Source organism: Gluconacetobacter liquefaciens (assembly GCF_003350405.1).
In the GTDB taxonomy this organism is placed as follows: domain Bacteria; phylum Pseudomonadota; class Alphaproteobacteria; order Acetobacterales; family Acetobacteraceae; genus Gluconacetobacter; species Gluconacetobacter liquefaciens.
Genome location: NZ_QQAW01000001.1, coordinates 688168 through 731161, shown reverse-complemented (window position 1 = coordinate 731161; position 42994 = coordinate 688168). Strand labels below are relative to the sequence as shown.

Genomic DNA, 42994 nt, shown 5'->3' with positions numbered 1-42994 from the left:
AAGATACATTTGGTTACATGAAAAAATCTGACCAAATGGCCTTGGTATAACTCATGATTTCAAGCTAATTTCTGACTTTCCAAACAGTCACTAAGGGTCAGTTTCGGAATCCCGGAATCTGTTCCCGCGTAGTTGGTATAGATGCCAAGCCAGCTCTGATGGGCGGCAAAATAGGCGTTGGTAGCAGAGGTGTTGAGCGCCTGGAAGATCTGATACTGCCCGCGCTCGTATCCCAGGTTCTGGCGGATGAAGAGATGCTTCAGGGGATGCAACTCTGCATTGAACTCGACGCCCCAAATATAAGATTTCGGAATATTGACATACATTCCGACAGGCCCGTAGTCCGGCACAAGATAGTTACTGATGGCCTGCTGCCCGTGATAGTCGTAGTAAAACGCGGCACCGTTCAGGCGCAGGACGTCCCTGATCGGATCCGATTTGAAGCCAACTTCGTAAGACAGCACGGACTCCGGCTTGAACGGCTGAAGCTGTTGCTGAAGGATCGTGTTGTTCGCGGAAAAGCCACCAGGCTTAAAGCCCTTGCTCATCTTGTAATAGAGCTGCAACTGATCCAGCGCCTGCCACTGAATGCCCAGCGTCCCGCTGAACTGGTTCGCCGCCGCACCGCTATTGGCAAAGCCAAGATCGTTCACACCGAAATGCACGGTGCGCATACCAAGAAGCTGACGATCGTCCGCTTCGTGGCTGATCCCGCCAAAGATCGTGACGCGATGCGCCAGGCGATAGGACAGGTGGGCATACTGGTTGAACGCCTGCTGGTTCTGACGAAAGGACGTCTCGGAATAATATCCACGCAGCGGCACGTAATCCGTAAAGTCGTTGAAAAACTGCTGCGACATCCTGGAGCGCGTATACGTCATCCCGACCTGCCATTGCAGGCGATTCTGCTCATGGGAAGAAAGACGCAGTTCCTGCGAGAATGCGTTCGCGACTACGTTGCGATACTGGTCGCCGGTGGCGCTTACCGTTCCGTCCTGGTCGGTATATTCACCCTCGCGCTCCGTCTCGAAGGCACTGATGCTGCGCAGAACCGCAAAATCCAGATCGCGCGACGCGTTGATCTCCGCACCCCAAAATGTATTGTGCTCTGATGGCTTCATGTCGGCCGAACGACCCACCAGATGCGCGAAACCCGGGCGCAGGTCCCAATTCGCTTCCTGATAACCAAGGGACGGAAGGCTCTGGGACGCAAGGAAATTCAGGATCGGCCGACCAGTGACGACCTGAGAATCGTCCTGCACCCAATGTCCCGAAAGCATGATCTCGGTCTTCTCGTCCGGACGCCAGCGAAGCTTGGCCCGCAGCGCAGTCTCGTTCGCATCGCCCAGATGCGTATGGTTGGCGGGGCTCCATTGATAACCGCCACCTTCGAGATTCTGCACCGCGATACGGAAAGCAAGCTTATCGGTAATCGGACCGGAGACGTAGCCCTGCACGCGATTGCGCGCATAACTCGCGATATCCTCCGAAACGCCCGCGTGCCATACGTCGGTCGGATTGGCCGTGCGGATATTCACTTCACCACCCGTGTCGTTCAGGCCATGGCTCGTCCCGGTAGGACCTGGATCGATCTCGACATCCTGAAGGTCAAACAGCATCCCGTTGGACATCGTACTGTACGGAAAGGCGACATCGTCGACATAAGTCAGCACCGACGACGTGTTGTTCTGGGTGTAGTCGTTGAAGCCGATGCCACGGATCCAGAAATTGGTGCTGGCAGTCCCCATCATGCTTTGGATAGTCACGTTCGGCGCGAGGGTCTGCAGTTGTCTGATGGAAACTATACCTTTTCGCAAAATATCCTGTGCACTCAAACGTGTTGCAGAATCGGGTTGATGCTGTGCCTTTGCGAATTTGAAGATACGGCGACTCGCGCTTATCACCAGATTTTCCTGCGCGGCCGCATCCACGCCGTGCCCAGCGCTCGCTTTATACACGGCTCCCTTCGACTGGCTCGCGCCGTTATCCTGCGCAACGGCATCCCGATAGGGAAAGGTCGAGGCAGCGCCCATCAGGAGACCGAGAAGGGATGCGCGCAGAGCGCGACGCTTCCTGTTTGCGGGCGCGAGGCACACTGCGATGGTTTGTCCAGTCATTACACTATTCCCATGAGATCGCGTGGCATTTCCGCATTCACCCGCCAGCGCGAGACGCTCGAATGTCACGAGGGCGCTTCCACCCCGACCGAGCCTTCGAGGCCCCACAACAAGTGTAATTTACATATGTTTTGTAAACGATACAAACATATTATTCTGGACCCGCATCTTTTTCTGAACTGGCTACGCCACACACCTGCATGATCGCGATCATGTAGATACGAATCATGTCGATATAATCTCTCAATTCGACCCGTTCGTCCGGCATCGTATTAAAGCGACCTCCCGGACCGCACACTACGCCCTGCATCCCGCCATGGTATTGAAGATGCCCTGCGTCAGTCCCATAGAAGCGCGCAGGGTGGGTCTGACCATTTCCCGGTACCCCACCTCGCACATAGGTATACGCACGCGCGACCGCCTCGACGACGGGCACCGTCTCGCTCTCGGCAAATGGGGGCATAACCGGATGCCCGTCGCTACCCTGTATATGCAATGTGATCCTTGCTTTCGGATGACGCTTGCGATGGACATCGAGCAGACGCTCCATATCCTGCCGCGCGCCCTCTTCGTCCTGCCCGACGGCATAGCGGCCGGACCCCCGGAGTTCCGCGACATCTGCAACCTGAGCGGGCCGCCAATCCTGGAATGTCGATCCCAGACCGGCTTTCATCGTGCCGACATGCACGCGATTGACTGATCCGTGACGCTCCGACCGCTGCCCCGAAAAGGTCATGTCGTTAAGGTCAGGAATTATTGCGGCCGCTATCGACAGCGCATCGACGCCCTCTTCGCGCTTGGAGAGATGTCGCGTATCGCCCTGTACCCTAATTTCAAAGACAAACGCGGCGGCATGCAGCGTCAGGATCTCCAGATCCGTCGGTTCACTGTTGATGAAATAATCTGCACGCACACCGTGGTCGACAAGAGCCTTTGTTCCCACCCCCCCCTGAAGCTCTCCGACGACATAAGACAGCAGAACGTCCCCGTTCAGACGGATACCCGCAGCCATCAGCGTCTCGACCGCGCAGAAATAGGCAGCATCTCCCGCCTTCATGTTGGACACACCGATCCCATAAATGAACGTGTCGTCCACCAAACCGCTCCAAGGATCGACGGTCCATCCCTCCGTGACAGGATTTGTATCCACGTGCCCGTTGAAGAGCAGACTGCAACCACCCCCCGCTCCCGACAGACGACCAACGGCATTGACCCGTCCGCCAGGCACAGGAATCAATGAGGTTTCCAGACCGAGACCGGACATGTCGTCAGCAAGAAGATGAACGAGAGCACGCTCCCCGTCCGTGGCACTGTAACTCTTGCAGCGCACCAGTTTCTGGAGGAACGTCACGCTTCGGTCCGGATCAAGCGCAGCCAACGCCTTCTGCCAGACTTCCTGCGAAACATTCTCAGTCATTATCGTTCTCCCTTGTCGGCGACGAAGGACGCCTCGTCACATTCCTCGGAAAGGAAGGACAGAATGGTGATGGAAAGAGACACAAGGTCGGGAACCGTCGTGAACTCTCCAGGTGAGTGGACTCGGCTCTCCGGCCTTATCAGGCCGCCAAGAAGGACTTCGGAACGTTGCGTCGCCTTCTGCACCCAACCAAAGTCCGAGCAACTGCTCGATCCCCATCGGCGGAACGTGTCTGGCGCATGGCCGAAGCCGCGTGCAACGGCCGCCTGCCAGCGCGGCCAATGCGGCCCATATGGATCGGACGTGGGGCAAAGATGGCCGGTCATGTCGATTTGACACAACAGGCCCGCCGGTACGCTTTCTCGCACCGCTATCTCGATCTCGGCGAAAATATCGTCAAACCGCTCCTCGGGCGCATAACGGCGGGAGACGGCGATATCCATGATCGAGGGAATCTGGCCGCCACTGCCCGTGCCACCACTCACCGCCATGATCGACAGGCTGGGACGCAGCGGCTCACCCTTCGCGTAAGGCGGAGCCGGCATGGCTGACTTTCGCGCCCGCACATTTGCCGCCAACTCGAGCAAAGCGGCTTGCACACGCACGCCACCTTCAACCGCATTGCGCGCAGCCCCGGCCGCCCCGGCATGCGTCGTGTGCCCAAAGAGGCGAATCCTGAGATTGAAGAGACCAAAACAGCCTGCCCAGATACGGGCTTCCGGCGTGCCATTGAAATTTATCGTTAGCGGTGGCACCTGCCCCTGTTCGGCAAGATAGCGAACACCTGGATAGAGCCCCCCCTCCTCGTCGGTACAGAACAGGAGGACCGGATTATAGCGCATGCGCAATCCGCACACGCGGGCCGCTTCCAGCGCCAGAAGCGCGGCAGCCATCGGTCCCTTCGTATCCGCAGCACCAAGACCGACAAGCCTATCGTCATGCTGTTCGAGCACAAATGGGTCGGATTGCCAGCCCTCAGCTGGAGGCACTGTGTCGACATGAAAATAAAGGCCGAGATCCTCCTGGGCCGAACACCCGGTTGCAACGACATTCACCCGCTCGCTAGCAACCCGCACATCCCTGGACCGCCAGAGTGCCTCAGGCACGAGATGTCGCCTCGTTTTCAGACCGAGTTCATGAAGGACTGGCTCTACAGCGTCTGCGAAAGCTGCGTAGTCAGGCTGACCTGGAAACGATGTGTCGATCTCGACGAACCGACGCAGATTTTCGACAGCCCGACCGGCATTCTGTCGGACATAGGCTTCGGCAGGCTCGAAAGTGCTCATTAATATGTCCGAATCGGATATAATCTGATTACGAAATAGACGCATAGATTTTGATCGTCAAGCATCCTGTCGATCGAGCAGGTAAAGGCGCGCGAAGCCTATGGCTCCTTCGATGATGCCGAAGACCGATTTGGCCTGCTGCCAGTTTCGGGAACACGAAGATAAGGATCGTGACGAAGGAACTGGAGAGTGGATATGACGAGGCGGAGAGCGTGTTGCGCCGCTGGATACGGGAACTGACCGCTACCCCAACTGTGGCGTTTCCGGGGAATGGGCAGATACAGACCGATCTGGCCGGTCAGTTGGCTTTGCGCGGCACTGGACATTCAAAAAAAAGACCGCACATGCATTGGATCAGGAACGCGAAGATATCCTGAAACGTCGGCAGGACTGGTTCGACGACCAGCCCGATCTCGATCCGCACCGCCTGGTCTTTATCGACGAAACCAGCCTCTCCACGAAGATGGGCCGCCTGCAGGGCCGCGCTGTACGCTCAGAACGCTGTCGGGCTGGAGTTCCTCATGGCCATTGGAAAACCACGACTTTCACCGCGGGCTTGCGCCTCACGGGCATGACCGCACCCTTCGTACATGAGGGCGCCATGAACGTCGAGATTTTTCAGGCCTATGTCGAGCACGCTCTCGTGCCAACGCTGAGCCCGGGCGATATCGTCGTGCTGGACAATCTGCCCGCACATAAGCGTCCGGGGACGCGACAAGCCATCGAACGAGCGGGGGCACAGATGATGTTCCTGCCTCTCTATAGTCCCGATTTCAATCCGATCGAAATGGCATTCGCCAAGTTCAAGGCCCTCCTGCGAACCAAGGCCACAAGAACCGTCACAGCCTGTGGGACGCCGTCGGATCAGTCCTGGATGCTTTCACCCCTGACGAATGTGCCAACTTCTTCACTGCCGCAGGGTATGAACCGGAATCAAGGTGGACGTGCTCTAGCTTAACCTGCAGGCCACGAAACCGACAGCAAACCGCTTCGCATGCTTCATGCCCAGAAACGCTGCTATACTCGCTCAAGGTGCATAACACCCTCTAAATCCGAACCATCCATCATCCTGAAAATGGAATGATTTCCGCACCAAAAGTAAGCCAAACGAAGAGGCTTGTCCGCTGCCGACCTGCTAGAAATTCTCGATCAGCCAGAGGCATAGGAAGAACGCAATCATGGGATGCTGGCCAGAATTCTCCAGATCCGCGAAACTGAACGGCATCGGTATTTCAGAAATCATCCGCATCGGCACGGAAGCACGAAAACTGGCCACCTCTCATGACGACGTCATCTCCCTCAGCGCGGGCGAGCCCGATTTTTCCACCCCCGACAATGTCAAGCTGGCTGGCATCAATGCCATCTTGACAAACCAGACACGTTACACGGCCCTCGACGGCACGGCCGCACTCAAGGCAGCGATCCGCCGTAAGTTCCAGCGCGAAAACGGCCTGGACTATGCCGAGAACGAAATCAGCGTCGGCGCGGGTGCAAAGCAGGTACTCTTCAATATCCTGATGGCGACTCTGGACCCGGGCGACGAGGTCATCGTCCCCACGCCATGCTGGACAACCTATCTCGACATGATCCGCCTCGCCGGCGGCACGGCAACCGTGGTCCCGTGTTCCGAAGAGACCGGCTTCCGCCTGTCACCGGAACAGCTCGCAGCCACCCTGACGCCCCGGACGCGCTGGCTGCTGCTCAACTCCCCCTCCAACCCCACGGGCGCCGTCTACAGGGCGTCGCATCTCGCGGCTTTGGGCGAAGTGCTGCGCGCGGTCCCGCGCGTCGGCATCATCTCCGACGACATCTACGAGCATGTCCTCTACGATCCGGCTCCATTCGCGACGATGGCCGCGACATGCCCGGACCTCAAACCCCGCGTGGTCACCGTCAACGGCGTGTCGAAGGCTTATTCGATGACCGGCTGGCGCGTGGGGTACGCCGCCGCCGCGCCGGAAGTCATCACCGCCATGGCCATCGTACAGAGCCAGAGTTCGTCCAATCCCTGCTCGATCAGCCAGGCGGCCGCGATCGAGGCATTGGATGGTCCGCAGGATGCCATAACCAGCCGACGCAACGCCTTTCGCAGCCGTCGGGACAGGATCGTCACCGGCCTTAACACGCTTCCCCATGTCCACTGCACCATGCCCGACGGGGCATTCTATGCGTTCGCAGACATGCGCGCGCTTCTTGCCAGACCGGAATTAAAACGCAAGGGTATCATCGACGATGCCGCGCTGTGCCGGTATTTCCTGCACGAATGCCATGTTGCGATCGTTCCCGGCTTCTGTTTCGGCGGGCCGGGATATCTGCGACTGTCCTACGCGGCATCCGACAAAATGATCGACGACGCGCTCGAGCGCATGAAAACGGGCGTCAATCGGTTACTGGCAGTATAGGAGACGGCTGACGATGGCGGACATGATCGCACGTGGCGGACGGGCCATATACGGCGTATCACTTGGCATCCTGATGCTGGAAGCCCGTTTCCCGCGCATTCCGGGCGACATGGGCAACGCCGAAACCTGGCCGTTTCCGGTCCAGCTCTGTGTCGTGGAAGGCGCCACACCCGAACGCATCGTCCTGGGCGACCCCCGTGATCAACTGGATCGCTTCGTCAAGGCCGGTCGGCGGCTGATCGAACTCGGCGTTTCGGCCATCACCACCAATTGCGGCTTTCTCGCCCTGCTCCAGCCGCAACTGGCCAACGCCCTCGCCGTTCCGGTCGCGACTTCCTCCCTCATGCAGGTTCCCTGGGTCAACGCGACCTTGCCCCCCGGCCGACGCGCGGGCATCGTCACGGTCTGCGCGGCGGCACTGACCCCCGCCCATCTTGCGGCCGTCGGAGCCCCAGCCGACACACCGGTCGCCGGCACCGAAAACGGCGCCGAATTCTTCCGTGTCCTCATCAAGGCTGACAGCGACGTGATGGATATCGGTTTGGCGGAACATGACGTCGTGGAGGCAGCGCGGACATTGGTGCGCCAGAATCCCGATATCGGCGCGATCGTTCTGGAGTGCACCAACATGCCCCCCTACGCGGCAGCCGTCGCCGCCGCAACTGGACTGCCGGTGTACGATATCTATTCGATGGTGACATGGTTCGTAGCCGGCATCCGGCCGCGCATCTTCTCCCGCGATTATTCAAGGCTTTAATGTTTTCGGGAGAGGCAGGACATGGATCTGGGACTTGAAGGCCGACAGGCGATCGTATGCGGCGCGAGCCGAGGCATGGGCCGGGCGATAGCCCTGACACTGGCGACTGAAGGCGCCTCCGTCACGCTTGTGGCACGTGACCCGAAGACGCTGGAAGAAACCGCATCGCTGGTACGCGCGCAAACCGGGCGGGAAGCCACGCCCGTCGCGGCCGACCTGACGCGCGACGACGACCGCCGGCGGGTGTTCGATTCCTGCCCCGCACCCGACATCCTGGTCAATAACGGCGGCGGCATGCCACCGGGTGATTTCCGCGACTGGGACCGTGCCCACTGGATCGCAGGCGTCGACATGATGATGCTGGCCCCGATCGAGATGATCCGCCTGACAGTCGACGGCATGAGCGAACGTGGCTTCGGTCGCATCGTCAACATCGTATCCCGCAGTGTGAAGAATCCCCAGGCGGAAATGGCACTTTCCAACGCTGCGCGATCCGGACTGGTCGCCTTCTCGTCGGGCCTGGCCCGGCAGGTGATCGCGCGAAACGTCACGATCAACAACGTGCTGCCGGGCATTATAGATTCGGCCGCGCAACATGCCCATGTCCGCGACCTGTCGCACCTGACCGGGCGCAGCTACGATAGCATCTGGGCAGAACGTGCCGCCGGAAACCCCGCGAAAAGGTTCGGCGACGTCGACGAAATCGCGGCGACCGTCGCATTCTTCTGCTCGCACAAGGCCGGCTTCATCACGGCCCAGAGCCTGCTGGTCGATGGCGGGGACTATCGCGGCCTATTCTAGGCAAGCCCAGATCATTCCAAAATGGAATATATGCCAGAGGTGTTTTTCCTTCTCATTCCGATAAAGTAATAATATATTTCATCCTAGGAAAAAGACGATGGTTGGGGGGCGGTTTTTTCCCCTCTTTTTCTCCTGTAACGGATGGAAATGAAGCATGACAAAACCATGGACCGGCGCACAACCCAACGTCTGTGTCGCACACGCGCATTACGACCTGAAGGGGGAGATGGAACGCCGCCCCGATCCGCCGCCCTGCACCCAGGTGACCAACCTCAAGGATCTTGAGGCGGTGATCGGCGATGCCGAGGTTCTGGTCGTGTCCATGCTCTGGAAAAACCACATTCTCGACTGGGCTCCCAAACTCAAGCTGGTGCAGTCGGTCAGCGCCGGCGTCGATCATTACGATCATGCCCTGTTCCGCGAGCGCGGCGTCCATCTGTGCAGCGCCCAGGGCGTGAACGCGAACGCCGTTTCGGACCACGCGCTCGGCCTGCTGCTCGCCCTGTCACGCCGCCTCTACGAAGCCCGCGACGACCAGAAGAACGCATACTGGCGCCCCACCAGCAGCAATCCGAAGGACCGTCTGCAGGAACTCGACAGCAAGACCGTGCTGATCGTCGGCTTCGGCGGAATAGGCGCCCGCGTCGCCCGGCTTTGCTCGGCATTCGGCATGAACGTCATCGCGATGCGCCGCTCGGTTCCCGAAACGCAGCCCGAAGGCGTGAGAGTCATCTCGCAGCGCGATTTCCTGGCCACCCTGCCGCAGGCCGACGTGGTGATCCTGACCTGCCCACTGACGCCCGAGACCTTCGGCCTCATGGGCGCGGAAGCCTTCGCCGCCATGCGCCCGGACGCGATGCTGATCAATGTCGCGCGCGGCAAGGTCGTCGATGAGGTCGCCATGGTCGCGGCCCTGCAATCCGGGCAGATCGCCGGCGCGGCACTCGACACGTTCGTCGAGGAACCCCTCCCCGCCACCTCTCCCCTGTGGTCGATGGACAATGTGTTCGTCACGCCGCATGCGGCCGGCGAGACGCAATTCTACGAGCGCAACGTCGTCGACATCCTGATGACGAACATCGCGGCGCTGGAAGCCGGAACGCCCCTGAAGAACCAGATCGTCTGACGACAGGCAGGGGGTGACAGGCGTAGCCGGGCCGATTTCGGCTTTACGGTGTCGTCCACCCCCCTAAAGTCGATCTCTATTGTTAACGGTTCGCCTGATGGCGGGGAGATCCAGAAGTGACAACACGTCGAGCCTTTACATCGGTTCTGGCCCTGGGTGGCTTCGCCGTCGCCACGTCCTTTCCGGATCTGCGTCCGGCACGCGCCCAGGAGGCGGGGGGAGCGATCGAGCGCATCAAGGCCTCGGGCAAGCTCCGCACAGCGGCCATTCCGGGGGCCGAACCCTTTTTCCACAAGGACCTGCTGGGCGGCGGCTGGGCCGGCGCCTGCATCGACATGGTCAAGGATATGGCCTCGGCCCTAGGCGCCACACCGGAGATCGTCGAGGCCGAGTGGGGTACGTCGGTCATGGATCTCCAGACCGGCAAGATCGACGTCATGTTCGCCCTCAGCCCCACGCCGGCGCGAGCGCTCCAGATCCAGTTCAGCGACATCGCCATCAACAACGCCTTCACGGTGATCGCAAAGAAGGGTCTTCCCGTCGGAAAATGGGAAGATCTCGACAAACCCGAGATCCGCGTCGCCTTCGATACCGGCTCGTCGCACGACATCTTCGTCCGACGCGCCCTGCCCCACTGCACCCCCGTCGCGGTCCAGTCCCCGACCGACGCTATCATGGCACTCCAGGCCGGCCGCGCGGACTGCGTCGTGCAGGTGGTCGTGATCGCCGCGGTGATGCACGCACGCAATCCGGGCGTGGGCGACCTGATCCTGCCGCAACCGGTGGTGCATCAGCCGACCTGTATCGGAGTACCCGTTTCGTCCGACCCGCGTTTCCTGACTTTCGTCAATAACTGGCTACTCTACAACCGCTCGGAAGGCATCGTGCAGGAATGGATGTTCAAGGCGCTGCGTGCCAGCAATGTCGATCCGGCATCGCTCCCCCCCGGTCTGGAATTCTGATCCGATGCGGAAGGCCACATGACCTATAAATGGGATTTCGGCCCGATCCTCCAATACTGGTCACTATTCCGGATCGGCCTTGAATATACGCTGGGCTTTACCGTCGCGAGCGCGATTGTCGGCATGGTCGCGGGCCTGCTGCTGACTCTGGCGCGGCGCAGCGGCTGGAAAATCCTCTCCATCCCCGCCGGCGCGGTGGTCGAAATCTTCCGCTGCACGCCGGCACTCGTGCAACTGGTGTGGTGCTACTACGCACTTCCAATCGTACTGGGGATCAGCCTGGCACCCGCTACGGCGGCGCTGCTGGCCCTGTCGCTCTACGGCGCGGCATTCTACAGCGAAATTTTCCGCGCGGGGCTGGATTCGATCGACCGCGGCCAGTGGGACGCCGCAGCGGCGTTGGGCATGCCCCCCTTCACGATGATGCGCCGGGTCATCGTTCCGCAGGCCCTGCGGCGCATGACCGCCCCGCTGGTTAGCCAGGTGGTGCTGCAATTGAAGAACACGTCGCTGATCTCGGTCGTGACCGTTCCCGACCTGGTCTATCAGGGGCAGATGGTTGCCTCCGCCACCTACAAGCCGCTGGAGGTCTACACCACGATCGCCGTCATCTATTTCCTGATCCTGTTTCCGCTGACACAGGGCGCGCGCCTGCTGGAGCGCCGCCGTCATGGCTAGGGAACCTCTGATGATCGACATCGTGAACGTCTCCAAGCGTTTCGGCCGGCGCGACGTCCTCAGAGACATCTCGCTGGGCGTGCCCAAAGGGAAGGTCCTCGCCCTGATCGGCCCCAGCGGATCGGGAAAATCCACCCTGCTCCGCTGTGTCAATCTTCTGGAAACTCCCGATTCCGGCTCGATCACGATCGACGGCAGCACGATGCGCTTTGGCGCCACCGCCTCCCGCCACCGCGCGAAAGCCATGGCTGCCTTCCGTGCCGAAGCCGGAATGGTCTTCCAGTCCTTCAACCTGTTTCCGCACATGACAGTTCTGGAAAACGTGATGTCCGGTCCCCGATTCGTTCGTGGCCAATCGCGCGACGAAGCCGAACGGATCGCCCGCCCCCTGCTGGAACGCATGGGGATGGACAGCTTCTCCGACGCGATGCCCGAGCGCCTGTCCGGTGGCCAGAAGCAGCGGGTGGCCATCGCCCGCTCGCTGGCAATGGAACCAAAGGTCATGCTGTTCGACGAAGCGACCTCCGCGCTCGACCCGCAACGCGTGGCGGAAATCCTGAGCGTGATGCGCGACCTCGCCCAGGCCGGCATGACCCAGATCGTGGTCACGCACGAAATGTCCTACGCGCGCGACGTGGCCGACACCGTCGTCTTCATGGCCGATGGCTCTATCGTGGAATCAGGTCCTGCGCGGCAAGTCATCGAAGACCCGCGTGAGGAACGAACACGGGAATTTCTCAAACATTTCCATATGGGAAAAGCGTGATGCCAGACACGTCCACCTCCGTCGCGCACGGCTCGCGGCAGGTCGTCATCGGAGCAGGCGCAGTGGGCGTGACGACGGCACTGCACCTGCGCCGCCAGGGCCATGACGTCACCCTCCTGTCCACCGACGCGCCGGGGTCGGAAAACGCCACCAGCTACGGCAATGCCGGATGGTTGAGCCCGGGTTCCGTGGTGCCGATCTCCATGCCCGGCATGTGGAAGAAGGTCCCGGGCTACCTGCTGGATGCCCGGGGCCCGTTGCGCCTGCGCCCCTCATCCCTGCCGCATATTTGGCTATGGCTGCTGCGCTTCGTCGCCTGCGGCGCCACGCCCGCCCGTGCCCGCGCCATCGCCTCCGCCCTGCGGCCGTTCCTGGCGGACGCGCCGGACCGCCACGCCACGCTGGCGGCGGAAGCCGGCGTGCCCGATCTGATCCAGCGCAAGGGCCTAGTGATCGTCTACCCCGATGAGGCGGCGTACGAAGCCGATGCCTTCGGCTGGCAGCTCCGGCGCGAGAACGGCGTGCGCTGGCAGACACTCGACCGTGCAGCGCTCGAGGCCGCCTGTCCCGGCCTCGGCCCGCAATACGCCTTCGGCGCCCTGCTGCCCGACGGCGCCCATTGCGCCGATCCGGGCGGCTATGTCGCGGCCCTGGCCACCCTGGCACGTGAACAGGGCGTCCGCTTCGCCACTGGTCATGTCGACGGCTTCGTGGTCGAGACCGGGCAGGTACGCGCCATCCGGACGCCCGGCGACATCGTGGATTGCGACGGTGTCGTCGTCGCCGCCGGCATGGGCTCCCGGTCGCTGGGCGCGATGCTCGGCGATACCATCCCGCTGGTCAGCGAGCGCGGCTATCACGTCCAGCTTCCAGACGTGGCCGACGAACCCGCCATTCCAGTCATGATGTCCGACCTCAAATTCGGCATTACGCCTATGAAGGGCGGCCTGCGCGCCGCCGGACAGGTCGAATTCGCTCCCGACGGAGCCCCGCCTGACTGGCGCCGGGCCCGCATTCTTCTCGACTGCCTGCGCGAGGGCATGCCGCTCATGAAGATCGGGGGCTTCCGCACCGTCAGGCACTGGATGGGCAACCGCCCCTCCACGCCGGACTGCCTGCCCGTGATCGGACCGTCCCCCAGGGTACGCGGCGTGTTCTATGCCACTGGCCACGGCCACCTGGGGCTGGTCAGCGCCCCCTGGACCGCAGAATTGATCGGGCGGATGGTCACCGGCGTCCCCGTCCCCGAAGCTGCCTGCTATGACCCCGCCCGGTTTCTCCGTTTTCGTCTTTGACCGACCCATGCACGTGATCGCGACGGCAGCCCCGGACCATGACAGCCCCCTCGCCATAGATCGGGGGGCGCTTCTGGCGATCCTGCTGGCGATCCTGCTGGCCGTGCTCGATTACGCGGTTGCCAATATCGCCCTCCCGACCATCGGGGCCGACCTGCACGCCTCCGCGTCGGTCTCCATCTGGGTCGTCAACGCCTACCAACTCGTCAATTGCATGCTGCTGCTGCCGCTCGCGGCAGTCGCGGAGCGGATCGGCGCCAAAAAAGTCTGCCTGGGCGGGCTGACGGTGCTGATGGGAGGCTCCCTGCTATGCGCCCTGTCGCACCACATCGTCACCCTCGCCTTCGCTCGCGGCGTACAGGGCGCGGGGGGCGCCGCGATCATGGCGGTCAATACCGCGCTGATCCGGATGGTCTGCCCCCCAGCCCGCCTCGGCCACTGCCTCGCGCTCAATTCACTCACAACGGCGCTCAGCGTCGCACTCGGCCCTTCCGTCGCAGCGGCAATCCTCTACTGCACCGGATCGTGGCGCTGGCTGTTCCTGTTCAATCTGCCGGCCGGTGCGCTCGTGTTCGCCCTGTGCAAGGCCCGCCTTCCCGCCACTCCGCCGGTCCAGCGGCTGATCGACCCACTGTCGATCCTCCTGAACATGGCGGCGTTCTGCCTCATTCTCACCGGTAGCGACTTTCTCGCCCGCAACGAATGGGCATCGGGCGGTGCCCTGCTCGTCCTGCTGGGAGCAACGGCAGGAGGGTTGCTGCTGGCCCGCCAGAAAGACCACGCCACCCCGCTGATGCCGGTGGACCTGCTGGCCCGCCCCGCCTTTTCCATCGGGGCCGCGACCTGCTTCCTGGGCTATACGGCGGCGAACTTCTTCATGATCTCGATCCCGTTTTCCCTGACCGGCCTGTTCGGTCGCTCACCGGTCACGACCGGACTGCTGATCACCGCATGGCCCGCCTCCATGGTCGCAATGGGTCCGCTCGTCGGCTGGCTCTCCGACCGGGTCCCGGCAGGAACGCTGTCGTCGATCGGGCTGGCCATCAACGGTTTCGGTTTTCTAATGGTCCGGATGACGCCCCTGGATGCCGGCGATTTCGACATCATGTGGCGTTTCGCCCTGGCGGGAGTGGGCTTCGCCATGTTCGTGTCGCCGAACAACCGCGCGATCGTCCTCGCCGCCCCCCACGACCGCAGCGCCAGCGCCAGTGGTATGATCGCACTTTCACGGATCATGGGCCAGACCTGCGGCGCTACCCTGGTCGCCATGATCATGGCGCGGGTGGCGGACAGGCCAACGCTCCTCTGCCTCGATTACGCCGTTGCCGTCGCCTGGGCGGCAGCCCTGCTGAGTCTGAGCCGCAAGATCACAAGGAGGCCGACATGCTCCTTCCCCGCCGCCTGATGCCGTCGGTGCCCGAACTCGTCGCGTTCGAGGCAGCGGCCAGGCATCAGAATTTCAGCGCCGCCGCCGAGGAACTGAGCCTGACTCAGGGCGCGATCAGCAAGCAGATCCGCAACATGGAGATGACGCTGGGCGTTTCGCTGTTCGACAGACGCCGCAAGCGCCTGATCATGACGCGCCAGGCCAAGTTGATTCTGCCGTCCGTAATCTCGATCCTCGAACAGATCGCCGGCACCACCTACCGCGTGCTGTCCTCGGGCGACGGCGAGAACACGCTCAGCCTGCATATGTTCTCCACCTTTTCCTCCCGATGGCTGATCCCCCGCCTGCCGCGTCTGATGGCGCAGTGTCCGCAGCTCAAGGTCAACATCACCACAGTGTTCGAACCCTTCAGCTTCGACGGGTCCGACTGCGACATCGCCGTGCATTACGGCGCGCCCGTCTGGCCGGACGGCCAGCTCCACCACCTCTTCGACGAAACGATCGTGCCGGTCTGCAGCCCCGCCTACCGCGACGCGGCGGATATCCGGACGTCGGAGGACCTGGCCCGCGCCAGCCTCATCCAGCTCACCACGCGCCCAGCCCTGTGGGATTTCTGGTTCGCGCAGGTCAACGTCACCGGCGCTGCCTCCTTCAAAGGGCACGTCTTCGACCAGTTCAACGCGACGATCGAGGCCGCGATGGCCGGAATCGGCGTAGCCCTCGCGCCCACCATCTTCGTGGAGCGCGAACTCGCAGAAGGCACGCTCTGCGTCGTCTCGCAGGAAACGATCCGCTCGCGCGGCGCCTACTACGTCGTCACGCCGGTAGAGAAGGCGCACGACCCGGCCATCTCCGCCTTCATCCGCTGGATCTGCGCGGAGAGCGCCGCCTATGGCGGCCTGGGCACTCTGGCGCCGGGCACACTGCATTTCAACGGATACGAAGGAACACGAAATTGAGCGACATTCTCTATATCGATACCAATCACCGCCGCTCGCGCGCCGTGGTGGCAAACGGCATGGTCCACGTGGCCGGGCACACGGCTGCCGACCGCAGCCAGGACGCCGCCGGCCAGACCCGCCAGATCCTGGCCGCGATCGAACAGATCCTGGCCGAGGCAGGCAGCGGCAAGGACCGCCTGCTGAGCGTCACGATCTGGCTGTCCTCGATGGAGGATTTCAAGGCCATGAACGAGGTCTATGACGCCTGGATCGTACCCGGCCGCGCCCCCGCCCGCTGTTGCGGCGAAGTCAAGCTGGCGCTGCCCGATATCCGCGTCGAGATCATCGCTACCGCGCTGACCCGCTGACGCACACACTGCGCGCCACCCGCCCCAACCAGGAAGAGGCCGATGGAAGACCTATTCATCCTGACCCGCCATGAGGGCGATATCGCGGTCATCACCCTCAACCGCCCCCGCATCCTCAATGCGTGGCACAGCCCGATGCGCGACGCCCTGGTCGCCGCGCTGACCGAGGCCGAGGCGGACCCGGCCATCGGCGCGGTCGTCCTGACCGGTGCCGGCACCCGCGCCTTCGGTGCCGGACAGGACCTCGCGGAATCGAAGGATTTCTCACCCGCCAGGGTCGAGGCATGGCTGGAGGAATGGTTCCGACTGTACGACGCGCTACGGGCCATGACAAAGCCGCTGATCGCGGCGTTGAACGGTCTGGCGGCGGGCTCGGCCTTTCAGGTGGCGCTGTTGTGCGATCTGCGCATCGCCCATCCCGGCGTCACGATGGGCCAGCCGGAGATCAAGGCCGGGATCGCCAGCGTCACCGGCCCCTGGATCATGGAGCCCATCATCGGGCGAGCCCACACTATCGACCTGATGCTGACCGGCCGCATGGTACCCGCTGCCGAAGCCCAGGCCATGGGACTGGTCAGCCGCCTTGTGCCGCAGGATGCGGTCCTGCCGGAAGCCCTCGCCCTGGCGACGGAACTGGCTGCCCTGCCGCGCGGCGCGATGGCGGCCAACAAGCGCCGCCTACGCGAAGCCACCGAAACGGGATTCCGCGAGGTAATCGCCGCCGGAAAACGCATCCACCGCGCCTCCTACGAAAGCGGCGAGCCGGAAGAAATGGCCGGCCAGTTTCTCTCCCGCCGCAAGACAGGCCCCGACCATGAACCCCGATGAAGGCTTCATCCCGCGCTTCATGGAAACGGCTGCGCGCGAGCCGGACCGGATCTTCGCCCGCATGGAGCAAGGCGATACCCTGACCTTCGCGGACCTCGCTACCCGCTCCGGCCAGATCGCCCGACGCCTCCTTGATGCCGGGCTACAGCCGGGCGACCGCGTTGCCCTGATGCTGCGCAACGATCCCGACACGATCGCACTGATCTTCGCCCTGGCACGGGCCGGCCTGGTCTGGGTACCAGTCAACGTCCAGTTCCTGGGGACAGGCCTGGCCCATATCCTCACGCACAGCGCCCCCTCGGCCATCCTGGCCGAAACCGACTGCCTGACTGCCCTGGCGGACTGCGGGGCCTCCCTGCCCGTACTGATGATCGCGCGCGGCGATGCCTCCTGGGAGGCCTTGTTCGCTACCGGCGCCCCCGCCTTACTGCCTGCCCCACCGCCCGGCCACGCCCTGTTCGCGCTCAGCTACACCTCCGGCACGACCGGCTTACCCAAAGGGGTGCAGGTCACCCACCACATGTTCCGCGTCGCAGGCGAAGGAGCGGCCCGCGTGGCGGACGTCCATGACGACGACGTGCTCTTCGTCTGGGAACCGTTCTACCATATCGGCGGATCGCAACTCCTGGTCCTGCCGTCGCTCGCGCGGGTCTCGCTTCATCTGGTGGCCCGTTTCAGCGCCAGCCGCTTCTGGGCGCAGGTGGCGGCGGCGGGCGCCACGCATATCCATTACCTGGGCGGCATTCTCCAGCTTCTCCTGCGCCAGCCCCCCGGACCCGCCGAGCACGCCCATCGCGTCCGGATCGCCTGGGGCGGCGGCTGTCCGCCCAATATCTGGGCCGCGGTCCAGGACCGTTTCAACCTGCGCATCCGCGAATGCTACGGCATGACCGAGACCTCCTCGTTCGTGACCTGCAATGCGGACGGCGTGACGGGCTCTGTCGGGCGCCCTCTGCCGTGGATGTCCGTCTCCATCCGCGACGCGAGGGGCCGCCCCGTGCCCTGCGGCGAACGCGGCGAGATCGTCGCCGCCAGCACCGACGCAGGCGCCCTGACTCCCGGGTATTTCCGCAATCCCGAAGCCACGGCAAAGGCCCTGCGCGACGGCATGCTCCATACCGGCGATCTCGGTTCGCTCGATCAGGATGGATTCCTGTGGTTTCATGGACGCCTGAGCGACAATGTCCGCGTCCGGGGCGAGAACGTCTCGGCCTGGGAAGTCGAACATGTGGTCAACGGCCATCCGCTGGTCAAAGAGTGCGCCCTGGTCGGCGTGGCAGCCGAGATCGGCGAGCAGGATATCAAGATCTTCGTGCAGGTCCGCGAAAACCAGACCCTCGATCCGGCGGCACTGGCAGCCTGGCTTCAGACCCGCCTGCCCCGCTTCCAGCGCCCCCGCTACATCGCCTTCGTCGAGGATTTTGAACGAACCCCCAGCCAGCGGATCATGAAGCATCGGCTTTCGAAAGAGACGGGTGGATGCTGGGATCGTCAGCAGATGGAATCCAGCGGCTAAGCCACCGCGCAAGCCCTGGCCCGGTGAACAGAACCAGCACGAAACGCACCGTCTGCATCGCCATCACGAACGACATATCCACCCCTGGCGTCGTGGAGGCGATGATGGCGATCGTATCCTCTCCCCCCGGACTACACGACAGCCAGGCAGAAAGCGGGTCCGTTTCGCCGCACAATACGAGCAGCCACGCCACCACGCCCGACGCGCCGATGACCAGCAGGGTGGACAGGATAACCCAGGGCGAGGCACGCAACGCATGCCGCACGATCTGGGGCGTGAAACGCAGGCCAATTCCCCATCCCAGCGCGGTATAGGCCGGCACGCGCACCCATTCGGGCAGGGCGATAGTCAGCAGCCCCGTATCCTGCAACGTCGCGCCCACGACAAGCGGCACCATCAGCACTCCAGCGGGAATCCGGAATTTCTGGGCAAGGACCGTCGACACCACGATGGTCAGTAGCGTGCCGCCGATCGCCCCCGCCCCCCCCTTCCGCTCGCGGCACCGATCGCACCAGCGCGTCTTGCCCGGCCGAGGCCACCGCGAAAAACCTTGTAACGGCTGCGGCACTTCCCGATACGAAGATCACACGCAGATATTGCATGAAGGCGACAAGCCGCATATCCGCGCCATAGCTGGCGGACATGATCGTCATCGGCGTCGCCGCCCCCGGCGACGATCCCCATAGCGCCGTCGTTCCCGGAAGCACCCCGGTCCGCGCCAGCACGAAACCGGCGGCGGCACTCACCAGCACGATGGACACGACCCCGGCGAAAAAGACCGGCCCCTTGTCGAGGATACTGGCCAGGACGGACAGCGGCAGGCTCGTGGCAATCAGGCACCCCACCACCCCAAGGGCCAGCGGAAAGACCGGACCGGGCAGCCGCAACCCCTGCCCGGTCACCCCGGCGACGATGCCGCAGATCATGGGGCCGAGCATCGCCGAAGCGGGAAGACCGATCCGGCGCAACAACTCGGCCAGAGCCATCGACCCTCCCAGCAGGAGCACCCATCGAAGCAATAGCCGGCGCATCGCCTCCGCGCCCCGCATCGCGTCAGACATGCACCGGTACCGGCTCCGCACCGGACAGGGCCATGCGTCGCGCGGGCCTGCGTTCCACCGCCAACCAGCCGGCCCCCAGCGCCGCCCCCAGAACCGCCATCGCGACATACAGCCCGCTGGCCATCGCGGATCCGGTCACAGCGAGCAGCCAGGTCACGATCGTCTGCGACGTGCCACCCACCAGCATGACCGTCATGTTATGCACCGTCGCCAGCACCGTGGTCCGTGATCCCGGCTCGAATACTTCGGTCACAACCGTGCTGTACGCCCCCAGGAACAGGCCCGAAAACACCGCCAGCCCGACCTGCATGATCAGCAGCCGTCCCACCGATGGCCCGGCGACCAGGAACGCGGAGAGCGGGATAATGGCAATAAGCAACCCGATCAGGGATACGAACAGCACCCGCCGCCCCCCGAACCGATCGCCCAGGCATCCGGCCAGTAGAATAAAGGGCACCATCACGACCGCGGCAGCCATGGTAATGAAAAAGACCATCCGGATCGGCAGATGCAATGTTCGCGTGGCAAATGTGATGTTGTAGCCATACAGGATGTATAGGGTCGCCGACGTGCCGCCGACCAGCCCGGCCACCGACAGCGCCCGCCCCTTCTGCCGTCGCAGGTCGCGCAGAAAGCGCGCCGCACTGCCCTGTAACGTGTCCCGGGCCGGGCGCGGCTCGGTGTCCTGCCCGTTCCGGCGCAGGACCAGAATCGCCGGCAGGATGACCAGCCCGAACGCGAAAGGCAGCCGCCACCCCCATGCAACCAGCATCTCCGGGCTGAGCGCCGTGGCCAGCATGAACCCGACCCCGCTGCCCAGGATCTGGGCCGCGGCCTGCCCGACCATCTGCCACGATCCGTAAAAGCCCCGCCGGCCGGGCGGCGCCTCCTCGATCAGGAACGACGTCGAGGTCGCAAATTCGGCCCCTGCCGAAAATCCCTGTAACAGGCGGGCAACAACGACGATTCCAGCCCCCACCAGCCCAGCCGTATGCCACCCCGGCGCGCAGGCGATCAGCAGCATCGAAACCGCCATGACGCTCATGCCCAGCACCATCGCGCTACCGGTGCCGTGCCGGTCGGCGAACAGGCCAAGCACCACCCCGCCCAGCGGCCGGGTCAGAAAGCCCATGCCGAACAGGATCGTCGTGAAAAGCACGGCCCGCTGCCCCGCGCCGCCGAAGAAAACGGCACTGATGACCGGCACGAGATAGGAAAAGACCATGAAATCGTACCATTCGAGCGCATTGCCCGCAATGGAGCCAATCACGGCCCGGTTTCGCCTGCTGATCATGGCGCGCCCTTCACCCTGGAGCAGATCCTGTTTGCAGGCGTGCATGCAAACAGGTGAATATGCTTGCAAAAACAACAATCCAGAACATTTCCACCGAACCGGTTTTCGGTGGAAATCCTCTAGCCGGCTGGCTGAAGCATCGTGCCTGACGGCCGGTCCGTGTCCACGCCCGGCACGAAGCGATCGGGCGAAAACGCCTCGATCGGATAAGGGGACTCCCGGCCCAGCACCAGATCGGCCGCGATCCGCCCTGTCAGGGGCGAGAGCGCGAAACCGTGGCCGGAGAAACCGCACAGATGCACGATCCCTTCCGCCCGCGACGACCGCCCGATCACGGGAATCTCATCCGGCATGATGGCTTCAATCCCCGCCCAGGCATGCAGGATGGCCACATCCTTCAGGACCGGGAACAGTTCCAGCGCCGTGCGCGCCGATGCCGCCAGCCGTGTGACATCCAGCGTCGTCAGCCCGGTATCGAGATCCGCCACTCCCTTGGGGCCACCACCGATCATGACATGGCCCGACGCGACCTGCTTGAACGACAGCGGGCGCCCCGTCGCCAACGCCACCTGCGTGATGAAGGGCGGCAGCGGCGCGGTAAACATCATCATGAGCGCATTGAACCCGAGCGGGAAATCATCCCCCACCATTCGGGCAATCCGTCTGCCCCACGCGCCCGCCGCGTTCACGATCCGCGGCGCGCCCAGGTGGCTGCCATCCTCCAGCGTGACGCGCCATCCTCCCTGCACGCGCTCCAACCCCGCCACACCGGCTCCGACGCGCACCACGGCACCCGCGCGGGTGGCGGCTCTCAGGAACGCCCGCGTCGTCCGCATCGGGTCCGCAAACCCATCCCTGCGACACACCAATCCGCCGACGACATGCGGTGCCACGGCCGGAAGCAACGTTTTCACCTCCGCCTCGTCCAGCAGAACTTCATGGGTCCAGCCCAGCGCGTCGGTCACCGCCACCCGCTCCCGCAGACTGCGCATATCGGCGTCGTTTTCCGCGATACGCACCTGCGCCGAGGGCACGAAGCCGCCATCGTCATCCAGCAACGTCGGAAGATCGTACCAGAGGTCGAGAGCCGCCAACGCCAGCGGAATTTCGGGCAGCGCCCGCCCCAGCGTCCGCACCCCGCCGGCGGAGAACCCCGAGGCATGACGGCCCGGCATGCTCTTCTCCACCACCGTCACCCGCAGCCCGGCCCGCGCGGCCCAGAACGCAGTCGAAAGCCCCTGGAGGCCGCCGCCGATGACGATCAGTTCGGTATCCTGGCTCATGCGCCCTCCTGGTCCATCTGAATAGGATAGGGGGCTGGCCGCTCCGCGCCGATCGCCGCCAGCGCGGCCAGTTTCACCGGCGCACAGAAAGCGATCGGGCCGGTCAGCGCGACCTGCCCGAGCAATTCCGCATCACGCGCCGTCGTCTCCGGCTGCCCCAGCACCATGGCCACCGCCAGCGGTTCCAGGCGCGCTACCGCCCCAACAGGCCCAGGCGGCTCCCGCTCCACAAACGGTGGCAGGTCATGCGCGATCGTAATCGCGATCCGCTCCACGGCCGCCTCGTCGGGCCGCCCCGGCAGAAAGAAAATCCCCCGCCGGCTGGTCTGATGGTTCGCATCGGTCAGCGGTCCTGCCCTCCCCATCTGGCATCCCAGCGCCGCGCACAGCAGCGCGGCCTCGCCTACCACCACCAGCCGCGCGAACGGCACCGTCCCGACCTGCTCTTCCGACTGGACCCAGAGCCGCTCCGGCTCAGCATGCCAGACCGGCTGCTCTGTGGCGGACAGATGCCGCGCCTGGGGAAAGCGGGCCTGGAACGGCGCAATACCGTCCGTCTCCCCCACGATCACACATGTCATGACATCGGCTCCACGACGGTGGGAACAACCGGATCGCCATAACGGCTGGCCGGCAGAGGCAGGCGCAGATGCTCTCTCAGGGTCGTGCCCTCGTAATGCGTTCGGAACAGCCCCCGCCGACGCAATTCCGGCAGGATCAGGTCGGTAAATTCCTGCAGACTGAGCGGCAGCAGAGCCGGACAGAGATTGAACCCGTCCACCGCCCCGCACGAGAACCATGCCTCCATCGTATCCACGATGCTCTCCGGCGTACCGATCAGCACATGCGAGCCGAACCCGGAAGCAATCAGGGAATACAGGTCGCGGATGGTCATGTTCTCGCGATGCGCCTGGTCGACCAGAGCGCGCGCGATGCTCTTGACCATCGGATCCTGCGGTTCCGGCACCGGCCCGTCCAGAGGATAACCCGACAGGTCGCCCAGTTGCGCATAGAGATAGGACAGGCCGAGTTCCGGCGGGATCAGATCCCGCATCGCGTCATATCGCGCGCGTGCTTCCGCCTCGGTCCGCCCGACAAAGAGGGTAACACCGGCCAGTATCCGTAAATCCTCGCGGCGTCGGCCATGCCGTTCCAGCGCCACGCGCAATTTTTCCGAATAGGCCTGCGCCTCGGCCAGCGAGCGCGGCAGGGCATAGATTACCTCCGCATTCCGCCCAGCCAGTTCGATCCCGGCATCACTGGCTCCTGCCTGCACCATGATGGGCCGCCCCTGCGGACTGCGCGGCACGTCGAGCGGGCCGCGCACGCGAAAATGCGGCCCTTCATGGTTCAGGACATGCAGCCCGAGCGGGTCAAGGAAGCGCGCGCCCTCCTTGTCGCCGACCAAAGCATCCGCGCTCCACGAATCCCATAAACCCTTGACCACCTCGGCGCATTCCAGCGCCCGGTCATAACGGGTATCATAATCGAGATGCCTGTCGCGTCCGAAATTACGCGCTTCCGCATCCGACCAAGAGGTCACGATGTTCCATCCGGCGCGGCCATCGCTGATTCGGTCCAGCGAGGCATATTTCCGCGCGATATGAAACGGCTCGTTATAGGTGGTGGAGGCCGTGGCCACCAGGCCGATCCGTTCGGTCACCGCCGATAGTGCCGACAGCAGCGTAAGCGGTTCGAAATCCGCCACCTGCGAAGATTGGGTCAGGGAGCCGGGCGGCGTATCCGTCACCCGCACGCCGATTCCGTCGGCAAGGAACAGCATGTCGAAACAGCTTTCTTCCGCCAGGCGCGCGACCGTCGCGAAATGACGAAAGCTCGTGCTGCCTCCGGGGTCAGCGGCCGGATGTCGCCACCCGGCTGCATGATACCCCAGATACCGGATCGAAAGACCGATCGACATGGTCTTCTTCGGCATGTTCACCAACGCGGTATCCCCCGGTCGTTCAGGATATTTCCCAACCCGTCAGAGGGTAAGGTCCAGTTGCATATAGTAGTAGCCGCCGAACAGCCCCATCTGCTGGACATCCATGTTGTAGATTTCCGAGCCGAGATACTGCACCTGGTAAGGCACCTTGCGCGGATAGGCATTGCCGATATTGTTGCCGCCAAGCGTGGCATGCAGGCGCGGCGTCACCTGATAGCCGATGGCCAGATCCGTCTGAAAACGTGGTGTCTGGACCCAGCGCAGGAAGTGCGAAACCGAATTGATCATCGAGCTCGGCACGTCGTTCCAATAAGTATTGTTGGATGTCGTCCGGCCATAGCGGGTTTCATGCACCGTGAAATCCAGCTTCCCCCAAGTCCAGCGACCACCGAAAATCAGCTTGTTGCGCGGCATGTAAGAGGTCAGAAACGACCGCTGCTGGGCATTCAGCAGCGTATTCCCGTTCAGATCCTCACCGACATGGGTAATATTGGTCTGGTTGAAATTGACCGCCGCATCCCAGTTGATCCGGCCATAGCGGCCCAGATTGGTCAGATAGGTCGCGGTAATATCCAGTCCACGCGTACGGGTCGACGCCCCGTTCGTCTCATATTGCGCGGTCGCGGTCGCCGAGGTCGAGGGAAAATACAGCCCGGACAGGTTCATGGCCTGGATCGCCAATGCACCACCATAAACCCCGCCGATGACGATGCGATCGCGGATATCGATCTGATAGGCATCCAGAGAAATATGCATGTTCTTGATGGGATTCAGAATGATACCGGCACTGTAGCTGGTCGATCGTTCGGGCTTCAACGGCCGGGCTCCCAACAGCTTGGCGCCGGGCGAATTCACACCGAGAACGCCGGAAGCCGATGTCGGCGATTCCGTCAGGCTGGAGAAATATTGCTCTGCCAGCGTCGGCGCGCGAAACCCGCTGCTGACGGTGCCACGGAAGGCGAAATATTTATTCACGTCATACCGGGTCGACACCTTGCCAATCTCGGTGTTTCCCACGTCCGTATAATGCTCGAATCGGCCAGCAAGGTCGAGCTTCCATCCCTTCAGCAGCTCAGTCCCGACATCGATATAACCCGCCGTCACGTCTCGGTTCGACGTGCTGGCCAGGCCCGGCGGAATCGCATGCTGTCCCTGGGCGCCCGATATATAATAGGCGTTGTAGTCGCCGGCACCAATCTTGTAGGTCTCATAGCGATATTCAGCACCGATCGAGAAGTTGAGCGGCCCCGCCAGCACACCTGTATCGAAGCTCCGGCGGAAATCGAGGTTGTTCGTCCACTGCGTGGTCGTATAGGCGGTCTGGTGGAACTCCGTCGGCGTATAGCCATAGGTCTCCAGATAGCTCTGGCTGCCCGTATTGGCGATATTCACATCGTTATGATTGCCTCCATAGGTCGTCGAGAAGTCGAAATCGAAACCCAGGAACGCTTTGCCCTTGAAGCCGACCGTCACGCCGTAATCAGTTTCATCGGTCTGGATGATCGGAACATAACCATTGGGGAAGAGCGTCGGGAAGGTCGCCCCCGACACATCCACGCCGGTCCGGAAATTCTGCAGCGCATCGGCAACCTTGTGGCCAAAGGTCGAGAAGGAATACAGCGTCAGGTCTTTGTTGATATTGTATTCCATATTGTAGCCGAGCACGACCTGAATCGCACGCGGTATGCTCATGATCGGGTTGTCATATTTGTTCGTGCGCTTGTCCCACCCACCTCGGATGGCATGGTCCTGAAACTTGAAATCCGCGCCCAGGTTAAAGAAACCGCCATTGGGCAGTTCGAAGGCTCCGCCGATATAATCCTTCGAGGTGAAGCCATCCCCCTTGTAATAGCCACCATTGTTAGCCGACATCTGGATACCGTGATTACGGTGCGACAGAATGACGTTGATGACACCCGCGATGGCATCCGATCCGTACTGCGCGGCCGCGCCGTCCTCCAGAACCTCGATATGGTCAATTTCCGAAACCGGGATCATGTCGATATCGACCGGCGTGGTCCCCTGCTGCGGGCCCGGCGCATAATAGACGGTCGATGTCGTATGCCGGCGCTTGCCATCGACCAGAATCAGCGTCTGGTTCGATGTCAGGCCACGCATGTTGATCGAATCAATGGTGTTTGCAGTGCCGGTGCCGACAGTCTGTCTGGTCAGGGACGGGATCAGCGTAGTCAACGCATCGCGCAGGTCGGCCTGGCCGGTGGATTTGAGTTGCGCCGCCGAAATCACGACCACGGGGCTGATACTGTCACGCGCCTTCGCATGCGGATCGCGCGTGCCCGTCACGATCACCTGCTCGTCCCCATCGCCCCCGCCATTGCGCACCGGTATCGTCACAGGCGCGACGATGGTGGCGGGAACGGGTGCCGGGGTCACGGCAGACACAGGCTGCGCAGCCAACCGGCTGTGTGCCGATGCGACGGCCCTGCTCTTCGCCGCACGCGCGGCCTTGCTGTCCGTGCCGGTCGCGGCAAAGCTTTCGGACACCATGACCGCCGGAAGTACAACGGCAAGAGCCGTCGAGAAAAGTGCCTGACGTTTCATTCTGCTCTGTCTCTTTCGCCTCTTTCGCCGTACGACGCGACATTCGCCAGCCAACAGATCGCACTCTACGGCAACCATTGTCTCATTTCGCAAGGAACCAGACCTGATACACGGCAAAGCCTACCTCAGTTCGATTAAGCAACAAAACATATATGGAGAAAGATCCGATATTGTTTCTACGGGTACCATGAAAAGAATTCCCGCAACCGCTTCGTCAGTCCCGCCCGGCCAACGTCCAGTTGACGATCCCTCCGCCCTCTTCCATCGGCGTCACGCCCATTCGGCGCCAGCCCTTCTGTCACGACGCTTTCGCCCGTCGATCCTCCCATACTTTCCAGCATAATCGTATCGTATTCGTTTTGTTTCGAAGGAGAAAAATTCATCATACGATTACCCATTGGAAAGATTACTGACCTACCACAATGCGTTCCGATTCCGTTATAATGTGATATTGGTCTGTCTCCGTAAGAGGATACCAAATGTCATACCCCGACCTCGCAGACATCCCGGGCGGACTGGAACGGCTGAACGAACGCGTCAGGCAGGATCAGCAATGGCTCGATGTCCCCACGCGCCCATGGGTCCCGTCACGCTCGGCGGACGGCCAGCGGGTCATCGACGTCGTGGTCGTCGGTGCGGGCATGGCGGGCCTGACGGTCTCCGCCTCGCTGCGCCGCTGCGGTATCGACAACCATATCGTCCTCGACCGCGCTCCCGCCGGCCACGAAGGTCCGTGGGCGACCTACGCGCGCATGGAAACGCTGCGTTCGCCGAAATCCCTCTCCGGTCCCTGCATGGGCCTCGCCAGCCTCACATTCCGGGCCTGGTACGAATATCGCTTCGGACAGGAGAGATGGGAGGAACTGGACAGGATTCCAACCACACTCTGGATGGAGTACCTGATCTGGCTTCGTGAAATCCTCGAAATCACGGTCCGCAACGAAACCGCGCTCGACGGCATCACCTTCCGCGAAGACGGCCTGCTGGCCCTGCGCATCCTCTCGGCCGGCCGGCCCGAGACGATCCTGTGCCGGCGCCTCGTCCTGGCAACCGGGCGCGACGGGCTTGGCGGTCCTTACGTGCCGCCGGTCATCGCTGCCCTGCCCCATCATGCGTGGGCCCATTCTGCTGACAGGATCGACTTCGCAGCACTCCGCGGCCGGGATGTCACCGTCATCGGCGCAGGTGCGTCGGCCATGGACAATGCCGCGACCGCGCTGGAGGCCGGCGCGCGCCGCGTCGATATCCTGCTGAGGCGACTGGCCATGCCGCGCGTCAACAAATTCACCGGCATCGGCAGCATGGGCGTCGTGCTGGGTTTCCAGGCCCTGCCTGACGGCTGGAAATGGCGCTTCATGGATTGCGTGCTAGACGCGCAGACCCCTCCGCCCCGTGCCAGCGTCCTGCGGGTCTCGCGCCGGCCCAATGCCTTCTTCCATCTCGGGTGCAGCCTCGAATCCGTCACCCCCCAAGGCGACGGCGTCCGTATCGAAACGTCACGCGGCCGGCTGGATACGGATTATATCATTGCGGCAACGGGCTTTTCAGCAGACCTGTCACAACGGCCAGAACTGTCCGCCATCGCATCGCATATCCGCCTCTGGAAAGACCGCTTCACACCGGCACCGCAAGACATGTCCTCCGGCATACGCTACGCGGAACTCGACAATTCGCCCGATCTCGGAAAAGGCTTCGAATTTCTCGAAAAAATGCCGGGCGATTGTCCATCCATACGGTTCGTTCATTGTTTCTGCTATCCGGCGACCCTGTCACATGGAAAGGTCAGCGGCGATATCCCCGCCATCAGCGACGGTGCGGAACGGCTGGTCCGTCACATTGCCGAATCCCTGTTCGTGGAGGACCGTGCCCTTCACTACGACGGCCTCGTAGCCTTCAACGACCCGGAACTGATGGGCGACGAATGGACCGACACCCCCCTGTCCGCAGCCTGAAACCAGGAAAGTCATCCGATATGATGGACGCCATAGATGCCGCGGTCGGGCTCGTCGAAGACGATCCGCTCTTCGCCCGTCGCCGGGCAAGAGCCGAATTCGTCACCGGCTCGGAGGCCTGCCGCCATGCCGTGCTGACCCCTGCGGACGATCATGGCCTCGGGCCGGCGCTGCGCCTCGCCTTGGCCTGCCGCATAGCGACGCTCAATGCCGACGCGGCACTGGCCGCGTCCTACCGGGCGATCCTCGCCGACACGGATGCCGACGCGGACACCCGGGCCCTGGCCGACGGGGCCTCCGCCCTTCCGTCCCCCCTGTCCACGATTGCGCGGCAGGCGGACCTTGTGACCACACACAACCCGTCCGCCTCGCAGGCGGACATCGCGGCCCTGGTCCAGGTCGGCCTGTCCAACCCCCAGATCGTCGCGTTGTCCGAGCTGATCGCGTTCGTTAATTACCAATGCCGCGTGACCGCCGGCCTGCGCCTGCTGAAAGACTGAACGATGTCCGGCAGAATCCGCGTCAAGCCCCTGGACTGGGTTCCCTATATCGAGCCGGTCGACGTCACGCAGGCCGCCCCCAGGCAGCGCGAGGCGATGCAGGTCACCCCGTCATCCATCGGGGTCTCGCCCTATGTCCGCACGCTCGCCCACGATCCGGAAAGCTATCTGGCCCGAACGATCCTGTTCAACGCGATCATGTACGCACCCGGCGGTCTGCCACGCGCGGATCGCGAACTGGGCGCCCTCGGCGCATCGCTGGTGAATGGCTGCCCCTACTGCGCCATGGTCCATGCCCGCCGCCTCACCGACCTGACCCACAGCGACGATGCGGTCACCGCCCTGTGGCATGATCGCCCGGACCTGCTTTCCCAACGCAGCCAGGCGATCTGGGCGTTCGCCCGCTCCCTCTCGTCTACACCATCCTCCGCCACGCCCGCTCAAATCCTGGCCCTGCGCGACGCCGGCCTGTCCGAGGCGGATATCATCGACCTCATCCACGCGGTCGCGATCTTCGGCTGGGCCAACCGGCTCATGCATCCGCTCGGCCACGCCGTGCCAGCTTCAGGCAAACGCTGATCCCCGCAAACCATCCGAACAGAACAGGAACCATCTCATGCTCTTGAAAAGACGCCACCTCCTGATGGGTCTCGCCAGCACCGCCGCGCCGTCCGCCTTTGCCGCGCCGCCCCGCAAATCCGTAGTCGTTGTCGGAGCAGGCATCATCGGCGCATCGGTCGGCTATCACCTCGCCGCCTACGGCGCCGACGTCACAATCGTCAACCGTGCCGGCCCAGGGCAGGAAACCACGGCCAAATCCTTTGCGTGGCTCAATGCGTTCAACAAGAAGCCCTACTCTTATTACACATTGAACATGCTCGGCATCCTGGGCTGGCGCCGCCTCCAGCAGGAAATCGGTCAGGATCTCGCTATCCAGTGGGGCGGCGGCATCTCCTGGCATGCCGACGAGAAAAATGCGGTAGCCGAAACCCAGGATATTATCCGCCGGCTCGAAGGCTGGGGTTATCCCATCCGCGCGATCAACAGGTCGGAAGTCGAGGCCCTCTTGCCGGGCGTGCGGACCGGTCCCTGCGCCATCGCGTGGAAATCGGATATCGACGGCACGGTAGACCCGGTCGCCGCCGCCGAAACCCTGGTCGCCGCAGCCGCCAGAAAGGGCGCCCGCCTCGCCATGGGCACGAACGTGCTGGGCCTGGACCGCACGGGCGGGCGCGTCACGGGCGTACAGACCAGCAAGGGTCTGATCCGCGCCGATCATGTGGTGCTCTGCATGGGCAACGATACGCCGCCGATGGCGGCCACGGCGGGGTTGAAGACCCCCCTCAAGGAATCACGAGGCGTCCTGGCCCACACCGAGCCGCTTCGTCCCCTGTTCGGACAGGTCGTGATGCCACCGGGCTGTGACATCAAGCAGAATCCCGACGGGCGGCTGGTCACCGGCTCCAATTTCGGCGATAGCGGCGACACTCCTGCCGATGGCGCCACCGGCGAGAAATTCCTGGCGAAAGTCCGGAACTTCTTCCCGCACCTGCCGCCCCTGCCGCTCGAATTCATGACCCTAGGCCACAGGGTACTGCCACTCGACGGGCACCCGATCGTAGGCCCATCATCCAGCGATCCCAACGTCTACGTCGCCGTCATGCATAGCGGCATGACGCAGGCACCGATCATGGGGCAATGCGTCGCCATGGAAGTACTGAACGGCGTCCCCATCGACTGGCTGTCCGATTACCGCCCCAGCCGGTTCGCCTGACCTCCGGCATCCCGATGCCCCCCTTCCCCACTCCCATGCCGGAGCATGACATGACGACAGAGACGATCCGCATCGGCATCGCCGGCATCAACGGGCGCATGGGCCGCCTGCTGCGCGAAGAAGTCACGGCCGCCGGCGCCCTCCTCGCGGGCGGCACCAGCCGCGACCGGCAAACCGACGACCACCTGTTCGCCACGCTCGACGACCTGGCCCCGCGATGCGACGTGGTGATCGACTTCACTCATGCCGTCACCATCCAGGCCCATGCCGCCGCCCTGGCCAAAGCCGGCACCGGCTGGGTGCTGGGCACCACCGGCCTGTCGCAAGCGGACCAGGATGCCGTCGCCACCGCCGCCCGCTTAATCCCCGTGGTCCAGGCCGCCAATTACTCGCCCGGCGTCACCCTGGTCACCCGGCTGGCCCGACAGATGGCAGCAGTATTGCCGTCTTCGATCTACGATGCCGAAATCCTGGAAATGCACCACCGGCAGAAGGTCGATGCCCCGTCCGGCACGGCACTCGCCATCGGCCAGGCCGTCGCCGACGGGCGCAATATCGACCTGCCCAGCCATATGGAATCCGGCCGCACCGGCCATACCGGCCCCCGTCAGGCGGATGCGATCGGCTTCGCCGCCCTTCGCGGCGGCCAGATCGTGGGCGAACATACGATGCTCTTCACGTCCGCCAGCGAACAGATCGCCCTGACCCACCGCGCGTTCGACCGCCGCATCTACGCCACTGGCGCCATCCGCGCCGCACGATGGCTGCACGGCCGCCCACCCGGTCTTTACAGCATGGAAGACGTGCTGGGCCTTCGATAAGGCCCACAAAAGCTCGATCGGAACGCAAGCTCATATTATCCACCGCTTGGCATGATGCGCCAGCGAGAACAGATCTGGCCTCTACCCCGATCCGCTGCCATTTCGGGGCATCGGTCAGCGGCGTAAACCCGTCAGATCATGGCCGGAGCCTCATAAGCGGCCCTGATTGCCGCCCTGTTCTGGACACTGCCCTTTCCGTCCTGGCAGGCCCTGATTTCCGTCGTGTCCTCCACCCTCATGCTCAGTTACGCCTTCGCGCCGGTCCGCGCCGCCGCTCTGCGTCGCAACCATCCCGACATGGAGCGCCCGTTCCGCGTCAGAGGCTTTGCCCTGCTTTCTCCGCTCGCATTCGCCATCGCAACATTGGTTGTACTCTGGACAGACTGGCCGACCCTGCGATGGCTGCTGCCCATGCTGCTCGGACTCTCAACGATCATGCTGGCCTTGCGCTTCACACGCGATGAACGCGTCACCCTGCATCACGACCAGCGCCATGCTGGCTGGATCTTCGTCTATTTCACGGGCCGGTCTGTTCCCGCCACCGTCAGCCCGTTCGGTGGCCAACATCTTCTTTCCACCGCGTCGGCCGACCTGGCAACCATCCTGTTCGCCGTCGTGATCCATGAGTGGGCCGATCGCTGCCACCTCCCCTCACCAGCGCGCCATGACAGCAACACGCCATGAGAGAGAAGACCATTACCCGACTTTACCCCGCCTCACGGACAAAATTTCACCCCAGCTAAAATTCTGATTGACAGTTTGAAGGAATACTTCAATCGTATCTCGGAACGAACTGGGTATGGTAAGATTTGCGATGTCTCAACAGGGTTCACGCACCTCTCGACTAGCGCAGGCGGACGGCCTTGCCCCACTGGGGCAAAGGCTGCGTGCCGTGCGCCAGGAGCGTGGCCTGACCCTGAAAGATGTCGCCGGCGCAGCGGGTTTTTCCGTAGGCTTCATCTCGCAGGTTGAACGCGGCATCACCGTCCCGTCCCTGACATCCCTGCTGTCGATCGGCCAGGCTCTCGGCATCGACACCAACGATTTCTTTTCCAACTTCCGGCTGGAAAAGGATGCAGGCGAAGAACGTCATGAACGGTCGCTGGACCCATCGACCCATACGGCGGTCCGATACGAACGCCTGTCCGTTCCCTTCCAGGGAAATATCCTGCGCAGCGTGATCATCCATAAGCCGCCCGGCTTTCGCGATGCACCCGTCAGTCATGAGGGCGAGGAAATCTTCTTCGTGCTGGCCGGGGAAATCACCCTGGAAGTCGCCGGCCACCGCGCGATCCTTCGTGCGGGCGATTCAGCGCATTTCCAGTCGACGCACAAGCATTCGGTCTGGAACCATACCATGCAACCCGCCTCCGTCCTGCACACCTGCACGATGGATGTGTTCGCCGAGGATGGGCATGTCACGCCCGTCACCGATGTCGTGGCAATAACCCGCTCCCGAAAACGGAGCGATGCATAGTCATGGCACGCAAGTAACATCGCGACACTTTCCCAAAAAGGGACAGTGCGAAGGCTATATCAATAAACACACCGGCCGGATCATCATCCGACCGGCGAGGGATAGATCATGTCCGAACAACTGGACGATATCTTCATTCCAGCAATGCAGAACGGGTGCGAACAACCCGCCGGCATGTTTCATGCCCTGCACACGCTCGCGGACCAGGCGGTGGGGGTCAAGCTGTTCACCATCACGGCCTATGATCTGGAAAAGGGCGTTTCCGAGCGCCGCTATACCAACATGCCCGATGCCTATCCCGTATCGGGCACCAAGCCGCTCAGCCCGGGGAAATGGTCTACCATCGTCCTTGAACGGCACGAGACGTTCGTGGCCAACACGATTTCGGAAATCGCCGAAGTCTTCAACGACCACGCCCTGATTCATTCGCTCGGCTGCGCCTCGGTCATCAATGTTCCCGTCATCGTCGGCGGGCGGAATATCGGCAGCATCAACTGCCTGCACGAGGCCGGACATTACACGCCCTCGCGCGTTCAGGCCGCGCAGTTCCTCAAGATTCCAGGCGCAGTCTGCCTCTTGTCATAACAATCTCGGTCAGGAGATCGGATTATGTCACGGAAAACGATCCGCGTAACAACAGATGTCGGCGGAACATTCACAGATCTGGTCTGTTTCGAGACCGATCACGCCACAGGCGAGTCGCATGTCCTGACGGCCAAGTCGGATACGACGCCCCCGAACTTCGAGCAGGGGGTTCTGAACGTCATCGAAAAGGCCGGGATAACGGCCAGCACGATCGATTTTCTCGCCCACGGCACAACGGTGGTCATCAACGCACTGACCGAGCGCAAGGGCGCGAAGGTCGGCCTGATCAGCACCGAGGGCTTTCGAGACATCCTGGAAATCGCCCGAGGAAACCGACCCGATTTCTTCAACCTCAATTACCGCAAGCCGCCGCCGTTCGTGCCCCGCCACCTGCGCGCGGAACTGCCGGGCCGACTGTCCTACAAAGGCGAGGAATCCGCGCCCCTCGATATGGCCGGACTGCCCTCCATCATCGACATGTTTCGTGCCGAAGGCGTGCAGGCCATCGCGGTCTGCTTCCTGCACTCGTACACCAATCCATCGCACGAACAGGCCGTAACAGCCGAAATTCGTCGTCTGTGGCCAGAAGTTTCCGTCGTCGCCTCCCATCAGATCACCCGCGAATGGCGGGAGTATGAACGGACGAACACGACCGTCCTGTCGGCCTATGTCCAACCGGTGGCCGAACGCTACCTGTCGCGCCTGCGCAGCGGCCTGAACGATCGTGGCTTTGCCGGCAACCTTTTCATCATGCAGTCGAATTGCGGGGTCGATTCTGTCGACTCCACCGCAGCGACCCCGATCACGATGGTCGAGTCCGGCCCCGCCTCCGGCTTCTGGGGCGCCGCCGAACTGGGGCGCATGATCGGCGAACCGAACGTGCTGGCGCTCGATATCGGCGGCACCACGGCCAAATGCTCGCTGATCGAGAATGGCCAGGTCCGGATCATGACCGATTACTGGATCGAACGGGACCGGACCTCCGCCGGCTATCCGATCATGGTGCCGGTCGTCGACCTGGTAGAAATCGGCAACGGTGGCGGTTCCATCGCCTGGGTCGACGAATTCGCCAAACTCCATGTCGGCCCCAAATCAGCCGGGGCCAGCCCCGGTCCCGCCGCATACGGACGCGGCGGGACCGACGCGACGACGACCGATGCGAATCTCTGGCTGGGCCGCATCAACCGCGATTATTTCTGCGGCGGGTCGGTGAAGGCCGACATGGAAGCGGCCGAACGGGCACTGGAGGCGCTCGGCGCGAAGATCGGCATCTCCACCACCGACGTGGCGCGCGGCATCATCCGCATTGCCAATAACAACATGACCAATGCGCTGAAGCTGATTTCGCTGAACCGGGGTTTCGACCCGCGCGACTTCACACTGGTCGCCTTCGGCGGCGGCGGCGCGATGCACGCGGTCGCACTGGGCATGGAACTCGGCGTACGCAAGGTCGTGATTCCTGCCAGCGCGTCCGTGTTCTCGGCCTGGGGCATGATGATGTCCGACCTCCGGCACGATTATTTCGTGACACGCCTGATGGACATGGCGGAGGGTGCCGAAAGCGCGATCGCCACCCTGTTCGCCGAAATCGAGGCTGCCGCTACCAAACGCTTCGTCCAGGAAAGCGTGCCCGCGGAGAGCATCCGCTTCATCCGCTACGTCAAACTGCGTTACCAGAACCAGGAACATACAACCGAGGTGCCGATCCCCGCCGGAGACCTCGCCGCCAGACATCTGGCGGACATCCTGGCGGCCTTCCACCAGACCTACGAACGCGAATACACATACCGCCTGGATGCGCCCGTCGAGATGGTCGGCGTGCATCTGGTGGCCTCGGCCGCTGTCGGCAAGCTGAACATGAAGGAAAGGCCCTCCGGCCCGCCCGACGCCGACGGTGCCCTCAAGGGCCGGCGACAGGTGGATTACGCGCAGGACGGCCTGCACGAGGCGGCGATCTATAACGGCGACCGCCTGGCCCCCGGCATGCGTTTCCAGGGCCCCGCCATCGTCGAGGACAGCGGCACCACCATCGTAATCCATCCCGGCAACACGGTATCCGTCGACGGATACGGCAATCTTCATATCCTTCTCGTTTCCGGAGAAGCCGCATGAACGACAGCACGGGCCAGGTCAGCCACGACCCGATCACGCTGGAGATCATCCAGAACTCGCTCCAGGCCGTGGCGGACGAGATGTTCGCCACCATGCGCAAGACGGCGATGAGTTCGATCATCTATGAAGTTCTCGACATGGGAACGGGCATCCTGGACGCACGGGGCCGCATCGCCTCTTCGGGAGCGGGCATCCCCTCGTTCGTGGGCGTGCTGGACAAGGCCGTTCAGGTCCTGCTGGCCAAGTTCCCGCAGGAGACGATCCAGCCGGGCGACGTCTTCATCACCAACGACCCCTATTATGGCGGCGTGACCCACCTGAACGACCTGGTGGTCGCCATGCCGGTCTTCGCGGAAGGGCGCCTCATCGCCTGGACCGCGAACATCGCCCATAATTCCGATGTCGGCGGCATGGCACCCGGCTCCCTTTCGGTCCAGGCAACCGAAATCTTCCAGGAAGGTCTTCGCCTGCCCGCCATCCGCCTGATCGATGCCGGCGAGGCAAACGAGTCGGTCTTCGCGATCCTGCGCTGCAACTCGCGAATGCCCAATTTTCTGGAAGGCGACCTCTGGGCCGCCATCGCCGCCGTGCGGATCGGCGCCCGCCGCCTGACGGAACTGGCGACGAAATACGGCGTCGCGACGTTCGAAACAGCGATGGAAGGGTTCATGACCTTCGGCGAGAAGGTCACGCTCTCCACCCTCGCCTCCCTGCCCCACGGCACCTTCGAACTGGACGAGGAGCAGGATGACGGCCGCGTCTACAACGTGAAGGTCACGATCTCGCCCACCGAATTCGTCGTCGACCTGCGCAACAACCCCGATCAGGATATCGGACCCACCAATACCAGCCGCGACGGCGCCATGATCTGCGCGCAGATGATGCTCAAGGCGCTGTGCGACCCCCACTCCCCCGCCAATGACGGCACCTTCCGGCCGATCCGCCTGCTGACGCGCGAAGGCTCGGTCTTCCATGCGCGCGAACCTGCCGCGATCGGCTTTTATTTCGAAACCGAAGTGCGCGTCTTCGATCTCATCTGGCGCTGCCTGGCGCAACACATGCCCGAGCGTCTTGGGGCCGGGCATTTCGCCACGATCGGCGGTACGTTCATCGGCGGCATCCACCCCGATACGGGCCGGCAATACACCATCATCGAACCGCAGATCGGCGGCTGGGGCGGGCGCGAGGGCCATGACGGCAACAGCGCCCTGTTCTCTGGCTTTCACGGCGAAACCTACAATTGTCCCGCCGAGATTTCCGAGGCCCGCAACGGCCTGCATATCGGCCGGATGGCACTGCATACCGGGCCGGGCGGCGAGGGCCAGTGGTGCGGCGGGCGCGGCATCGTCATCGACTATGGCGTGCGCCAGGACAATTCCTTCCTGACGATCGGCTATACGCGCTCGCGCATCATGCCGTGGTCCCTCAAGGAGGGGCATGAGGGAACGGGCAACTATGCACTGATCCTGCGCCGCGACGGCACGCAGGAACGCCATGCCTTCGTCTCCGGCCTGCGCGTGGACAAAGGCGACGTGATCCGCATCGTCACCGGCACCGGTGGCGGCTATGGCAACCCGGCCCTGCGCGACCCCGCCCTGGTGGCACGGGACGTGAAGAACGGCCTGATCACCGCCGAACACGCGCAACGCATCTACACGACCTGACCACCGCCGGCACGCCGGCACCAGAAACCAACGATCTCCTTTTTCCTGCCAGTGTGAATGGACAGGTCCGGATGGCAGCCGGACGGCCGAAAGGTGGGTGACCATGCAAGATATTACGATAAAGCAACGACTTGCGCGCCTCAGGCGTCGCATGGCGGATGACGGCGTGGACCTGCTGGTCCTGGGTCCGGGCACCTATGTCGAATGGCTGCTTGGCTTCCATCCCTACCCGGACGAGCGCCTGTCGCTGCTGCTGGTCGGGCGGCAGCAGGCCATGTTCGTCATGCCGGCACTCAACGCAGCGGACACGCAGGCGCGCAGCGATCTTCCCCTCGCCACCTGGACCGATGCACAGGGACCGGCGCAGGCCCTGCAAACAGCCCTGGCAGCGACCTGCCCGCCCGACACTCCGCTCCGCGTCGGCCTCGACGAGGCCATGCGCACCGATTTCGCCCTGGCCGTGCTCGACCGGCTGCCAGGTGCAAACGTGGTGATGGCCCGCGATGTCGCCGGCGCGGTGCGAATGCTGAAGGACCAGGAGGAATACAGGCTCCTCAAGGAGAATGCAGCGATCGCCGACCGTGCCATGCTGCACGCCCTGGCAACCATGCGTCCGGGCATGACCGAGGCGGAAGTGGCCGAGGGCATAACCGGCGCCTTCGCCGCGGAAGGCGCGAAGGTCAAGTTCGCCATCGTTGCTACAGGCCCGAACGGTGCCCTGCCCCATCACCATACGGGCGCCGCCGTGCTGTCGCCGGGCGATGCCGTCGTCATCGATATCGGCGCTCGCCGCGACGGCTATTGCAGCGACATCACCCGCATGGCCGTGCTGGAGCACGAGCCGGAAGGCTACGCGGAGATCCACGCGATCGTGGAGGCCGCCGTGCAGGCAGCGCTGAAGGCCGCGCGCCCCGGCGCCACGGCATCCTCGGTCGACCGTGCCGCGCGCGGGGTGATCGAACAGGCGGGCTACGGGCCGTATTTCGTCCACCGCACCGGCCATGGCCTGGGCATGGAAGGGCACGAGGCTCCCTTCATCACCGAAACATCCGAAACAATTCTCGAAGCTGGCATGGTGTTTTCCATCGAGCCTGGAATCTATCTGCCAGGCCGTTTCGGCATCCGCCTGGAGGAAATCGTCTTCCTGCGCGATGACGGGCCGGAAATCCTCTCCGGCCTGCCTCGCACCCTTTCCGTGATCCCGCCCCACGGCCAGGACCAGACCGATGACCGCTGACACGATCACGCGTACCGTCATCCAGTCCGTCATCGCCTCCGCGGCCGAGGAGATGTTCGCCATCCTGAAGAAGACGGCAATGAGCCCCGTCATCTACGAGGTGCTGGATGTCGGCACCGGCATCACCGATGCCGACGGCAATCTTCTCAGTTCCGGCGCAGGCATTCCCACCTTCGTCGGTGTCCTGGACAAGAGCGTGAAATGGATTCTGTCCGTCCATCCGCGCGACAGCCTGCGCGAAGGCGACATGTTCGTGACGAACGACCCCTATCACGGTGGCGTCACGCATCTGAACGACGTCGTCGTGGCGCTGCCGGTGTTCGCCGACGGGCAGTTGATCGCCTGGACCGCCTCCATCGCCCACTGGAACGATATCGGCGGCCTGGTCATCGGGTCCATGTCGACCGACGCGACCGAGATCTTCCAGGAAGGTCTGCGCCTTCCCGCCGTGCGCCTGTGCGCGGCAGGAAGGCAGTTGGATGCGGTGTTCGACATCATCGCGGCCAACAGCCGCCTGCCCGATTTCGTCCGGGGCGACCTGTGGGCCCAGATCGCCGCGTCCCGCCTGGCCGCGCGCAGGCTGGTCGACATGGTCGGCCAGTATGGGCAGGCGGCCTACCGCGACGCCGTCGACCATCTGTTCGCGGAAGGGGAAGCCCGCGTCCGGTCCGGCCTGGCCGCACTTCCCCACGGCACGTTCTCGCTGACCGAGACCCGCGATGACGGCACCCCGTGGTCGGTCACCGTCACGATCACCGCCGAGCAGATGACCGTCGACCTGCGCGATGCACCAGACCAGCGCGCGGCCCCGTACAACACCACGCGCGATGGCGCGGTCATCGCCGCGCAGATGATCCTGAAAGCCCTGGCCGACCCGACGCCCGCCGCCAACGCGGGCTCGTTCCGGCCGCTGGAGGTCCTCACGCGACCCGGCACGATCTTCCACGCGGAGGGCACCGCCCCGCATGGCTATTATTTCGAGATCCGGATCGGGCTGTACGACCTGCTGTGGCACTGCATCGCGCAGGCGATGCCCGATCGCCTGCCCGCGGGTCATTTCAGTTCGATCTGCGGCACCGTCGTCGCCGGACTCCACCCGGATACCGGCCGGCGTTTCACAATGGTGGAACCGCAGATGGGAGGATGGGGAGCGACCGCGGAACGGGAAGGCGAAACCGCGCTCTATTCCGCATGCCATGGCGAGACATTCAACTGTCCCGCCGAAATTGTCGAAAGCCGCTACGGCCTCGACGTCCTCTACCGCCGTCTGAACCCGGCCCCGGCATCCACCGGACGGCATCCCGGCGGCCAGGGGCTGTCGATGTGCTACGGCGTCCGGGCAAAAGCCATCCTGTCGGCAGGCTATAGCCGAACGCGCCAGCCGGCATGGGGAGCGGCCGGCGGGGGGCCGGGCGGCACGAACCGCCTCGCCATCACACACGCCGACGGCCGCACGGAAAACCACGCCTTCGTGTCCGGCCTGTCGCTCCAGCCCGGCGACAGGATCGAAATCGGCACGGCGAACGGCGGGGCATGGGGAGCCGGCGCGGACGGCTGACCGCGCCAGGAAACAACAACACACCGCATCACGACATCACGCGGATATCAGGTGGAAATCATGAGAAAGCACATATCGAAAAAGCAGGTCATTCTGGCGTCCGTCTTCTCGCTGGGGCTGATGCCCGCGGGCGTGGAAAACGCATTCGCCGCGGTCGACACCGCCAGCGATCCCCCGACCAAGCGACAGGGGCAGACCGGCAAGCCTGCCGCTACTTCGACGGCAAAGGCGAAGGCAGACAGCACCCAGGCCGCCGTGGCCGCACCCGTGGCGGCACCGGCACAGCCGGCCGCCCCGCAGTCCGAAGCCATCGTCGTCACCGGCCTGTCGCGCCAGCAGAAACTGCAATCCGCCCCCGTTTCCGCCACCGTCTTCACGGCGGCCAACATCAAGGATGCGCATATTCAAGGTGTGAGCGACTTCATCGCCCTGACCCCGAACGTCTCCATCACCCAGGCGCAGCAGGCCGGCGTGTCCTTCATCACCATTCGCGGCATCACCCAGGTCCGCAACGGCCAGAGTCCGGTCGCGGTGATCGTGGACGGCGTGCAGCAGATGGATTCTCGCCAGTTCACGCAGGATCTCTACGATGTCGGCCAGATCGAGGTGCTGCGCGGCCCACAGGGTGACCTGTGGGGACGCAACGCCATCGGCGGTGCCATCGTCATCAATACGCGCCAACCGACGAACACGTTCTACGCCCATGCCGACGCCCAGTTCGGCAATGGCGCCGATTACCGGGGAAAGATTTCCTTCGCCGGCCCGATCGTGAAGGACCGCCTGTTTTATGACGTCAATTTCAGCGAACACTCCTTCGGAGGCCTGCTGGAAAACGTCTACCTGAACAAGACCGTCGATCGCTCCAACGAATATACCGGCCGCGGCCACATCAAAGCCGTCATCACCGACAACCTGACCGCCGACTTCCGTGTCGGCTTCGACGAAACCCAGGGCGGCGCAAACAACTATCACTACCAGTCCGCAAAATACGACCCGAGCCGCCCGTGCTTCCTGGACCCGACGAACCCGTTCGGCGGCCCCGCACCGGATGCGAACAGGGTCAGCCGCACCTTCTGCGCGAACAACCGGGGCTACAACCAGCGCGACATCCGCAATGCGTCGTTCCGCCTGGTCTATACGCAGCCCTTCGCGACCTTCTCCAACACGCTGGGCTGGGTAAAGATCAACGAATATATCGGCACGGACCAGTTCCCCTACACCGCCACGCACGGTTCGGGCTATGACGGCACGCAGACCCAGTGGGCCCAGAATACCTCGTGGGAAGACGAATTCCGCGTCACGTCACGCTCCGATCGCCGTTTCCGCTGGATGGGCGGCGGCTATTTCCTCGACACACGCGACTATCTGGCTTCCACCACCGGGGCGGACACGGGCAACGGCATCGCCCGTGTCAGCACCTCGCCGCTTTACGGATACGCGCCCAACCAGACGCTGACCTATTTCGGCAACTCGGACCACAACCAGGACTTCGCGCTGTTCGGCCATCTGTCCTATGATATCCTCAAGAACCTGACAGCGGAATTCGGCTACCGGTACGATTGGAATTCTCTGAACCAGTACGTGAATCCGGAAAGCAGCGGCGGCGTGCCCGCCGGCTGCACCATGTCGGGCGGGTCCTGCCGGCGCACGCGCTGGTTCAAGCAGGGGCAGCCCAAGGGCACGCTGACCTATCACGTCAACCCGAACCTGACCTTCTTCGTCGATTACGGCATCGGTTTCCGCAGCGGGCAGTTCAACCAGAACGGCACGGCGGAAGCGGCGAACCTGCCGGGCGTCTACAATACCGTAAAGCCCGAGGTGGCGAACACGGTCGAAGCCGGCTTCAAGAGCCAGTGGTTCCATAATCGCCTGACTCTGAACGGCTCCTTCTTCGACACGCGCGACCGCAACTCGTTCTACTTCCTGTTCGTCGGCTCGGTCGGCGCGCAGATCCTCGTCAACATCAACAAGATCCACCTGACGGGCGGCGAACTGGAGGCGAAATACTCCATCCTTCCCGGCCTGGATGTGTTCGCCAACGGCGGCTACACCCACAGCTCGATCACCAAATACACGTTCGACCGCGCCGACCAGGGTAACTGGGCACCCTATATTCCCGAATTCACCGCCAATATCGGCGTGCAGTACCACCATGCCTTCAACCGCTGGCTCGGCTTCTTCGGCCGCTTCGACGTCGAGGCCAAGGGCAAGCAATATTGGGATCCGGAAAACGCAACACCGCGCAGCGCCTTCAATCTCTATAACCTGCAGGTCGGCGTCGAAAGCCCCAACCGGAAATGGTCCGCCACCTTCTACGTCAACAACCTGACCGACACCCGCTACAACGCCGAGTACGTCTCCGGCGGCTTCGCCCAGCCGGCCGAGCCCCGCATGCTGGGGGGCGAGATCCAGTACACCTACTGATCGTCCACGGGGAGCCGTGCGGCCTCACCGCACGGCTCCCCGGCTTTCGATGCTGTCTGGCAAGTCACCCGCCTGTGCTCCCACGCGCATTTTCCAAG

At 63.3% G+C, this 42994-nt stretch carries 36 protein-coding genes and 2 pseudogenes; 28 read left to right on the top strand and 10 right to left on the bottom strand.

Translation table 11 applies throughout. From position 1 onward, the window contains the following. Positions 1–59: 59 nt before the first annotated feature. The 3 genes from C7453_RS03235 to C7453_RS03225 all read right to left on the bottom strand — a co-directional run bounded on the left by C7453_RS03235 (position 60) and on the right by C7453_RS03225 (position 4820). The gene (locus tag C7453_RS03235) at positions 60–2117 is read right to left on the bottom strand and encodes a TonB-dependent receptor (protein WP_114725903.1); all 2058 of its coding nucleotides are present in this window, start codon (positions 2115–2117) and stop codon (positions 60–62) included. 151 nt (positions 2118–2268) lie between these two features. Beyond that, the gene (locus C7453_RS03230; RefSeq protein ID WP_114725901.1) at positions 2269–3534 is read right to left on the bottom strand and encodes a M20 family metallopeptidase; all 1266 of its coding nucleotides are present in this window, start codon (positions 3532–3534) and stop codon (positions 2269–2271) included. Then, positions 3534–4820 (bottom strand): M20 family metallopeptidase, encoded by a 1287-nt coding sequence (locus C7453_RS03225; RefSeq protein WP_114726124.1) that lies wholly within the window; start codon positions 4818–4820, stop codon positions 3534–3536. The genes C7453_RS03230 and C7453_RS03225 overlap by 1 nt, the downstream gene beginning before the upstream one ends. A 170-nt stretch (positions 4821–4990) precedes the next feature. Here C7453_RS03225 and C7453_RS18850 point away from each other — a divergent pair, with 170 nt between their 5' ends. The 15 genes and pseudogenes from C7453_RS18850 to C7453_RS03155 all read left to right on the top strand — a co-directional run bounded on the left by C7453_RS18850 (position 4991) and on the right by C7453_RS03155 (position 18647). Continuing rightward, positions 4991–5197, top strand: a complete 207-nt coding sequence (locus C7453_RS18850) for a hypothetical protein (RefSeq protein ID WP_141289138.1) — start codon at positions 4991–4993, stop codon at positions 5195–5197. Next, positions 5134–5753, top strand: a pseudogene (locus tag C7453_RS03220) (IS630 family transposase); the annotation flags it as partial. The gene C7453_RS18850 and the pseudogene C7453_RS03220, both read left to right, overlap by 64 nt. A 245-nt stretch (positions 5754–5998) precedes the next feature. After that, the gene (locus C7453_RS03215; RefSeq protein ID WP_114725899.1) at positions 5999–7222 is read left to right on the top strand and encodes a pyridoxal phosphate-dependent aminotransferase; all 1224 of its coding nucleotides are present in this window, start codon (positions 5999–6001) and stop codon (positions 7220–7222) included. Positions 7223–7235: 13 nt separating this feature from the next. After that, positions 7236–7979 carry an aspartate/glutamate racemase family protein gene (locus C7453_RS03210; RefSeq protein ID WP_114725897.1) on the top strand — a complete coding sequence of 248 codons (744 nt, stop codon included), beginning with the start codon at positions 7236–7238 and terminating at the stop codon, positions 7977–7979. A gap of 21 nt (positions 7980–8000) precedes the next feature. Continuing rightward, complete coding sequence (locus C7453_RS03205) at positions 8001–8780, top strand: SDR family oxidoreductase (protein WP_114725895.1); 780 nt, start codon at positions 8001–8003, stop codon at positions 8778–8780. Between the two features lie 154 nt (positions 8781–8934). Continuing rightward, positions 8935–9906 carry a D-2-hydroxyacid dehydrogenase gene (locus tag C7453_RS03200; RefSeq protein ID WP_114725893.1) on the top strand — a complete coding sequence of 324 codons (972 nt, stop codon included), beginning with the start codon at positions 8935–8937 and terminating at the stop codon, positions 9904–9906. A 116-nt stretch (positions 9907–10022) separates the two neighbouring features. Beyond that, a complete protein-coding gene (locus tag C7453_RS03195; protein WP_114725891.1) occupies positions 10023–10868 on the top strand; it encodes a transporter substrate-binding domain-containing protein in 846 nt (281 codons plus the stop codon). Positions 10869–10886: 18 nt separating this feature from the next. Beyond that, the gene (locus tag C7453_RS03190) at positions 10887–11546 is read left to right on the top strand and encodes an amino acid ABC transporter permease (protein ID WP_114725888.1); all 660 of its coding nucleotides are present in this window, start codon (positions 10887–10889) and stop codon (positions 11544–11546) included. A gap of 10 nt (positions 11547–11556) precedes the next feature. Continuing rightward, positions 11557–12312, top strand: coding sequence for an amino acid ABC transporter ATP-binding protein (locus C7453_RS03185; RefSeq protein WP_170143100.1), 756 nt, complete (start codon positions 11557–11559; stop codon positions 12310–12312). Next, positions 12312–13607 (top strand): NAD(P)/FAD-dependent oxidoreductase, encoded by a 1296-nt coding sequence (locus C7453_RS03180; protein WP_114725884.1) that lies wholly within the window; start codon positions 12312–12314, stop codon positions 13605–13607. Before C7453_RS03185 ends, C7453_RS03180 begins: the two co-directional genes overlap by 1 nt. Positions 13608–13614: 7 nt before the next feature. Continuing rightward, positions 13615–15012: an MFS transporter gene (locus C7453_RS03175; protein WP_170143099.1), complete on the top strand. Its 1398-nt coding sequence runs from the start codon at positions 13615–13617 to the stop codon at positions 15010–15012. After that, on the top strand, positions 14991–15953 hold the full coding sequence (locus C7453_RS03170) for a LysR substrate-binding domain-containing protein (protein ID WP_114725880.1): 963 nt from the start codon (positions 14991–14993) through the stop codon (positions 15951–15953). Before C7453_RS03175 ends, C7453_RS03170 begins: the two co-directional genes overlap by 22 nt. Next, positions 15950–16303: a RidA family protein gene (locus tag C7453_RS03165; protein ID WP_114725878.1), complete on the top strand. Its 354-nt coding sequence runs from the start codon at positions 15950–15952 to the stop codon at positions 16301–16303. The genes C7453_RS03170 and C7453_RS03165 overlap by 4 nt, the downstream gene beginning before the upstream one ends. Before the next feature lie 42 nt (positions 16304–16345). Further along, positions 16346–17131, top strand: a complete 786-nt coding sequence (locus tag C7453_RS03160; protein ID WP_114725876.1) for an enoyl-CoA hydratase/isomerase family protein — start codon at positions 16346–16348, stop codon at positions 17129–17131. Continuing rightward, a complete protein-coding gene (locus C7453_RS03155; protein WP_114725874.1) occupies positions 17118–18647 on the top strand; it encodes an AMP-binding protein in 1530 nt (509 codons plus the stop codon). The genes C7453_RS03160 and C7453_RS03155 overlap by 14 nt, the downstream gene beginning before the upstream one ends. Here C7453_RS03155 and C7453_RS19265 read toward each other — a convergent pair. The 7 genes and pseudogenes from C7453_RS19265 to C7453_RS03120 form a co-directional block, all read right to left on the bottom strand. After that, positions 18577–19215 carry an AbrB family transcriptional regulator gene (locus C7453_RS19265; protein WP_114725872.1) on the bottom strand — a complete coding sequence of 213 codons (639 nt, stop codon included), beginning with the start codon at positions 19213–19215 and terminating at the stop codon, positions 18577–18579. The two genes, C7453_RS03155 and C7453_RS19265, sit on opposite strands and share 71 nt — an antisense overlap. A gap of 10 nt (positions 19216–19225) precedes the next feature. Next, positions 19226–19633: pseudogene (locus tag C7453_RS19770) on the bottom strand (AbrB family transcriptional regulator); the annotation flags it as partial. Positions 19634–19700: 67 nt separating this feature from the next. Beyond that, on the bottom strand, positions 19701–20978 hold the full coding sequence (locus tag C7453_RS03140) for an MFS transporter (protein ID WP_170143097.1): 1278 nt from the start codon (positions 20976–20978) through the stop codon (positions 19701–19703). A gap of 143 nt (positions 20979–21121) precedes the next feature. Further along, positions 21122–22285: an NAD(P)/FAD-dependent oxidoreductase gene (locus C7453_RS03135; RefSeq protein ID WP_114725868.1), complete on the bottom strand. Its 1164-nt coding sequence runs from the start codon at positions 22283–22285 to the stop codon at positions 21122–21124. Continuing rightward, positions 22282–22866, bottom strand: coding sequence for a hypothetical protein (locus tag C7453_RS03130; protein WP_114725866.1), 585 nt, complete (start codon positions 22864–22866; stop codon positions 22282–22284). The genes C7453_RS03135 and C7453_RS03130 overlap by 4 nt, the downstream gene beginning before the upstream one ends. Continuing rightward, positions 22863–24221: an LLM class flavin-dependent oxidoreductase gene (locus tag C7453_RS03125; protein ID WP_114725864.1), complete on the bottom strand. Its 1359-nt coding sequence runs from the start codon at positions 24219–24221 to the stop codon at positions 22863–22865. Before C7453_RS03125 ends, C7453_RS03130 begins: the two co-directional genes overlap by 4 nt. 48 nt (positions 24222–24269) lie before the next feature. Beyond that, positions 24270–26792 (bottom strand): TonB-dependent receptor plug domain-containing protein, encoded by a 2523-nt coding sequence (locus C7453_RS03120; protein WP_170143096.1) that lies wholly within the window; start codon positions 26790–26792, stop codon positions 24270–24272. Positions 26793–27271: 479 nt separating this feature from the next. Here C7453_RS03120 and C7453_RS03115 point away from each other — a divergent pair, with 479 nt between their 5' ends. The 13 genes from C7453_RS03115 to C7453_RS03055 all read left to right on the top strand — a co-directional run bounded on the left by C7453_RS03115 (position 27272) and on the right by C7453_RS03055 (position 42896). Further along, positions 27272–28744, top strand: a complete 1473-nt coding sequence (locus tag C7453_RS03115) for an NAD(P)-binding domain-containing protein (RefSeq protein WP_114725860.1) — start codon at positions 27272–27274, stop codon at positions 28742–28744. A 20-nt stretch (positions 28745–28764) separates the two neighbouring features. Next, complete coding sequence (locus tag C7453_RS03110) at positions 28765–29244, top strand: CMD domain-containing protein (RefSeq protein ID WP_114725858.1); 480 nt, start codon at positions 28765–28767, stop codon at positions 29242–29244. A gap of 3 nt (positions 29245–29247) precedes the next feature. After that, on the top strand, positions 29248–29823 hold the full coding sequence (locus tag C7453_RS03105; RefSeq protein ID WP_114725856.1) for a peroxidase-related enzyme: 576 nt from the start codon (positions 29248–29250) through the stop codon (positions 29821–29823). A gap of 37 nt (positions 29824–29860) precedes the next feature. Beyond that, positions 29861–31018, top strand: coding sequence for an NAD(P)/FAD-dependent oxidoreductase (locus tag C7453_RS03100; RefSeq protein WP_114725854.1), 1158 nt, complete (start codon positions 29861–29863; stop codon positions 31016–31018). 50 nt (positions 31019–31068) lie between these two features. After that, positions 31069–31839, top strand: a complete 771-nt coding sequence (gene dapB / locus C7453_RS03095) for a 4-hydroxy-tetrahydrodipicolinate reductase (RefSeq protein ID WP_114725852.1) — start codon at positions 31069–31071, stop codon at positions 31837–31839. 222 nt (positions 31840–32061) lie between these two features. Beyond that, on the top strand, positions 32062–32523 hold the full coding sequence (locus tag C7453_RS03090) for a hypothetical protein (protein ID WP_141289167.1): 462 nt from the start codon (positions 32062–32064) through the stop codon (positions 32521–32523). A gap of 130 nt (positions 32524–32653) precedes the next feature. Continuing rightward, on the top strand, positions 32654–33316 hold the full coding sequence (locus C7453_RS19585; RefSeq protein ID WP_147280860.1) for a helix-turn-helix domain-containing protein: 663 nt from the start codon (positions 32654–32656) through the stop codon (positions 33314–33316). Positions 33317–33424: 108 nt separating this feature from the next. After that, positions 33425–33901, top strand: a complete 477-nt coding sequence (locus C7453_RS03080; RefSeq protein WP_211311011.1) for a GAF domain-containing protein — start codon at positions 33425–33427, stop codon at positions 33899–33901. A gap of 24 nt (positions 33902–33925) precedes the next feature. Beyond that, entirely contained in the window at positions 33926–36013 is a 2088-nt protein-coding gene (locus tag C7453_RS03075; RefSeq protein WP_114725846.1) for a hydantoinase/oxoprolinase family protein, read from the top strand. Next, positions 36010–37677, top strand: a complete 1668-nt coding sequence (locus tag C7453_RS03070) for a hydantoinase B/oxoprolinase family protein (RefSeq protein WP_114725844.1) — start codon at positions 36010–36012, stop codon at positions 37675–37677. The genes C7453_RS03075 and C7453_RS03070 overlap by 4 nt, the downstream gene beginning before the upstream one ends. 103 nt (positions 37678–37780) lie before the next feature. After that, positions 37781–38914, top strand: a complete 1134-nt coding sequence (locus C7453_RS03065) for a M24 family metallopeptidase (RefSeq protein ID WP_170143095.1) — start codon at positions 37781–37783, stop codon at positions 38912–38914. Next, positions 38904–40472 carry a hydantoinase B/oxoprolinase family protein gene (locus tag C7453_RS03060; RefSeq protein ID WP_114725842.1) on the top strand — a complete coding sequence of 523 codons (1569 nt, stop codon included), beginning with the start codon at positions 38904–38906 and terminating at the stop codon, positions 40470–40472. The genes C7453_RS03065 and C7453_RS03060 overlap by 11 nt, the downstream gene beginning before the upstream one ends. A 60-nt stretch (positions 40473–40532) precedes the next feature. Beyond that, positions 40533–42896, top strand: coding sequence for a TonB-dependent receptor (locus tag C7453_RS03055; RefSeq protein ID WP_211311009.1), 2364 nt, complete (start codon positions 40533–40535; stop codon positions 42894–42896). Positions 42897–42994: the final 98 nt, after the last annotated feature.

Bases quoted from the DNA above. Each gene is read 5' to 3' on its own strand.
- C7453_RS03230 (WP_114725901.1), bottom strand. From the start codon at position 3,534: ATGACTGAGAATGTTTCGCAGGAAGTCTGGCAGAAGGCGTTGGCTGCG.
- dapB (WP_114725852.1), top strand. From the start codon at position 31,069: ATGACGACAGAGACGATCCGCATCGGCATCGCCGGCATCAACGGGCGC.
- C7453_RS03115 (WP_114725860.1), top strand. From the start codon at position 27,272: ATGTCATACCCCGACCTCGCAGACATCCCGGGCGGACTGGAACGGCTG.
- C7453_RS03155 (WP_114725874.1), top strand. From the start codon at position 17,118: ATGAACCCCGATGAAGGCTTCATCCCGCGCTTCATGGAAACGGCTGCG.
- C7453_RS19585 (WP_147280860.1), top strand. From the start codon at position 32,654: ATGTCTCAACAGGGTTCACGCACCTCTCGACTAGCGCAGGCGGACGGC.
- C7453_RS03205 (WP_114725895.1), top strand. From the start codon at position 8,001: ATGGATCTGGGACTTGAAGGCCGACAGGCGATCGTATGCGGCGCGAGC.
- C7453_RS03190 (WP_114725888.1), top strand. From the start codon at position 10,887: ATGACCTATAAATGGGATTTCGGCCCGATCCTCCAATACTGGTCACTA.
- C7453_RS03080 (WP_211311011.1), top strand. From the start codon at position 33,425: ATGTCCGAACAACTGGACGATATCTTCATTCCAGCAATGCAGAACGGG.
- C7453_RS03210 (WP_114725897.1), top strand. From the start codon at position 7,236: ATGGCGGACATGATCGCACGTGGCGGACGGGCCATATACGGCGTATCA.
- C7453_RS03135 (WP_114725868.1), bottom strand. From the start codon at position 22,285: ATGAGCCAGGATACCGAACTGATCGTCATCGGCGGCGGCCTCCAGGGG.
- C7453_RS03105 (WP_114725856.1), top strand. From the start codon at position 29,248: ATGTCCGGCAGAATCCGCGTCAAGCCCCTGGACTGGGTTCCCTATATC.
- C7453_RS03185 (WP_170143100.1), top strand. From the start codon at position 11,557: ATGATCGACATCGTGAACGTCTCCAAGCGTTTCGGCCGGCGCGACGTC.
- C7453_RS03125 (WP_114725864.1), bottom strand. From the start codon at position 24,221: ATGCCGAAGAAGACCATGTCGATCGGTCTTTCGATCCGGTATCTGGGG.
- C7453_RS03200 (WP_114725893.1), top strand. From the start codon at position 8,935: ATGACAAAACCATGGACCGGCGCACAACCCAACGTCTGTGTCGCACAC.
- C7453_RS03075 (WP_114725846.1), top strand. From the start codon at position 33,926: ATGTCACGGAAAACGATCCGCGTAACAACAGATGTCGGCGGAACATTC.
- C7453_RS03180 (WP_114725884.1), top strand. From the start codon at position 12,312: ATGCCAGACACGTCCACCTCCGTCGCGCACGGCTCGCGGCAGGTCGTC.
- C7453_RS03100 (WP_114725854.1), top strand. From the start codon at position 29,861: ATGCTCTTGAAAAGACGCCACCTCCTGATGGGTCTCGCCAGCACCGCC.
- C7453_RS03055 (WP_211311009.1), top strand. From the start codon at position 40,533: ATGAGAAAGCACATATCGAAAAAGCAGGTCATTCTGGCGTCCGTCTTC.
- C7453_RS03110 (WP_114725858.1), top strand. From the start codon at position 28,765: ATGATGGACGCCATAGATGCCGCGGTCGGGCTCGTCGAAGACGATCCG.
- C7453_RS03070 (WP_114725844.1), top strand. From the start codon at position 36,010: ATGAACGACAGCACGGGCCAGGTCAGCCACGACCCGATCACGCTGGAG.
- C7453_RS03225 (WP_114726124.1), bottom strand. From the start codon at position 4,820: ATGAGCACTTTCGAGCCTGCCGAAGCCTATGTCCGACAGAATGCCGGT.
- C7453_RS03065 (WP_170143095.1), top strand. From the start codon at position 37,781: ATGCAAGATATTACGATAAAGCAACGACTTGCGCGCCTCAGGCGTCGC.
- C7453_RS03215 (WP_114725899.1), top strand. From the start codon at position 5,999: ATGGGATGCTGGCCAGAATTCTCCAGATCCGCGAAACTGAACGGCATC.
- C7453_RS03170 (WP_114725880.1), top strand. From the start codon at position 14,991: ATGCTCCTTCCCCGCCGCCTGATGCCGTCGGTGCCCGAACTCGTCGCG.
- C7453_RS03130 (WP_114725866.1), bottom strand. From the start codon at position 22,866: ATGACATGTGTGATCGTGGGGGAGACGGACGGTATTGCGCCGTTCCAG.
- C7453_RS03060 (WP_114725842.1), top strand. From the start codon at position 38,904: ATGACCGCTGACACGATCACGCGTACCGTCATCCAGTCCGTCATCGCC.
- C7453_RS03120 (WP_170143096.1), bottom strand. From the start codon at position 26,792: ATGAAACGTCAGGCACTTTTCTCGACGGCTCTTGCCGTTGTACTTCCG.
- C7453_RS03235 (WP_114725903.1), bottom strand. From the start codon at position 2,117: ATGACTGGACAAACCATCGCAGTGTGCCTCGCGCCCGCAAACAGGAAG.
- C7453_RS03175 (WP_170143099.1), top strand. From the start codon at position 13,615: ATGCACGTGATCGCGACGGCAGCCCCGGACCATGACAGCCCCCTCGCC.
- C7453_RS03160 (WP_114725876.1), top strand. From the start codon at position 16,346: ATGGAAGACCTATTCATCCTGACCCGCCATGAGGGCGATATCGCGGTC.